At 40.1% G+C, this 47,488-nt stretch carries 49 protein-coding genes and 9 tRNA genes; 8 read left to right on the top strand and 50 right to left on the bottom strand.

What is annotated here, in order from left to right:
• Nucleotides 1-264: 264 nt before the first annotated feature.
• The 5 genes from K8O68_RS07785 to K8O68_RS07765 all read right to left on the bottom strand — a co-directional run bounded on the left by K8O68_RS07785 (nucleotide 265) and on the right by K8O68_RS07765 (nucleotide 6,637).
• Nucleotides 265-1,110, bottom strand: coding sequence for a Cof-type HAD-IIB family hydrolase (locus tag K8O68_RS07785; protein WP_230896348.1), 846 nt, complete (start codon nucleotides 1,108-1,110; stop codon nucleotides 265-267).
• A gap of 281 nt (nucleotides 1,111-1,391) precedes the next feature.
• On the bottom strand, nucleotides 1,392-2,165 hold the full coding sequence (locus tag K8O68_RS07780) for a histidine phosphatase family protein (protein WP_230896347.1): 774 nt from the start codon (nucleotides 2,163-2,165) through the stop codon (nucleotides 1,392-1,394).
• 27 nt (nucleotides 2,166-2,192) lie between these two features.
• Nucleotides 2,193-3,656, bottom strand: coding sequence for a glycoside hydrolase family 1 protein (locus tag K8O68_RS07775; protein ID WP_230896346.1), 1,464 nt, complete (start codon nucleotides 3,654-3,656; stop codon nucleotides 2,193-2,195).
• A gap of 40 nt (nucleotides 3,657-3,696) precedes the next feature.
• Nucleotides 3,697-5,565, bottom strand: a complete 1,869-nt coding sequence (locus K8O68_RS07770) for a beta-glucoside-specific PTS transporter subunit IIABC (protein WP_230896345.1) — start codon at nucleotides 5,563-5,565, stop codon at nucleotides 3,697-3,699.
• Nucleotides 5,566-5,791: 226 nt separating this feature from the next.
• A complete protein-coding gene (locus tag K8O68_RS07765; RefSeq protein WP_230896344.1) occupies nucleotides 5,792-6,637 on the bottom strand; it encodes a PRD domain-containing protein in 846 nt (281 codons plus the stop codon).
• Nucleotides 6,638-6,993: 356 nt separating this feature from the next.
• Between K8O68_RS07765 and K8O68_RS21590 the strand changes: the two genes are divergently transcribed.
• Genes K8O68_RS21590 through K8O68_RS21585 form a run of 3 tightly spaced genes read left to right on the top strand, consistent with a single transcriptional unit; the run spans nucleotide 6,994 to nucleotide 7,967 of the window.
• Entirely contained in the window at nucleotides 6,994-7,419 is a 426-nt protein-coding gene (locus K8O68_RS21590; protein WP_370640501.1) for a tyrosine-type recombinase/integrase, read from the top strand.
• Nucleotides 7,346-7,768 (top strand): tyrosine-type recombinase/integrase, encoded by a 423-nt coding sequence (locus K8O68_RS07760; RefSeq protein WP_370640502.1) that lies wholly within the window; start codon nucleotides 7,346-7,348, stop codon nucleotides 7,766-7,768. Before K8O68_RS21590 ends, K8O68_RS07760 begins: the two co-directional genes overlap by 74 nt.
• Nucleotides 7,769-7,775: 7 nt before the next feature.
• Nucleotides 7,776-7,967 (top strand): tyrosine-type recombinase/integrase, encoded by a 192-nt coding sequence (locus K8O68_RS21585; protein ID WP_370640499.1) that lies wholly within the window; start codon nucleotides 7,776-7,778, stop codon nucleotides 7,965-7,967.
• Nucleotides 7,968-8,082: 115 nt separating this feature from the next.
• Here K8O68_RS21585 and K8O68_RS07755 read toward each other — a convergent pair.
• The 21 genes from K8O68_RS07755 to K8O68_RS07655 all read right to left on the bottom strand — a co-directional run bounded on the left by K8O68_RS07755 (nucleotide 8,083) and on the right by K8O68_RS07655 (nucleotide 26,202).
• Nucleotides 8,083-8,158: transfer RNA gene (locus K8O68_RS07755), tRNA-Ala, on the bottom strand.
• Between the two features lie 867 nt (nucleotides 8,159-9,025).
• Nucleotides 9,026-9,343 (bottom strand): BRO-N domain-containing protein, encoded by a 318-nt coding sequence (locus K8O68_RS07750; RefSeq protein WP_230896342.1) that lies wholly within the window; start codon nucleotides 9,341-9,343, stop codon nucleotides 9,026-9,028.
• Between the two features lie 677 nt (nucleotides 9,344-10,020).
• On the bottom strand, nucleotides 10,021-10,323 hold the full coding sequence (locus K8O68_RS07745; RefSeq protein WP_230896341.1) for a hypothetical protein: 303 nt from the start codon (nucleotides 10,321-10,323) through the stop codon (nucleotides 10,021-10,023).
• Between the two features lie 48 nt (nucleotides 10,324-10,371).
• A complete protein-coding gene (locus K8O68_RS07740) occupies nucleotides 10,372-10,590 on the bottom strand; it encodes a hypothetical protein (RefSeq protein ID WP_230896340.1) in 219 nt (72 codons plus the stop codon).
• Nucleotides 10,591-10,650: 60 nt separating this feature from the next.
• Nucleotides 10,651-13,692, bottom strand: coding sequence for a tape measure protein (locus tag K8O68_RS07735; RefSeq protein WP_230896339.1), 3,042 nt, complete (start codon nucleotides 13,690-13,692; stop codon nucleotides 10,651-10,653).
• 85 nt (nucleotides 13,693-13,777) lie between these two features.
• Nucleotides 13,778-14,431, bottom strand: a complete 654-nt coding sequence (locus tag K8O68_RS07730) for an HGGxSTG domain-containing protein (protein ID WP_230896338.1) — start codon at nucleotides 14,429-14,431, stop codon at nucleotides 13,778-13,780.
• A 20-nt stretch (nucleotides 14,432-14,451) separates the two neighbouring features.
• A complete protein-coding gene (locus K8O68_RS07725) occupies nucleotides 14,452-14,712 on the bottom strand; it encodes a hypothetical protein (protein ID WP_230896337.1) in 261 nt (86 codons plus the stop codon).
• 14 nt (nucleotides 14,713-14,726) lie between these two features.
• Nucleotides 14,727-14,936 carry a hypothetical protein gene (locus tag K8O68_RS07720; RefSeq protein ID WP_230896336.1) on the bottom strand — a complete coding sequence of 70 codons (210 nt, stop codon included), beginning with the start codon at nucleotides 14,934-14,936 and terminating at the stop codon, nucleotides 14,727-14,729.
• Between the two features lie 101 nt (nucleotides 14,937-15,037).
• Complete coding sequence (locus K8O68_RS07715; RefSeq protein WP_230896335.1) at nucleotides 15,038-15,256, bottom strand: hypothetical protein; 219 nt, start codon at nucleotides 15,254-15,256, stop codon at nucleotides 15,038-15,040.
• Nucleotides 15,257-15,295: 39 nt separating this feature from the next.
• Nucleotides 15,296-15,865 carry a hypothetical protein gene (locus K8O68_RS07710; RefSeq protein WP_230896334.1) on the bottom strand — a complete coding sequence of 190 codons (570 nt, stop codon included), beginning with the start codon at nucleotides 15,863-15,865 and terminating at the stop codon, nucleotides 15,296-15,298.
• Nucleotides 15,866-15,946: 81 nt separating this feature from the next.
• Entirely contained in the window at nucleotides 15,947-16,117 is a 171-nt protein-coding gene (locus K8O68_RS07705; protein ID WP_230896333.1) for a hypothetical protein, read from the bottom strand.
• On the bottom strand, nucleotides 16,104-16,736 hold the full coding sequence (locus K8O68_RS07700) for a hypothetical protein (protein ID WP_230896332.1): 633 nt from the start codon (nucleotides 16,734-16,736) through the stop codon (nucleotides 16,104-16,106). The genes K8O68_RS07705 and K8O68_RS07700 overlap by 14 nt, the downstream gene beginning before the upstream one ends.
• A gap of 109 nt (nucleotides 16,737-16,845) precedes the next feature.
• A complete protein-coding gene (locus K8O68_RS07695; protein WP_230896331.1) occupies nucleotides 16,846-17,667 on the bottom strand; it encodes a helix-turn-helix domain-containing protein in 822 nt (273 codons plus the stop codon).
• A 64-nt stretch (nucleotides 17,668-17,731) separates the two neighbouring features.
• Nucleotides 17,732-17,959, bottom strand: coding sequence for a helix-turn-helix domain-containing protein (locus tag K8O68_RS07690; RefSeq protein WP_230896330.1), 228 nt, complete (start codon nucleotides 17,957-17,959; stop codon nucleotides 17,732-17,734).
• Nucleotides 17,960-20,943: 2,984 nt separating this feature from the next.
• Nucleotides 20,944-21,531 carry a recombinase family protein gene (locus tag K8O68_RS07685; RefSeq protein ID WP_230896329.1) on the bottom strand — a complete coding sequence of 196 codons (588 nt, stop codon included), beginning with the start codon at nucleotides 21,529-21,531 and terminating at the stop codon, nucleotides 20,944-20,946.
• 687 nt (nucleotides 21,532-22,218) lie between these two features.
• A complete protein-coding gene (locus K8O68_RS07680; protein WP_230896328.1) occupies nucleotides 22,219-23,064 on the bottom strand; it encodes a S1 family peptidase in 846 nt (281 codons plus the stop codon).
• Nucleotides 23,065-23,123: 59 nt separating this feature from the next.
• Complete coding sequence (locus tag K8O68_RS07675) at nucleotides 23,124-23,759, bottom strand: hypothetical protein (RefSeq protein WP_230896327.1); 636 nt, start codon at nucleotides 23,757-23,759, stop codon at nucleotides 23,124-23,126.
• 60 nt (nucleotides 23,760-23,819) lie between these two features.
• A complete protein-coding gene (locus K8O68_RS07670) occupies nucleotides 23,820-24,572 on the bottom strand; it encodes a transcriptional regulator (RefSeq protein WP_230896326.1) in 753 nt (250 codons plus the stop codon).
• A 156-nt stretch (nucleotides 24,573-24,728) separates the two neighbouring features.
• Nucleotides 24,729-24,854, bottom strand: a complete 126-nt coding sequence (gene sinI / locus K8O68_RS07665) for a DNA-binding anti-repressor SinI (protein WP_230896325.1) — start codon at nucleotides 24,852-24,854, stop codon at nucleotides 24,729-24,731.
• 21 nt (nucleotides 24,855-24,875) lie between these two features.
• Nucleotides 24,876-25,784, bottom strand: coding sequence for a tyrosine-type recombinase/integrase (locus K8O68_RS21425; RefSeq protein WP_230896324.1), 909 nt, complete (start codon nucleotides 25,782-25,784; stop codon nucleotides 24,876-24,878).
• A gap of 259 nt (nucleotides 25,785-26,043) precedes the next feature.
• The gene (locus tag K8O68_RS07655; RefSeq protein WP_230896323.1) at nucleotides 26,044-26,202 is read right to left on the bottom strand and encodes a hypothetical protein; all 159 of its coding nucleotides are present in this window, start codon (nucleotides 26,200-26,202) and stop codon (nucleotides 26,044-26,046) included.
• A 101-nt stretch (nucleotides 26,203-26,303) separates the two neighbouring features.
• On the opposite strand from K8O68_RS07655, the gene K8O68_RS07650 reads away from it, so the two are divergent.
• Nucleotides 26,304-27,308 carry an ion channel gene (locus K8O68_RS07650; RefSeq protein ID WP_230896322.1) on the top strand — a complete coding sequence of 335 codons (1,005 nt, stop codon included), beginning with the start codon at nucleotides 26,304-26,306 and terminating at the stop codon, nucleotides 27,306-27,308.
• Between the two features lie 10 nt (nucleotides 27,309-27,318).
• On the opposite strand, the gene K8O68_RS07645 is transcribed toward K8O68_RS07650, so the two are convergent.
• The 4 genes from K8O68_RS07645 to K8O68_RS07630 all read right to left on the bottom strand — a co-directional run bounded on the left by K8O68_RS07645 (nucleotide 27,319) and on the right by K8O68_RS07630 (nucleotide 31,802).
• Entirely contained in the window at nucleotides 27,319-27,744 is a 426-nt protein-coding gene (locus tag K8O68_RS07645) for a YugN-like family protein (RefSeq protein ID WP_093054745.1), read from the bottom strand.
• Between the two features lie 71 nt (nucleotides 27,745-27,815).
• Nucleotides 27,816-28,772: a GNAT family N-acetyltransferase gene (locus K8O68_RS07640; RefSeq protein ID WP_230896321.1), complete on the bottom strand. Its 957-nt coding sequence runs from the start codon at nucleotides 28,770-28,772 to the stop codon at nucleotides 27,816-27,818.
• 331 nt (nucleotides 28,773-29,103) lie between these two features.
• Nucleotides 29,104-30,462, bottom strand: a complete 1,359-nt coding sequence (locus K8O68_RS07635) for a glucose-6-phosphate isomerase (protein ID WP_230896320.1) — start codon at nucleotides 30,460-30,462, stop codon at nucleotides 29,104-29,106.
• A gap of 173 nt (nucleotides 30,463-30,635) precedes the next feature.
• Nucleotides 30,636-31,802: an iron-containing alcohol dehydrogenase gene (locus tag K8O68_RS07630; protein WP_230896319.1), complete on the bottom strand. Its 1,167-nt coding sequence runs from the start codon at nucleotides 31,800-31,802 to the stop codon at nucleotides 30,636-30,638.
• Between the two features lie 190 nt (nucleotides 31,803-31,992).
• Here K8O68_RS07630 and K8O68_RS07625 point away from each other — a divergent pair, with 190 nt between their 5' ends.
• Complete coding sequence (locus tag K8O68_RS07625) at nucleotides 31,993-32,220, top strand: DUF378 domain-containing protein (protein ID WP_093054739.1); 228 nt, start codon at nucleotides 31,993-31,995, stop codon at nucleotides 32,218-32,220.
• Between the two features lie 179 nt (nucleotides 32,221-32,399).
• Here the strand turns inward: K8O68_RS07625 and yugI are convergent, their stop codons facing one another.
• Nucleotides 32,400-32,837 carry a S1 domain-containing post-transcriptional regulator GSP13 gene (gene yugI, locus K8O68_RS07620; protein ID WP_230896318.1) on the bottom strand — a complete coding sequence of 146 codons (438 nt, stop codon included), beginning with the start codon at nucleotides 32,835-32,837 and terminating at the stop codon, nucleotides 32,400-32,402.
• Nucleotides 32,838-33,124: 287 nt separating this feature from the next.
• Between yugI and K8O68_RS07615 the strand changes: the two genes are divergently transcribed.
• On the top strand, nucleotides 33,125-34,471 hold the full coding sequence (locus K8O68_RS07615; RefSeq protein ID WP_230896317.1) for a sodium-dependent transporter: 1,347 nt from the start codon (nucleotides 33,125-33,127) through the stop codon (nucleotides 34,469-34,471).
• 112 nt (nucleotides 34,472-34,583) lie between these two features.
• Here the strand turns inward: K8O68_RS07615 and K8O68_RS07610 are convergent, their stop codons facing one another.
• Both K8O68_RS07610 and K8O68_RS07605 read right to left on the bottom strand, forming a co-directional pair.
• A complete protein-coding gene (locus K8O68_RS07610) occupies nucleotides 34,584-35,777 on the bottom strand; it encodes an aminotransferase (protein ID WP_230896316.1) in 1,194 nt (397 codons plus the stop codon).
• Nucleotides 35,774-36,271 carry an Lrp/AsnC family transcriptional regulator gene (locus tag K8O68_RS07605; RefSeq protein ID WP_230896315.1) on the bottom strand — a complete coding sequence of 166 codons (498 nt, stop codon included), beginning with the start codon at nucleotides 36,269-36,271 and terminating at the stop codon, nucleotides 35,774-35,776. Before K8O68_RS07605 ends, K8O68_RS07610 begins: the two co-directional genes overlap by 4 nt.
• Before the next feature lie 164 nt (nucleotides 36,272-36,435).
• Here K8O68_RS07605 and K8O68_RS07600 point away from each other — a divergent pair, with 164 nt between their 5' ends.
• On the top strand, nucleotides 36,436-37,065 hold the full coding sequence (locus K8O68_RS07600; protein ID WP_230896314.1) for a cysteine hydrolase family protein: 630 nt from the start codon (nucleotides 36,436-36,438) through the stop codon (nucleotides 37,063-37,065).
• Nucleotides 37,066-37,259: 194 nt separating this feature from the next.
• Here K8O68_RS07600 and K8O68_RS07595 read toward each other — a convergent pair whose 3' ends face one another.
• The 8 genes from K8O68_RS07595 to K8O68_RS07560 all read right to left on the bottom strand — a co-directional run bounded on the left by K8O68_RS07595 (nucleotide 37,260) and on the right by K8O68_RS07560 (nucleotide 43,756).
• Nucleotides 37,260-37,541: a ferredoxin family protein gene (locus tag K8O68_RS07595; RefSeq protein ID WP_093054730.1), complete on the bottom strand. Its 282-nt coding sequence runs from the start codon at nucleotides 37,539-37,541 to the stop codon at nucleotides 37,260-37,262.
• 1 nt (nucleotide 37,542) lies between these two features.
• Nucleotides 37,543-38,838 (bottom strand): FAD-dependent oxidoreductase, encoded by a 1,296-nt coding sequence (locus tag K8O68_RS07590; protein WP_230896313.1) that lies wholly within the window; start codon nucleotides 38,836-38,838, stop codon nucleotides 37,543-37,545.
• The gene (locus tag K8O68_RS07585) at nucleotides 38,831-39,868 is read right to left on the bottom strand and encodes an electron transfer flavoprotein subunit alpha/FixB family protein (protein WP_230896312.1); all 1,038 of its coding nucleotides are present in this window, start codon (nucleotides 39,866-39,868) and stop codon (nucleotides 38,831-38,833) included. The genes K8O68_RS07590 and K8O68_RS07585 overlap by 8 nt, the downstream gene beginning before the upstream one ends.
• The gene (locus K8O68_RS07580; protein WP_093054724.1) at nucleotides 39,868-40,695 is read right to left on the bottom strand and encodes an electron transfer flavoprotein subunit beta/FixA family protein; all 828 of its coding nucleotides are present in this window, start codon (nucleotides 40,693-40,695) and stop codon (nucleotides 39,868-39,870) included. Before K8O68_RS07580 ends, K8O68_RS07585 begins: the two co-directional genes overlap by 1 nt.
• Nucleotides 40,696-41,309: 614 nt before the next feature.
• Entirely contained in the window at nucleotides 41,310-42,101 is a 792-nt protein-coding gene (locus tag K8O68_RS07575) for an ABC transporter permease (protein WP_230896311.1), read from the bottom strand.
• Nucleotides 42,098-43,000, bottom strand: a complete 903-nt coding sequence (locus tag K8O68_RS07570) for an ABC transporter ATP-binding protein (RefSeq protein WP_230896310.1) — start codon at nucleotides 42,998-43,000, stop codon at nucleotides 42,098-42,100. The genes K8O68_RS07575 and K8O68_RS07570 overlap by 4 nt, the downstream gene beginning before the upstream one ends.
• A complete protein-coding gene (locus K8O68_RS07565) occupies nucleotides 43,000-43,209 on the bottom strand; it encodes a PLD nuclease N-terminal domain-containing protein (RefSeq protein WP_230896309.1) in 210 nt (69 codons plus the stop codon). The genes K8O68_RS07570 and K8O68_RS07565 overlap by 1 nt, the downstream gene beginning before the upstream one ends.
• A complete protein-coding gene (locus tag K8O68_RS07560) occupies nucleotides 43,202-43,756 on the bottom strand; it encodes a helix-turn-helix domain-containing protein (RefSeq protein WP_230896308.1) in 555 nt (184 codons plus the stop codon). The genes K8O68_RS07565 and K8O68_RS07560 overlap by 8 nt, the downstream gene beginning before the upstream one ends.
• Before the next feature lie 323 nt (nucleotides 43,757-44,079).
• On the opposite strand from K8O68_RS07560, the gene K8O68_RS07555 reads away from it, so the two are divergent.
• Nucleotides 44,080-44,931, top strand: a complete 852-nt coding sequence (locus K8O68_RS07555) for a DUF6612 family protein (RefSeq protein ID WP_230896307.1) — start codon at nucleotides 44,080-44,082, stop codon at nucleotides 44,929-44,931.
• Between the two features lie 61 nt (nucleotides 44,932-44,992).
• On the opposite strand, the gene K8O68_RS07550 is transcribed toward K8O68_RS07555, so the two are convergent.
• The 9 genes from K8O68_RS07550 to K8O68_RS07510 all read right to left on the bottom strand — a co-directional run bounded on the left by K8O68_RS07550 (nucleotide 44,993) and on the right by K8O68_RS07510 (nucleotide 47,443).
• Nucleotides 44,993-46,438 (bottom strand): NADP-dependent glyceraldehyde-3-phosphate dehydrogenase, encoded by a 1,446-nt coding sequence (locus K8O68_RS07550; protein WP_230896306.1) that lies wholly within the window; start codon nucleotides 46,436-46,438, stop codon nucleotides 44,993-44,995.
• 297 nt (nucleotides 46,439-46,735) lie between these two features.
• Nucleotides 46,736-46,811, bottom strand: a tRNA-Lys gene (locus K8O68_RS07545).
• Between the two features lie 22 nt (nucleotides 46,812-46,833).
• Nucleotides 46,834-46,908: transfer RNA gene (locus K8O68_RS07540), tRNA-Glu, on the bottom strand.
• A 9-nt stretch (nucleotides 46,909-46,917) separates the two neighbouring features.
• Nucleotides 46,918-47,008, bottom strand: a tRNA-Ser gene (locus K8O68_RS07535).
• A 4-nt stretch (nucleotides 47,009-47,012) separates the two neighbouring features.
• A tRNA-Asn gene (locus K8O68_RS07530) sits at nucleotides 47,013-47,087 on the bottom strand.
• Between the two features lie 3 nt (nucleotides 47,088-47,090).
• Nucleotides 47,091-47,167, bottom strand: a tRNA-Ile gene (locus K8O68_RS07525).
• Nucleotides 47,168-47,186: 19 nt separating this feature from the next.
• A tRNA-Gly gene (locus K8O68_RS07520) sits at nucleotides 47,187-47,260 on the bottom strand.
• Between the two features lie 28 nt (nucleotides 47,261-47,288).
• Nucleotides 47,289-47,365: transfer RNA gene (locus tag K8O68_RS07515), tRNA-Arg, on the bottom strand.
• A gap of 3 nt (nucleotides 47,366-47,368) precedes the next feature.
• Nucleotides 47,369-47,443, bottom strand: a tRNA-Gly gene (locus tag K8O68_RS07510).
• Nucleotides 47,444-47,488: the final 45 nt, after the last annotated feature.

Here is a 47,488-nt window from a genome sequence, read left to right as displayed (position 1 = left end):
TTTTTTCCATTGCAGGTACATATCTTCTCTGGCCATGACAACTCTCCTTATCTTCATTTCTTAATCAGAGTATCGCATGGCATAAGGAAAAGGAGAAGGTGTAGTTGGTTTGACGCTTACTTATAAGCAATATGTATGGTGCATCTAGCTTTTTTTAATGTTGAGAACAAGTAAGTTAAATTAATTTTGCCTAGATAAATAAGTCTGTGCACAAAAATGTACACAGATGAATGATAATAAACACAATTGAAATAAACTTTATACTTAGATAATATTGTTCCTTAAAAATGTACGATAGATACCATCCTCCACAGCTGATTCTGTAATTTCATCAGCTGCCTTTTTTAATTCCTCTGTAGCATTTTTCATAGCTACTCTATAATTTACAGCATTAAACATTCTAATATCATTACTTCCATCGCCTATAGCTAATGTTTGTTCAAATGCTATATCTGCTTTCTTTTCTATTAATTTTATTGCAGTAAATTTATCTACTCCCTTCAAGGCAATTTCCCCGCTATCTCTTCCAAATTGGGGAACGGTTGATCTGTACATATTATATTCTCGTGCTATATTCTTCTCTATCTGCTCATATGAATTGGGGGAACTGCCAATAAATGATATTTTATTGATTTTCCCATAGTCCACTTTCATACGATTATTTGTCTCCAACAGTCCGAAAAACCAGTCAAATTCAGCAATTGCTTGCTCACTTTCTTCACTATCTTCAACTAATCCTTTAGTGACTGTTTCTTTTATAAGACTTGCACAATTTTCACTGCCATACAATCCTTCATTGGATTCAAGATAATAACCCGAACCGTAACTCTCTAAAACTTGAATTATACTTTTCACTTCTTCTTCTGTAAAAGTTGTGTGAAAAATGTTTTCTGATCCAACATCTATACATCCACCACCAGCACTTATCACGCCGTCAAAACCGATGGATGTAATCTCAGAAGTGAGTTCCGGGATTGACCTCCCTGTACACAAATAAACACTATGTCCGATTTCTCTTGCTTTCCGGATTGCATAGATTGCACTCTCAGGTACTTCTCCATTAGGCATACACAAAGTACCATCTACATCGATAAATATGTGTTTTTTCATTTTACCTCTCCACTCTATCAATAATAATTTGAAGCTATTTATTTACAGTATCCAATAATTACAAAATGAAGAGTACTATAGACTTTTTTATTGTTCAACCGATTTTATTATATATTTCTAACAATCAAAAATATGTCGTTCACACAACTTATTTTACAATGCTTCGGGACATTGCTATTTATAGATACTATTTTATTTGTACAAAGCCACAAATTCACATGTATATTTGTGGCTTTGTAATTTTGTGAACTGAAAAATTTATTAAGGTGTTACAAATTAGATTATTCAGCGCGGCCTTTTTCAACGAACTTCATGTCATCTATTCCTAAAATTGAATAATCATCTTCTAAATGTTTTATCGTAGAAATACTTGAATTACCAACATGAACAATACCTTGATCACTATCGATCATCTCTAAAATGGATGCTATAGCCATACCGTGAGCAACAACAATAATTTCTTTATGCCCTTCATCTTTCGCAATAGATACAATATTTTCTAGACCTTCTTCTAGGCGGTTGGTTATTTCATCCCATGTTTCAGCTTCACCTGTTTCATCAAGCTCTGCCACAGCATTAATGACATCACTAATTTGATAGCCACCAGTCATAACATCATTCATATCATCTGCACCAATGAGGTCCATTATGTCATCCCACATAACTGGGTTTGGTAAGCCCTCGTATTTTCCAAAATACATTTCACGGAAATGGTGCATTGCATCAAGCTCAAGTTCGTGCCCACTTTCACCAATAATTATTTCAGCGGTTTCAATTGAACGACCAGCATCACTACTATAAATAGCATCTAAATCCATTTCTGTTAACCCTTTACCTAGATCAATAGCAACTTCTCTTCCTTCTTCTGTAAGAGGTGTATCAGACCAACCTTGTACATGGTCCATAGTGTTGAATATTGTTTTACCGTGTCTAGTTAAATGAATCTCGATACCTTCATCAGAGCTAGTGGATTCTTCAGCGCTCTTATCATTAGCACATCCGAATAACAAACTACTAACTAAAATGAATATTAAAACGGCTATGAATTTTTTCATTGGTTAAATCTCCTTTAAATAATAATTTTATAATTTTTCACCGTTCGTAGATATTACATCTTTATACCAGTAGAACGAATCTTTTCTAATTCGTTCGAGCGTTCCATTCCCTTTGTCATCCTGGTCTACATAAATAAAACCGTATCGCTTACTCATCTGTGATGTTCCGCAGCTGATTAGATCGATGCACCCCCAAGTGGTGTAGCCCATTAATTCAACACCATCTTTTACCGCTTCCTTCATTTCAATAATGTGTTTTCGGATATAATCTATACGATACTCATCATGTATTTTCTTGTCCTCTGTGAGAACGTCTTTTGCTCCTAAACCATTTTCAACAAGAAATAAAGGAACTTGATATCGATCGTAGAGTTTATTCAGAGAGATTCTTAGTCCTACTGGATCAATTGGCCAGTCCCATTCGGATAATTCTAAATACTCGTTTTTAATAGGACTGTCAAATGTGCCAGCCAACTTCATAGCATCTGGACGGTATTCAGTAACATGTGACATGTAATAACTAAAGGCAACATAGTCAACCGTGCCTTCTGCAAGGATAACGTCATCCCCTTCCAAAGTATTAAGTTGTATACCTTGTTCATTGAAATATCTAACCATATATGAAGGATATGAACCTCTGACTTTTACATCAGGATAAAACATATTCAATTGTTCAGCTTTAACAGCTTGTAACTGATCTTCAGGTTTTGTTGTCTTTGCATAAGACTCAATTTGATTGATCATACAACCGATTTTTGCATCTGGTGAGATTTCTCTAGCTGCCTTGACAGCCAATGCACTCGCTAAAAATTGGTGGTGTGATGCCTGATAAGCAGCTTGAAGAGAATTCTCCACTTTATCAGCTAAAACACCAGCACCTGTATACAGACTATTCAGGTTCATGTTCATTTCATTAAAGGTAATCCAATATTTCACCTTACCCTTGTAGCGATCGAACAGAACACGTGCATATTTTTCAAATAATGCCACAAGTTCACGGCTGACCCACCCGTTATATCTTTTAGTTAACTCGATGGGCATCTCATAGTGGGACATCGTCACGAGTGGTTCAATCCCATACTTTTCACATTCATCAAACACTTTGTCATAGAATGCAAGTCCTTCTTCGTTAGGACGATCTTCCAACCCTGTTGGAAAAATACGTGCCCACGAAATTGACAAGCGGAAAACTTTAAATCCCATCTCTGCAAATAATGCAATATCTTCCTTATACCTGTGATAAAAATCAATTCCCCATCTCTTAGGAAACAAATAATCTTCCGGCCGTTCACTGTACTTTGCCAATTCTTCAGACGTGACATCAAATGTAAAGTTATTGACTTTGCCAGTCGCATAAGGGTCTTTAAAAGCAGCAAAGTCAGATGTTGAAAGTCCTTTCCCGCCTAAATTGTAGGCCCCTTCAATCTGATTGGCAGCAGTAGCTCCTCCCCATAAAAAATCCTTTGAAAAACCATCAGTAACTTTAGTCATGTTTATTCCTCCTATAAAATAATTTGGTGATATATCAAAATCACTTAATTAACATAAGTAATTTTTGATCGCAAGCTTTAACTTCATTTGACTTAACTGTTACAACTTCAAGAAATTCTGGAGTATTTGTAACAATAACCGGAGAAAGTGGAGAAACTCCTTGATCTTTCAAGTAGTCCATGTCAAATTCGATTAACTTATCTCCTTTTATGATTTTTTGTCCATCTTTTACTAATAAACGAAATCCCTCACCTTTTAAATTAACTGTATCTAAGCCGACATGAATGAGGACTTCCACGCCGTCATCCGAACGTAATCCTATAGCATGGTTTGTTGGAGTTGTAGCTATTACTTGTCCTGAAAAGGGTGCATATACTATTCCTTCTGACGGTTGAATTGCCACACCTTTCCCCATTTTTTCTGATGAAAATGTCTCGTCGTCCACTTCACTTAAAGGGTGCATTTTACCAGATATAGGGGATGATACACTTATAGGTTGCTTCAGGTTTTTATCATTGTTTTCTTTTTCTGTTACTGGTGTTGATATTTCACCAGCATCTTCATCTTTAAATCCTAATATCAACGTGATAATAAGGGCGACACTAAAACTTGAAACCACCCCGATTAGCGCAAAAATCATATTGTTAGTTCCGGGCATAATGTACGTCGGCAATGACATAATTCCAGGAATTGTAAATGAAGTCGCTTTTACTGAAAGTGCACCAAAGATTGCACCTCCAGTTGCGCCACCAATTAAACTTGCGTAAAAAGGTTTCTTAAGTCTTAATGTAACACCATAAATTGCAGGCTCGGTTATCCCGAATACGGCAGGAATAAATGAAGAAAATGAAATTTGTTTCATTTTCTTGTTTTTTGTTTTCAGAAATACCCCTAATACAGCCCCCGCTTGAGCAAGGTTAGCGGCAAGGTTCATTGGCAAAAGCATTATATCGTACCCATGTCGTTCAAAGCTGGCAAAGGTACTTGGGAAAAAAGCATAATGCATGCCGGTGATTACGATAACAGGCATCAACCCACCCATTAATAATCCTGCAGCTAGACCGGAAACTGAAAAAATGGTAGTAAAAAATGACTCCAGATAAGAACCGATATACATCCCCATTGGCGCGAGCACTTTGAGCATTATTGGAGCCGTAATGATTAGACTCAGTAACGGAATAAAAACAATATTGAGTGATTTAGGTACTGCTTTTCTCAGCAATTTATTTACATAACTCAACAACCAGACAGTCAGTATTATTGGAATTACAGACGAAGCGTAGCTGGCCATTGGAATATCCAGACCAAGGAACTGAAGACTTGCCACCTCACCAGTGGCCGCATATTCCATGATCTGCGGATACATCAGAATACCGGCAAGAGATACTGAGATTGAGGGGTCCGCATTAAATTTTTTCGCAGCTGAGAACGCCAGCAGAAACGGTAGAAAATGAAAGGTAGCATCAGAAATAAAATGAAGAATTTCGTAGTTCGAACCTGTTTCATTCAATAAATTTAAAGCTGTAAATAATGCAAGCAACCCTTTTAATAACCCTGCTCCCACAATTGCTGGTAATATCGGAGTAAATATACCTGATATTACATCCAGAACATTTTCTATAACATTTCCACTTTTTTTACCTCTAGTCTCCGAATGTGCTGCCCCCTCAGTGATCGCATCAATCTCCTTATGAAGGTCCTCTACTCCATGACCAATAATAATCTGCAACTGGCCACTTTTAAATTGAGCTCCTAAAACACCATTAATGCTGTGCAGTTTTTCCAGCTTTACTTTCGATTGATCGGCCACATTAAATCTGAGTCTAGTAATACAGTGCCAATTTTGAATGATGTTTTTCTTTCCACCGGATAATTTAATAATTTCTTCGGCAACCTTTTTGTAATCCATCTCTTCCCCTACTTTCTTCAGAGTTTTGACAAGCATATTTTATTCAAATCTTTTAAAAGGTTGAAACGACAGATGACATGGTAAACTCTCATTCCACTTATTCAATCCCCCCGTCTGTAGGTGATATTTAATTCCAATAAAAAAACCTAAGCAACCCAATTAGCTAGTAGCTAACTTGGTTCACTTAGGTTAATGCCTCTAGGTAACACCCCTAATTAACAGCTATTCAATTTTGATTTTCTTTAACAAGCCTTTCTATATGAATGACCAAATAAACCACTTCATCATCCGATACTTTCCAACCGTATTCTTTTTCAATCATATCCTTAATCATTAGAGCACAAGCATAGCTGCGCATATATTGTTCCTGAATTAACTGACGGAAGTCATCATCCATTGTCCCCGGCGGAATCTTATTCTTTTCATTATTGTTCCGGGCAATAAAATATCTCAGATGTGTAATGAATCTCGAATACGTTACCATTTGTTTGTCGAGGTTAATTTCAAATAATCGCTGTATTATGCTAATGATTTGTTTTATGAGATTGGTAACCTGTACTGTATCTTCAATTGTCATGTGATCTAACTGTGCATTCACAAGATGAAGAGCTATAAATGACGCTTCAGCTTCCGGGAGTTTAATTCCCAGCTCACGCTCAATGATGAGCAAGGCATTTCTTCCTATCTCATGCTCAACATAATACAGATGGGGAACTTCCCATTGAAGGGGGTTATCACTGTTAATTTGATCATTGTTTTTTACTGCAAAATCAAGGTGGTCAGATAAGGAAAAGAGTAACGACTGGTTTAACTCTTTATTCAGTTTATTTTCAGCCAAAGTAACGATCTTTTCTGTGACCAACAGTATTTCTGGAGATATCCCTTTAATTCGTTCTTCCGCTTTAACTGAATCTGCAGGGCGAAAGATTTTCTGGGCCAGATTTTCATCAATCATATCCCCTTTTTTCTTTTTAAAGCCTATACCAGTTCCGAATAAAATAAACTCTTCTCCAGTGTTATTTTTTACAGCCAATACGATATTGTTGTTTAATGATTTTATGGTTTTAAGCATAACAGCTTCACTCCTAAAAAAATCATAAAAAAACACCAATATCAAAAATAACACTGAAATGATAGAAATCAATCCATGTTAAATCTGACTTGGTGGTGCCTGAAATGAATCAGTAACACTCCTGTGTCTTTTCAACTATATATTCTCATATATCATCTTTATTGTCAAGTGGTTAGTTATCCTTTTCTCAAAAGATCGTACATTCACTAGTGTTGCAAAATGAAAACAGAATATTCAGATTTATTATCCATTCTGAAAAGAGCCAAATAATAAATACCAAATAAAGGTGGCTCCATCCATCGGAATATAAAGGCGGTTTCCTTACAAAGAAAGAAGCTATTCTTGCTTCGCAAAAAGTGATTGGTGAGATTCATTCCGGCACCTACCAGGAAATAAGTACAGATAATTTCGAACCATTTATTAATAAATGGTTTTACACCCAATACCGACATGAAGTTTCAGTCACAACATTTGAAAGCAGATACTTTATTATTTCCAACCATCTTGTTCCTTACTTTGGAAAAATGTTAATTGCTAAAATAACAACTTGTGATATAGATAGATTTTACTCCGGAAAATTGGATGAAGGATATAACCCTAAAACAATTCGAGTTATGCATTCGATGCTATCACGAGGATTTGGACAAGCGATGAAATGGGGATTAATTCGAAATAATCCAATCTTAAACACCTCCCCTCCCAAAATGCATTCAAAAGGAAACTGTTATATGGTCGAAAAAGCAAGCAAAAATTTTTTTAAACCATACAAAGGACGAAGATAAAGAAATGCCCTTTTTACTGGGAATATTTACAGGGATGAGAAAAGGAGAAATATTAGGACTTAAATGGTCCGATGTGGATTTTGAAAATGGTAAAATTCATATCAGACGAACTCTCGGTCGAACTAAAAAGGGCTTGGTTTTTAAAGATCCAAAACATCAAAATCCAAAAGACAAATTTCAATCTCTCCCTACCACTAAAAAACTAATTGAACTCAAGATGAAGCAGGAAAAGGTTAAAATACGTTTATCAGAGGCTTATGAAGATAATGATATAATTATCTGCACATATAACGGAAAGCCAAAAGAACCCAGAAATTTGCTGCGAGATTTTTTACAGGATTTTAAATAAAGCTCAAGTGCCTCGAATTAGTTTTCATGACCTTCGCCACACTCATGCTACTATAATGCTTGAGCTAGGACAAAACCCAAAAGTTGTTTCTGAGCGTTTAGGCCATAGTCGTGTTGGTGTGACACTAGACATTTACTCGCATGTCAATCCTGATACCCAGAAGCAAGCCGCCCTGAAATATAAGGAAGCTTTTTTTTGAAAACGACACACTTTAGCCCGCTAAAGGTGCACAAAATGTGCGCAAACGCTGAAAATATAAAAACGACACAATTCCTCGTTGGCACGAAGAACCGCGTCGTTATAAGCAATATGTATGGTGGAGCATAGCGGGCTCGAACCGCTGACCTCCACACTGCCAGTGTGGCGCTCTCCCAGCTGAGCTAATGCCCCGAGTGATACCAAGGGTTTGACCCTCATTGGACTGAATACGGTATAAAAGTTACTTTTATAATGTACTATGTCCATGCTGTCACTGTCAAGGGTTATTTGTAAAGTATTTAAAAGTGAAGTAAACCTGGGGAGAGGGAGTTTTTTAGAAGCTCTCAGCGGTGTGAAGTTTGCTAAGTACCTGGCTCAAAGGGAAGGGCTTTTAATGGTTTTCATGTTTTGTATAAATGGAGCGGTACGAGATAAATAAAGCCCCCACCTCACATAATTTTAAACTAAGGAGGTGAGAGCTTTTTTTAAGGTTACTGTTTAGCTTCATCAACCATGTTCACTCATAGAGACCGTACTCAGTGAGAAACCACATTGAGCGTTTTTTCGATGAGTACGATATTACCGTAGTCATCTTTTCATCTTCATCTATGTTTCCTAGTACCTCATAGAGACCATACTCAGTGAGGAGTAGTTTCTATTTTGACCTGTTTTATTTTCAGAGTAAACATTGTTTACCTTGACCTCATCTACCTCATAGAGACCATACTCAGTGAGAAACCACTGTTCCTGAGTATCTCTAGCTCTGGATGTGATATAACTATTAGTTACCTCAGATATGCCCTTTAATTTCTCATCCTCATCTACCTCATAAAAGATTTCTGATTCCCTCCAAGGGTGCTCATATTGTGAGCCTCCTTTTCATCCTTATTCACTTCATAGAGACCATACTCAGTGAGGAGTAAGTCCCTCTTTCACCTGTTCTATTCTCAGCCCAAACACTGTTTGCCTTGACTTTCTCACCCTCATACCACATGAAGACCATACTCAGCGAGGAACCAGGTTGGACGGTTACTATTGTTAACCGTTATTTTTTTCTCTTCATCTAAGTTCCCTCATAGAGACCGTACTAAGTGAGGAGTAGCTTCTATTTTGACCTGACGTAAGAATTAATGACGTCAGCTTTTCATCATTATCCACCTCATATAGACCGTACTCAGTAAGGAACCAAGTCTCTCTCACTACCCCAAAACTTGGGGAGGTCGCTTTTACCTTTTCGTCAATGTCTATTGTTTCTAATATCCTATAAGAGTTTTTGGCTCCATACTCAATCCACTCAGCTACGTCTTTAGCTAGGAAGAGAGGCTCCTGCTCAGAGCCGTACACTCTAAAAGTCTTCCCTAGTAGTTCCTCTTCCACCTGTTCTATTCTCAAAGTGCATATTGTTCACTTTGATTATTTCCTCTTTACAAAGACCGTACTCAGTAAGGAAGTCTCTCTGTCTCAAGTCTCCGCTAAATGAGCGGACTTTTATCTTCATTCACCTCATAGAGACCGTACTAAGTGAGGAGCCAAGTTTTCTGACTTCCTCCTAAGGGTAGCGATACTATCGCCATCCTTTTTTCACCCTCATACCTCATAAAGACCGTATTCAGTGAGGAAAACTGTTCGAGATTTGTAATTACCAGATGTACTAATTGTACAAGTGGTTTTTTCATCCTCATCTACTGTAGATAATAGCTGTCCTGTTTTGATCTGATACAAGTATTGTTTGTATCAGCTTTTCTTCCTCACTCACTCCCCAGAGACTCTACTCAGTTAAGAAGTTTGCTAATCTGTTTTGACCTGAAGCTACTAATGGTAGTGTCAGCTTTTCTTCTTCATTAACTTCATAGAGACTGTACTCATTAAGGAAGTACATATGTTTTGACCTGAATGAACAATTAGTTCAGTTAGCTTTTCATCCTCATTCACTTCATAGATACCGTACTCAGTGAGAAACCACATTGAGCGCTTTTGACATGAGTACGATACTATCGTAGTCAGCTTTTCATCATAAAAAAGGAGCCAGCCCCTGAGAGCTAGCTCCTTAGTTTTCACTTCCCTTGGTGGTTAAAGCTTTGGAATGTGTCTAAAGAGCGCTCCAGGCTTGCTTTAGTATCCTGCTCCTGGAGTCTCTTCTTTTCCCACCTAACATAATCCAACTCATGAGAGTTCTCAAAGGTGAAGCTCTCAAGCTCCAGCCCCCTCTCAAGAGCTATACCATAAGCCCTTGTATAAACACTCTCATGGACTTCCTCCTGAGTATACTCTCCAGAGGGAAAGATAATGAACTCATCAAATACAGTGCTGTTTTCCCCTTTTTTAAACTCTGCTACATAGTAGTAATAATCTTTCATGTTTAACACTCTCCTTTTAATTGTTTTAGCTTTCTCTCTTAAGTGTTACTACTGAATATGTATACTCTCTTTGAGCTCTTCCCCCTCATAGATCATAAAAAAGTAATCTTCATCTACTCCCTTATCTTCTTCTGTTAATTCTTTGACGATAACATCAAGCTCAGGTTTAACTCTTACAAAGTCATCTGTATTAAGGACTACTACTCTCCTGGTTGTTAAAAAATAAGTAAAACCGTCTTTGATACCAAACTTTTTTAAGTCTCCCATATGTAGCCACCTCACAAGGTTTTTTGATAGTAAAGAGGGAGCTGTTAAGCTCCCATCTCACTAATACTTTCTAAATGACTTTCTTATATCCTTGAGTATCTCCTCTTGTTCACCTTTCACTTTATCTGCTGTCATTCTTACAGTTTCCTCTGAATTATCTCCTTCTACCTTAATGGCTCCATTGAAACTATGTTCATGTTGAACTGTCACTCTCTGTCTATTTCCTGTATAGTGTGAGAGCTGTACTGAGCCTGCCTCATCGTCCATATCTTTATTGAGACCGTCCATAGCTCCACCTATTTTTTTACCTACATTATCAGCCTCTTTGAGTGCTCCATCATACCAGGTAGGAAAAAAGCTTTCCCCTGACTTATCCAGGTCTGATAATGGACCTTCTTTGGCTGGTGAGAATGGTAAGAGGTTTCTCACTGAGCTCAGACCATCTGAGACAGCGCTAGAAGCTCCAGAGAAAGCAGAGGTGATACCATCAGTAAACCCACTAATCAGACCAGAACCAGCGCTAACAAAGCTGGAAGCAAAGCCTGTAATGGTGCTTATCATGTTTTCTACTCCACTCCTTACAGCGCTCACTCCATCAGAGAACATGGAAGTGAAACCGCTGACTAGATCAGAGGCTAGAGAGGTAATAAAGCTCATGACTTCTCCTGGAAGCCCACCTACTATACTCACTACTGAGCTGATACCACTTGTAAAGGTGCTTTCTCCATCTGACCACATGGAAGTAATGGAACTTATGAAATCTGAAGCCAGGGAACTAATGTAGCTCATAACCTGACCAGGGAGCCCACTAATGAAGCTGACTACTGTATCAATTCCACTGGATACCCTGCTTTCTCCGTCAGACCACATGGAAGTAATGGAGCTAACAAAGTCTGAAGCCAGGGAGCTGATATAACTCATAACCTGACCTGGTAGACCACTTATAAAGCTTACTACCGTACTAATCCCACTAGACACCCTGCTCTCACCATCAGACCACATGGAAGTAAATGAACTTATAAAGTCTGAAGCTAAAGAGGTAATATAGCTCATAACTTGCCCTGGTAATCCACTAATGAAGCTTACTACTGAACTAATCCCAGTAGAGAAAGCGCTGGTAGTATTGCTCCATAAGTTAGTCACTGAGCTGAGCATATTAGTAGCCAGATTAGTAATATAACTAAGAACTGAGCTCACTCCATTAGAGAAAGCTGTTCCTGTACTGCTCCAGAGGCTAGCTACTGAGCTTAGCATACTGCTAGCCATGTTAGTAATGTAGCTCATTACCTGCCCTGGGAGGCTTGCTACAAAGCTTATCACTGAACTAATTCCAGAGGAGAAAGCTGAGGTAGTGCTACTCCAGAGAGAAGTTACTGAGCTTAGCATACTGGTAGCCAGATTAGTAATATAACTAAGAACTGAGCTCACTCCATTAGAGAAAGCTACTCCTGTATTACTCCATAGGTTACTCACTGAGCTGAGCATACTAGTAGCCATATTAGTTATGTAGCCCAGTACCTTACCAGGTAAAGCGCTCATAAAGCTGACTACTGAGCTTATCCCATTGGATACACTCTCCTGGGCTGACTGCCACATATTAGAGAACCCTTCAGTAACATTTAAACCAAAGCTCTCCAGGATACCTACGAAAGTACCTACAAAACCAGTGAAGAAGCCTACTAGTCCATCCCATAAGTTCATAACCATAGAGATAGAAGCGTCACTCATATTTTGCCAGTGACTCATGGCTCCCTCCATATCTCCCTGGAGAAGTGAAGCGAACATTTGAACCATTTCACTCACAAACTCTATGAAGTTAAAGAACGCTGTTAAGACTGGAGCAATACCAGAAACCAGACCGTTAAAAGTAGCCAGTCCTGTAGTGAGTAAGCCTCCTATAACTACCATGACTAGCTCTAGTATGGGAATCATAGACTGGAATGAGCTTTTCATAGAATCCCATAAAGGAAGTACACCACTCATGAGGCTCTGAAAGGCTGACATAAAGGAAGACCTGAAGCTCTCTACTGCTCCTCTGACAATCTCAAAAGCTGACTGAAAGAATGGAGCGAACATTTCCCAGTTATCATATATATAGTAAGCCAGGGCTCCTAGAGCTGTCCCTGCTACTAAGAAGGGAGAGATTGAAGCTGTAGCTACTGCTAGAGCTTTTGCTTTTGCATATATAGCTGGTACGAGTGCCATTGAGACAGCTCCAGCTACTGAGGTGATTAATGGAATTAAATTATCTGGAATAAGGTTTCTTAGTGCTCCTCCTACTCCATTCTCATTAACTGAATCCTCAAAGTTTTGGAAGTGATCTGTTAAATTGTCAGTGGTCTCTCTCAAGGAGTCCATTATTCCCAGGTTATCCACTATTGACTGCCATACATCATCAAAAGCATATCTCATATTTGAAAGTGAACCTATCATTGTATTGTTGTTGGCTTCAGCTAGCCCCTCAGTGGAATCTGTAAGAGCGTCCATGAGAACCTCTTGAGCTCCTGCTGTGTCTCCAGCTTCTGTCATTGTTTCGATCTGCTTTTGTTGACTCTCAGAAAGGGAAATACCTCTCCTCTCTAGCCTGGAGATAGCGCTTGCTGGGTCTTCTAAGTATCTAGCTAATACACTAGAAGCATTTTGAAAGTCAGTATCCCAAAATGTAGCTAAGTCTGCTGTAGTGTCCATATAATCCTCTACAGAGGTGTCTCCTCTTTCAAACATATTTCTTACATTCTCCATAGCTCCTACCTGGCTCATAGCAGACCTTATGGACTCATGTTCTATTCCTGTCTTGTACTGCATTTCCTCAGCGTATGCTCCTATAGCGTCTGCTGAGGTAAAAGCGCTCATTCCAGTAGCTTCTAGAGAGTGCTCTAATCTGGTGTTAATCTGCTCTATATCTGCCAGTTGACTAACAGCCCTGCCTCCCATAGCTACTACCCCAGCACCTAAGCCAGCTACACCAGCTAGCATAGCATTGGAAGCTCCTTCAGCTCTTTCCATGGCTCCCTCTAGGTCTCCTACAGCTCCAGAGATACCCTGCATAGCGTCACTAGCATTGTCAGTAGCATTTACGAGAATATCTATAGTGTTGCTCAATAGTCTTGCACCTCCTTAAGCCAACTCAAAAAAGCCCCCTCACTGAGAGGGAGCTAAATGAGCTGGCTTATATGTATTAATTGCTTTAGTGTGTGTCGTCTTTGTCATCCATAAACAAGGCTGTAATACCTAGATTGTTAGTGTTATCTTTGTTATCTTTAGACTCTTTAAACTTCCTGTTCAGCCCCAGTACTTCTGAGAAGCGAAGCATTTTTACCTCTGAATCGTTATAACTCTGAGAGTCTCCCAGGAAGTCAGTTCCGTCTTTTCGTGCTACTTTAATACGGTTCATTACATAGCGCTCAAAGAGTGTTAAGTTAACAGGGTCTACATATTCAGGGTGCTCCTCCATGAACCAATCAATAGACCAATTATAAAACTCTACCTCAGCCTCAGTGAGTGTACTTTTGAAGTCCTTAGAATAAATACCGTGAATCATGTTAGCCTGCGGATTAAGCTGTCTTTTGCTCTTCATCTTTCCCTCCTCGGTAGTAGGTCCAGTAGTTTTCCCCCCATGGAGAGCGCACCTACCTTTACTCTCAGATACTGGCTTTCTCTTGCAAGTTCTATAATCTTTGGAGGCTCCCATAACAGCCCCACAAATTGTAGACTCTCTTTTGAGCTTTCTTTTGAGCTCCTTTAATCTATCCCAGTCTTCATTTCTCCTAGCTTCCTGAGCCTCTTTAGCTACTTTCTCCAGCTCAGGGTCAACCTTATAGGGTCTCCCTTTTCCAGCCATTCTCCTCTCACCTCTTTTAGTTATAATGAATTGCCATATTTTCTAACGTGTTCCTCATAGAACTTATCCAGCTTTTTGGCTTCCCTTTTCTGGTCTTGCTCCTCAAAGAATTTATTCATCTTTTCCTCCAGCTCCTCTATGCTCTGTTTACCAAGTTGCTTTCTTTTAAGTTGTTCTAGCTCAGCTTTTCGCTGGAGTTTTTTATCTACCTCTTCAAAAGCTTGTTTTACAGCTTGCTCTGCAAAGCTCTCATTTTCAATACCTGTTTTCTTGTTCCCCATGGTATAACCCCCTTTTAATTTAAAATTGCTTGCTCCATACCTAACTCATCTTGAATACTTATTAGCTCCTCAATATCATAGTGAGCCAGGAAAGATCTCTCAAAGGTCTCCAGCTCTTCCAGAGCGAACTTTAATAGGTGAGTGCTTCCAGTCTCCTGATAGTACTTAGAAGCCACCTCATAAGACTGGTTTAATCTCTGGTAGTTAACCTTTATATTTTCCATTAAATACTCACCTCTTAAGATAATTTTTCCTTAGTGTAACTCTCCAGCCTTCCGCTCCCTCGTTCTTGAAGGTATCCAGCTAGAGAGTTACTCTAAGAGTGTTACTGGTGTTGCTTTAAATTACTTTGCGTCTCTTTCAAGCTCCTTCCAATCTCAATCATTTTAAGTTCATCCTTGAGGAGACTGTCTCTAAAATCTTGCTTCCTCTTGAAAGAATCCAGCTCTCTCTTACTATGAACCTTCCGCTCCTCCAAGAGCTGTAAAAACTCCTCACTCTTAATAGCCCTTTTGCTCTTGCTTCCATCCCCTTTAAAGAACATTGAAATATTCACCTCTTTAGTTTTTTCTCTCAATAGCTCTTACTTACCGAGTAGCTTCTTAACATCTTTCAGCACCTTCTCAGTTTCCTTTTTAGCTTTGGCTTTAGCCTTTTCATTTGTTTCATAAGCCTTCTCCTGGAGGTGAGCATGTTCTTGTCCAAAGCGCTCACTTGTTTTTACTCCAGCTAGCTTTTTGAGGGCTCTAGGGTTTGCTAATCCTGACTTTTTATCAGCTAAATCCTGGAGTTTTTCTAACTCTTTACTTAGGATAGTGGCTTTAGTGGAAATTTCCACTTCCTGAGCGTATTCCTCGCAAGCCTCATCAATCTCAGCCTGTTTCTTTTGCTTAATTAGCTCTGACAGCTCAGAGGAGACCTCAGAGGCTTCTTTATTGAGTTTTTCAATCTCCTTGTCAAGGTCTTTAATAGCCTTGCTAAACTTATCAGTTTTCTTTTTAACTGAAGCTGAATCATCAATCATTAACTCAGTTTCTGAAAGCTTAAGTGCATTGGTAAGTTTATCTCTTTTGTTTTTCTCCTCCTGAATCTTCTCGTTAACCTGGCTCTTTTTCTCCTGCACCTTTTCAATCTCGCTCTTAAATAGTTTCATAATCCAATCCCTCCAAAGTTGTTTTTAATCCAATATAAATAGCCCACCTCATTTAGAGCTGGGGAGTTACCTTCTTTAATGTTACTTAGCCTTTCTGTACTCCCTCTCAACTTTCTGCATACGTAATAAAAGCACTTTGTAACGTCTCTGTCCTTCAGGGGAGTTTAATAAGTGTTTGTTAGCCTTGACCTGTTTCAATTGAGCTCTTGCATATTCCACTCTTTTGTATGCTTCCTCTTTACTTTTCTTCATTAAGCTCTCCCTCCTTCTTAGAAAACTCCTCAATATCTTCTAAGAGTCTTATAAAGTCAGCTTTCTCTACTCCTGCTTGCTTTGAGAGATAGCTTATTGTTTCCTCAGTCTTCTCAGGGTTTACCTTCTCAGGGTACTTGCCAATAAATTTCAGTAGACACCCTTCTTTACGAGAAAAATTCAAAGATCTCTTAGCTAGTATAATGTTACATGGAGCATTTCCCAGGGAGAATCTGTTCCCTAATGCTGTTACATGGTCAATAGTGAGCGGGTCTGACTCCGTAGCTGGCTCTCCTGTCAACATACAGCGACCATTAGCATGAGCCAGGAGCTCTTTTAGTTGCTCCTCTGTGAGTGTGTCAGCTAAGCCTACTTCCTTAGCCCTCGCTCTGTGGCGGTAAACTGAGCGCTTTAGCTTTATCCCTTCATAGTACGCTCTTTGGCGCTCTCTCCAGCAATCTTTGCAATAAGGTCTGAGTCTTTCCCCGTTTTTGGGGAACTCCTCAGCTAACTTGAGGTGTCCACAGTCTTTGCAGACCTTCTGGAGTATCTCTCCAGTATTACTTTCAACTATCATTATCTGTTTTGTAATTTTTGTCTCCTCAATTACTTTCCCCATGTTTAACACTCTCCTTTAATTATTGTTCTCTCTTTTTTTTTTGCACTCAAATAGCCCTCCTCATAGAGCAGGGTTTACTGTGTGCTTTATCTGTTAAAGCTCATTGGCTTTACCATTCTTTCTTTTTGTTCAATTCGTTCTCAATAATGTCTGTAACATCCTCAAGTGTCACTTTCTTGAGCTGTCTACTCACTAATCTTGGGTGCAATATAATTGCTGTTCTCCAAGTTTTAACACCAGTGAGAAGCCCTTTTCTCATCATGCTTGGAATAAGTCTCTTAACAGTAGGTAAGCTTAATCCAGTTAACTCAGCAATTTTTTCTCTGTTTAATAACTCAATTTTATTAAGCTCCAACTCATGGGGGTTTTTGCTTATAACATAAGCTCTCGTGTTAAAGTGTGGTAGTAAATGTAAAAATAACCCCAGTTCTTGAAGAGTAGCTCCTTTAATAACCTCTCTGAGCTGTGTAACAAACAACCTTGAAAAGAACCCTTCTCCTTGGCTTTTTCCTCTGTTAGCTATCTGGGTGTTAATTGAATAGTAAGTACTTCTCCCACTCTTGTGAGCTGTAACATAACCAAGGTTAACCAATTCAGATATACTTCTCTGAAGAGCTCTCTCACTCTTGTTAGTCAGCTTAGAGAAATCTTTTATGCTAAGCTCTTTACCATTGTGGTATAAAAGTCCACTCTCTCCCAGCTCCATATATGCAAACATACTCAAAAGCGTTCCTGCTTGTGTTAGCGTTAATGTATTCACTATGAGACTACACTCCCTTTCATTTACCTTAGTAAACTGTCTCTTATCAGCATTTAATAATTTTTGCTTTTGCTTATATGCTTCATTAGCTTCAACTCTTTCTGGTGTTATTGCTTGACCACCTAACTCCACGAGCTCTCTTATAGTTAACTCTCCATAGTCCCTGCTCATTCTCTTTTCCTCCTGCTCTACTGTTGAGCTTCATAATATTTGTCTTTCGTGTTAGAACCACCTTTCATACTGAGTAAATCTTAATGAGCCTGGACAACTCCTCCTCACTAAGATTAAGAGCGTTAACAATACGCTCTAACATTGAAAAGGATACCCCTTCTCTTTTGGTTAAGTTATAAACAGCTTGCTTCTCCATTGGTGGGTTACACCTTTGACCAAACTCCTCATAAGTCATTCCTTTTTCTTTGAGTAGCTGTTTTAGCTCAAAGCGAATAATTTTTTGTTTTTCCATTATTAAGTACCTCCCAGTAAATTGCTTTATGTTATAAAATGTACTCTCCAATAAAAAAGAAGAAGCTAGGGGGTGCTAGCTTTCAACAAATTAAAGGACAGTGCTAAAGATGATTGCTAGACATTACAAGCTTGCTCTAAAGACTATGAGAGGAGCCAGCACAGGAATACTGGCTCAACCATAAACATAAGAGGATGTTTGCTTGGACTATTAAGAGCAAGCTCAAAAGTTTTACTGTTAAATAAATCCTCTTGAGTTTGATCTTAATTTCCCCTTCACTATATATATCGGGTTAGCGTTTATTCCCTCTTAAAAGTCCCTCTACTATATATATCGGGTTAGCGTTTATTCCCTATTAAAAGTCCCTCTACTATGTATACCGCTTTAGCGTTTACTCTCTATTAAAAGTCCCTCTACTATATGTATCGGTCTAGCGTCTAATCCCTATTAAAAGTCCCTCTACTATGTATACCGCCTTATCGTCTAATCACCTCTAAGGGAGCGGAAGGGTTTTCTCCCAGGGTTACATATGGCACACATTAAAAAGGGCTTGAGCCCTTGGTGTTACTGGCTTAAAAGTACTTTAGTAAGGAGAAATGCTCTTACTCTCTTGTAATTTTCCCAGTATCAAATATGTCGTCAATCACCCCTCCCCAGTATCAAATATGTCGTCAATTAAAAAGACCTTGAGCCCTACAGCCCCAAGTGTTAGAGGGCAATTCACTCACTTGAGCCTTATTATGTATGTTGTAGTTAAAATTGCTCCTCAGTATCAAATATGTCGTTAATCACCCCTCCTCAGTATCAAATATGTCGTTAATTAAAACCAGCTTCACCTCTAGAGCCCCAAGGGCTAGAGGGCAATTCACTCACTTGAACCTTATTATGTATGTTGTACACTAGCTCTATTAGCTTCTCCCAGGGTTACATATTAGCTCTATTAGCTTCTCCCAGGGTTATATATTAGCTCTATTAAAACTAGCTTCAACCCTTGATATGACTGGCTCCAGAGCACTTTTGGAAGGAGAAATGCTCTTACTCTCTTATATAGAGCACATTATTACAGCTCCAAGAGTGCCAGCTCATAGATACATGTAAATAAAATAGGAAGGTGGACTAAATAGCTTAATTAATAGTGATTAGATAATTTTTGCACATGAGAGTTCCGGTATTTCCTAAAAAATGCACATGAGATTTCCGGTATTTTTTAGCCCTTCACCCTTAGAGCCCCAAGGGTTAGAGCCACTTTCAAGGGGAAATCATTATCTTTGTTCTTATGGAACGCTTAGAGCCACCTCATAGATACATTGAATATCAATAGGAGATAGGAACTTAGGAGCTTAATTAATAGTGATTAGATAATTTTTGCACATGAGATGACCGGTATTCCCTAAAAAATGCACATGAGATGACCGGTATTTTATAGCCCTTCACTCTTAGAGCCCCAAGGGACGAAGCCACTTTTAAGGGTAAATCATTATCTTGTTCTTATAGAAAGCTAAGAGCCAGCTCATAGATAAAATAAAAAAATGAGTGTTACTAATGAGTGATAACTAGGAGGATAACCTAAGAGGGCTAGCTCATAGATACGTATAAATAAAAATAGGAGGTGAACCTCATTAGTTACACTAAAGAGAGCTACCTCTTATATGCGCTTTTACTCTAAATTATAGTTTGAATAAATAGCTACATACGAATAGAAAAGACCCCCTACCTCACATATTTTAGATACATTCATGAGGTAGCTCCAGAGTGGACTAAGGAGTGCCACCTCATAGATACATCAAATAATAAATAGGAGGTGGACTAAAGAGTGCTAGCTCATGAATACATTAAATAAAAATAAGAGGTGGATTAAAGAGTGCCACCTCCTTAGGGCTCCTTTCATTCACTCTCATATTTAATCTAATATATCCTAAAATAAAAAAAATAGGAGTGCCCTGAGCCAGCTAACTCCTTTTCTTGTCGCTCCTCTGAGCTGGAGCTCTCTAGTGTGACTCCATAGAAAGCTCTGTGAGCTTCTCTAAGAAGCGTTAACCTTTCCAGGTGCTATATGTCTTACTGAGGTCATACTAAACGAGAGAGAGCCTCCTGAGCTTCTCTGTGGACTTCCCTTTACTGTAAAATAAATATTATAAAAAAATGAGGAGGGGACTTAGAAAAGCCCCCTCCCCCTGTGAATCTCTGTGAGCTTCTCTAAGGAGTTATAGCTCCAGGAGGTATTAATACTCCAGTCATACCTTAATTGTTTAACAGTGAGCCAGTATGGAGCTCTGTGAGTGTTTGCTGGGGAGTGTTACCTCTGGAGAGAGTACTCCAGAGTGTAGCCTCTTCAGTTCACTAAAGCGTTTTACTCTGTGGTATATTTTCTGTAAATGGCTCCATGCGAGATGAGAACGACCCCCATATTACATTTTTTTAGAGTTGTCCTCTCAATGAACACAATATAGAGTTCTTGTGTCCACTCTAAAAGAACACCTCATGAGAGCCCCTCACTAGCTCCTCATAGAAAGCTCTAGCCTTTCTAGTGTTAAGCCTCTTAGCGACCTCTCAGGAATCCAGAGAGAGGCTCTCAGAGAGTCATTTACAGAGTGTGTTTCCTTAGACCGCTCCTCAGTGTAAGGCTCTTTACATAGTATGAGGTGAACCTTATGAGCCAGTCTCCCAGGCTCTCTCCTGTTTTGCTTTCCTCTCAGGAGTTAAGCTCCTAGTGGTCTTTACAGAAGCTATTACGAGTCCAGAGAGAAGCTCTCAGGAGGTAAACTCAAGAGTGTGGCTCCTCAGTGTGATACAAATAATCACAGTATGAGCTAGCCCTCCTGGAGCCAGCTCTGAAAGCTCTCTCCTGTTTAGTTTTCCTCTCAAGGGCTATACCTCAGTAACCTTCTCATAAGCTTTCAAAGCTCCAGAGAGAAAGCTCTAAAGTGATACCCTTTAAGAGTCCAGCTCATAGGTAACAAAGACATAAAAAAAAGAGCCTTCCCTTATGAGGTGGCTCCTTCTCTAACATTTCTATAAAGTGTAGCTTTACTTACCTTTGTGATCTGGCATATTTCTTTAACAGTCATACCGTTATTTTCTCTATCATGGAATAACTCTAGAGCGTGCTGGAGAGATTTGTTCTTATCAGTATATTTCTTTGGTCTTCCCTTGTAAGCTCCTCTTTGTTTGGCTAGCTCTATCCCTTCGAGCTGGCGCTCCTTAATCATATCTGCTTCAAATTCAGCTATCCCAGAGAGTACAGTAATCATAAGCTTTCCTATAGGAGTGTTAGTGTCTACCTTATCCCCTCCCATGTTTAGCACTATGAGACCTACTCCCTTGTTATTAAGTGTCTCAATAGTTGAGAGAGCGTCTTGAGTTGATCTGGCAAAGCGGTCTAGCTTAGTTACTACAATAGTGTCACCTTCTGAGACAGTCTCCAGGAGCTTGTTAAATTGCTCCCTGTTCTCTTTGTTCCTTCCAGAGAGCTTTTCTTTATATATCTCTTCTGAGCCAGCTTCAGTAAGTGCTTTAATCTGACTCTCCAAGTTTTGCCCTGAGCTAGAGACTCTTGCGTATCCGTACTTCATGTATCATTTCCCCTTTATTTTTGAAACATGTATATGAGACTTTGTTAAGCCCATCATATCAGCGCCTCAAAAGTGTGTCAATAGGGTAAACTTAAATGATACACTAAAGAGGGTACTCCAGGAGCGACAATTCACAGCAACATCTTATGAACTGGCTATCTCATGGAGACCCTGGGAGTTTTACTGGTTAGTGTGTAGTGTTAACTCAAAAAAAAAGGACTCCAGGAGGTTAACTCTGGAGGTTCCTTCATTGGTTAATGGTATTTATGAGGTGGAGACTAGGGAGTGTGTTTCTCTAGTAGACATAATTGAGCAGTGTGTCTCTTGAGTGTATAATACTGAGTGGCTAATAATGAAAAGTGACCGTATAGAGGGGAAGGTAAAACAATTTACACTCTCTAGAGTCTAGCTCCCTGGAGCTCCATACCTTAGAGTCTAACTCCATCAGCTCCACACTTCATACCACTACTAACAAGTTATACACTCATGAGACTACCTTCAAAGAATACTAGCTCTCTAAAGTCTAACTCCCTGGAGCTACTCTCTGGGTAGGTTCACACTCCAGGGGTTTTACTCTCTTTTGCTTCTCTACAAACAAGCTTCCTCATAGAGAATAAACTGAGGTAGCATACATTAAAAGTTTCTTCCAAGAGGGTACTCAAGGAGCTTAAGGTTATCAGGGGTAGATTAATCAACCTGTAAAATGTCATCTGCTGGAACATCAGAGAAGTAATCTCTTATAATTGTGTCCAGCTCCATAATTCTTGAACTATTTATAACTATTCCTAAATGATTTGGAACAGGGGTAGCTATAATATTAGTTGGAATATCTTTTGTAATAGTTTCGCCTCTAGCATTATGTTGGTATGTAGCATATACTACTCCTAATAATTTTATTGAGGTGAATGGTTCATACGTGTCTGGATTAAATAATTGTTTAACCGAGAACACAGGTGACCCACTAGAACCAGGATAAATAGCGCAATCAATTAAAAATTCCTTTTTAGCTTTATAATTTACTGAAGGCATTGTGGCTAATGTTCCCTTTCTAAAAACAGGGAGGTTATGTAGTTCATCCCAAATTCCATTTGGATAACCTACTACAACTATATCTTCAGAGGGATAGTATTCTTTTAGCGCTTCCTCTTTAGAAATTTGGTGCAAGCTAATACCATAATAATGAGGTTTAATATTATCTTTGAAAGCTACCCTATACATAGTCTCTATAGGAATCGCACATAAATCAACATTATCATCAGGATGCATAATGATTAATTTAGACAGATCAAATGTGAATTGACAATGTTTTTTAGTCTTAGTACCATCTAAATTTGTTGAGTGGAATCTAACGGTGATCTCATGTGCATTTCTTATTACGTGTTTGTTAGTTACAATACAGGGAACACTTGCATACTTCCCATTTATAGTCTGTTCTGCAAACCTAATGATAAATCCAGTACCACTACTACTAGTTCCATTTTGGTGATTACAATGAATTCTTACTGTGGAATAATTAAGTTCTTTAGTGTCCATTTAAATAACCTCCTTTTATAACTCATTCTATGAAATGGAAGTGTTTTCCTGCTTACGTACTAAATGTTCCTGTCTTTAATAAAATTAATAAATCTCTTTCCATAAGAGTAAACTATCACATTCTCTCTGGTAATTTCCTTTTCATCTTCTGTTCCACCACCACCAAATTTCATTCCTTTACTCAAAACACCTAGTAAGCCCATATTTTGGAGTTTCACATCAACATTAAGAGTTACTGCCTTCTCTTCTTCTCCTTCAAAGTTATACTCCTCAGTTAATGACGTTAAGTAGAATAGCCTCTTTATATCTAGATAGCGCAAGTCTTTTAATGTATCAAAGTAGTTAAGCACCATTGACTCCATAGTTTTTTCTTCAATAAAGACGTTCTCAAAGCCATTAAGTATAAACTGTATTTTAGCGTCTTCATGCTCTTCAATTAAGTTCTCTAATACTATTGGAAATATCCTCTCGTTAATGTACTCAGCGCTCATAATCTCTGAAGAGTGTAACTTAGCTATTCTACTGAGTTGCTCTCTATGCTCTTCAAACCTTCTTGCTAAACGATTAAGCTTTATATGTGAGACTAGCTTCCCTAGGTAAGGAACAAGCTCAAATGCAACCTCAAGAGAATCTGATAACCCAGGATTAATACGGTCTAAAGCTTTATAAACTGGCTCTAATAACTCCTTTTTCATATAGCACCCTCCTTAAGATATATCTAATAAGATTATACCAATTAAAGGAAAATACTTCTATTACTCTTCCAGCCAGTTAAACCTCTGGGAGCTTACAGCTCTCCTTTGTTCTGTTGAGAAGACCCCTGAGAGTGCTCCCCAGAAGTACCCTCCAAAGCTGTTCTTTATTCTATTTGTCTTGTATGCCATAACTGTAGCCTTAAACGATCTAATAGCTGGCTCTATAATGTCTACCACTGAAGGAGCATACTTCCTAGCTACTACCTGAGCTTTACTCCACAGGGATAGAGCCTCCTCTGGTTTTACAAATGGTTTAACTGTATCTATAAATTGAGCTGGTATAAACTCAGATAAATAAGAGTAGTCTAGCTCCTCCTGGTGTCGTATGTATTTAATATCTTTTTTGTATGCTTTAAGATAAAATGTTTCCCTTTTAGGAGAACCCTCCTCAGCCCCTTCTGTAACTGGCTTGGAGGCTTGCCTTCCATCGGTCAACTCGATAGGTCTAATAATAGTTAAAGAACTCCCAAAGCCTCCAGAGACCTCTCTCAGTTGTCTTACTCTTTGAATTACACCTATGTCCTTAAGCCGTTTTAGAGCCCTCTGTGTTGTTTTGTAAGAGACCTCCAGCTTATCAGCCATTGTCTGGACTTTCATAAATGAAACACCTATAAACTTGCAGGAATAACCAGCAAGCAACCTTAATAAGCTTCTATCTAATTCTTTAATTTCAAGAACCTCCAGAGCTTCACTTACAAACTCATCCATATTAGAAACACTGGAGAAGGTCTCCAGCTCTCTTAGTTTCTTCATTAATATACTCCTCCAATTAAGAAGAGGAGCACCCCTTGAGATATATTTATGAAAGTAGTAAAATAACCCATGGAGGAGTGCTTCTCCTTCAGCTTAGTTGCAGGAGCTACCTATTTCAGTTTGGTCGCTGAGGTAGCTCCTTCTTTATGTTCTCTTTTAATTCTTTTTGTATTTCACTAGCTCTGATCTTTGGTGTAAAAACTCCCTGACTTCTTTCACTGTTAACCCTGCTTCTTTAGCTTCAATAATTAAAAAGAGCCAGTCTCTATAAATATTGTTCATACTGGTTCCACCTCCAGGTTTTTATAACAAGTCTCTAAGTGGATTGCTATTGTCCAGAGACTCCTTAAGCTCATGAGCAAAATAACCTACATATCCCTGAGTGACACTTATTTTAGAGTGTCTTGCTAAGAGTTGAACCTCCCTAAGATTACTGCCATTCTTGAGAAGCGTCTTGATATAGTACGCTCTTAGAGCATGAGGTGAAAAATCCCCAGTAATACCAAGCTTCTTCTTAAGTCGCTTAAAAAAGTTCTGTATACCGTTCTTACTAAAGCGCCTGCCTTCTCTAGTTACGAATAGAGCCTCTGGGAGCTTATCTAACTTCCTTTCCAGGTATAGCCTCCAATCAAGTAACTCACGAGCTAGAGACTCTGAAAGTGGAACACTTTGAGCTTTCCTGCTCTTACTGGTTCTAATGGTTATTAAGTAGGTACTAAAATCAATATCAGACCAGTTTAAGCGCTCCAGCTCTGAGATACGTAAACCAGTACCAACCATAAAGAGTAAAATGACATAGTTTCTCCTGGCTGTGAATGTATCTTCTCTTCTTTTGGCTCTCCTGAGGTGGGAAAGAGCTAGCTTTATGTCCTCTGTCTTTACGATCTTTGGGGAGGTGTCTTCCCTGGTGAGCTTAACTCCCTCAGTAAGTACTTTCTCAGTTAACCCCTCTTGGTGTAACCATTTGGAGAACACTCTCAGGAGCTTAAGCTTTGAATTAATTGTTTTCGGTTTATTTCCTCTCTCTTTGTACTCCCTCAAGTAACCTTTAAGAATTTTGGGAGTAAGCTCCTCAAGCTGTTCAACCCCCTCATGGTCTAGATACTCATTTAGTTGCTTAAAAAGTGCCACATAACTGTTTAAAGCTGATTCCGTTAACCCTTCAAAACGCTTCTCACTGATAAACTCCTTTTGAATACTTTCTATAAGCACAAAAAAACCTCCTCAGACTGTTTTCAGTCCAAGAAGGTTGTTATGATTGTCAAGTTGTGACCCTTGTACATGTACCACTTGTGAAGGTTGCCATGTCTGGGGAATTATATTAGCTAATAAGCTTAGAACTGCCAGTGTGGCGCTCTCCCAGCTGAGCTAATGCCCCGTAAGTAATAATGGGAATGTTGTAATGTGACTCACAATTTAAAATTATAAACAGATTTGCAGTAATAATCAATAGTTTTTTAAAATTTTTTCATTAAAAAATAATAAAAAGAATATACCACAAGAATCCTGCGACAATTGCTGCAAAAAAGCCGGATATTATATTTTCTTTTATTACTTTTTTATGTTTAATGGCGTCAAAAATAATCCAGCCGATGAACATCGTTATGGCGAAAATTACAGCTTGAAACATGAGCTTTCCTCCTTCACTTTTCCTATCGTACCAAACTTGTGAATGAATTGCATTAAGTTTTGTCCATAATGGGAAAGACAGAGTCTGAAAGGAAGAGGTTGATGATTCGCGTAGCTTTATTTTCTGAACTATATGCTAAACGATTTGTTTTATTAAAAATTTTAACCGGCCTTTTTTTGTTTGCTGTATTGGTAGGAATGGTGATGCACCGAATTGAACCGGACGTTTTTGCCACCATTTTTGATGGCGTATGGTGGGCGATAGTCACCATATCCACGGTAGGGTATGGAGATTACGTTCCTGTCAGTCTGACAGGGCGACTTCTAGGCATCCTTCTTATTCTTACGGGGATTGGTATATTCTCGTATTTTATTACTAACCTCGCAGCTTCGACAATGATGATTAAAGAAAAACGGGAAAAAGGGGACGGAGAGTTTAAAAACCACGGCCATCTGCTAATTGTAGGATGGAATGAACGAAGCAGGAGACTTATAAGGGAAACACACCAGCTTTACCCGTTTAAAGATATCGTCATGGTTGATGAAACCCTGCAAAAGCTGCCATCAGAATATCATTACATCAGATTTATAAAAGGCAGCCCGAGAGAAGATGAAACGTTACAACGGGCTAATTTACAGCTGGCCGAAACGGTGGTAATCACAGCGAACCTTCATATTGAAGAGAGGCTTGCCGATGCGAATACCATTTTAACTCTGATTGCCATGAGAGGGCTAGCCCCTGATTTATATACCATTGCAGAGATTATTACGCACGACCAGGTTAAGAATGCAAAACGGGCCGGTGCGGATGAAGTGATTGAAGCCTCACACCATGTCAGTATGTTATTAATGAACAGTACGCTGTATCATGGCTTAACAGATGTCGTTACTAAAATGCTTGACCATAACCACAGGGATCACTTGTGTCTCCATAGGTTACCCGAGGCTCTTATTGGAAAAAGCTTTGCTGAAGCTGTTCAGCAGGAGACGTCCCATGATCAGTTTTTGCTGGGGGTGAGACGTGATAAAGAAGCTACACTTCACCCCCATCCTGCCGATAAGTTTTTTTTGCAAAAAGAAGACGAGCTTATTTATGTTAAACGGTAAGCTCGTCTTTTTAGTTCCTTGGTGAAATTTCCATATTATTTAAAATAATCTGCTCAAGTTCACTGACATATTCCCTTCCTGTCTGCACCCATTCCTGCGGGAATTCAGCGTCCGGGTCCTGCGGTTCAGAAAATTGATTCAGCAGAGGGTTCGGATCGTGTACATTATCATCCAGCCCGCGCTGATATTTATGAGCCAGAAGAAAAGGTCTTCCTAACGTCACATGAACCCCTTTTACATCAAGCTCTTCCCCGTCAACTGCTTCAAATGGAAGTCTTACAAACAAATAGCTGCCGTTGTCTGCCATTTTATAATCAAAATATCCATGGTCATATTCCCAGCCTCCTCCAATAACGTAACCGACTGGTTTAAGTTTCTTTTCTAAATCAATTAACTTGAATGTGTTATTTTCAAGACGGGAAGGTATCTCAATCATTAGCTATTCCTCCTTGTTTCTTTAGGTAGGAATAGCTTCCCCATCTTAAACGTTGTTATTACCCGCTCAGCTTAGATAGCTTCAAAAGCTACTGGCCAGATGATGCTCCCTGCTTTTTCAGGAGAATGTTTTACTGTAGTAATGTAGCGTTTAACCGACTCATCTGAACCGACCGGGCAAATCATTGCGGCATTCCATGTTTCCATTTTCACGGATGGAGAAAAACTGTTAAACCAGTTCTTCCTTTTTGGATGGACGGGTATAATTACCTCTCTTTCCATGTTAAATGTTTCCATTAATGCCTCCGCCATCTGGCTTGCATACTGTTTATTATGTGAGAGGAACATTTTTATTTCTTTTGTTCTCTTATGAATTCTGACGAAGCCCGCCGTCCTGCCTCGTTCTTCATAAACAAGACTTAGAATTTCTTTGTTCGTACTAAGCCATGAAGTTAACTCTTTTTCAGGTTTTAATATAAGAGGAACATCCCGATTTGTTTCTTCCCACATTTCCATTAAGGCAGGCAGATCACTAGTAGATATTTTTCTTGATGTAAGCTCTGTTTTTTCTGCAGACGTTCCGTTTAGCTGAATGGCTAAAGCCGCTTCACCAAACATATTTGTTTCATAGCCAAACCGCGTATAATACTTCTCATGGCCGAGCAGAAGAATAAATGATAAGTTTAGCTCTCCGGCTTTTTCATGGACCGCTTCCATCAGACGGCTGCCTACTCCTTTATACTGATATTTTCTTTTAACACCGATCGGGGCCAGAATCCCCCCTCTGACTGCAAGGCCATATAAATGAAAAGTGTATGGCACGACCAGTACGTGGCCTGCTATTTCATTATCCAGTTGCGCCACTAGCGAAAGTTTAGGGGTAAATCCTTTTTCCTGCCTTAACAGTGCTGTAAGAACACTTTCCTCCTGGCCTGTACTTTCATAAAAGGCGTCAGCGTGAACCTCCGCTATCCGTCTGAAATCCTCCCGTTTTTCCTCCCGAATGATCATATGCTGGTTAGTTTCCAACGTCCTTCTCTCCTTTTATAGCAGGAGCACATAAAAAAACAGCGCCCAATGCGGACGCCAATTAAACCGATCTTCACACCGGAAAGTTTTAAATTGTATGCCTCCTGTATTAATTAAGATAGATTTCCATAGCAAATAAGCCATTAACAAATGACTTTTTAAACATTTTTTGCTTTTCATCATTAATTAATTTAGGACGCTCACACAAATTCCCCCAGTATACTGTTACCTCAATTATAGCACCCTGTTTCCCAATTACAATAACTGGGGGGACAGACCCCCCAGAAGTTTCCAAAAAAGCATGTCCCCTTAAGAGGACATGCTTTTTGTATTACTTTTCTTTCAAACGTTTTTCCAGTTCTGCTTTTTGTGCTTCGAATCCCGGTTTGCCTAAAAGGGCAAACATGTTCTTTTTGTAAGCTTCCACTCCCGGCTGGTCAAACGGATTGACACCTAACAGGTAGCCGCTGATCGCACAAGCTTTTTCAAAGAAATAGATGAGATGGCCAAAGTGATATTCATTTAATTCAGGAATTTCCACTACGAGGTTAGGGACGCCTCCATCAATATGGGCCAGCATCGTTCCTTCATAAGCTTTATCATTAACAAAGCTCATCGTCTTTCCAGCTAAATAGTTTAAACCATCCAAATCATTCTCTGCTTTATCAATTGTCATTTCTTCAGTTGCTTTTCCAACATGAAGAACTGTTTCAAACAGGTCACGTCTGCCGTCCTGGACATATTGCCCGAGAGAATGCAAATCTGTTGAAAAGTCAGCTGCTGCAGGGAATATTCCTTTCCCGTCTTTCCCTTCACTTTCACCGTACAGCTGCTTCCACCATTCTCCTACATAGTGCAGAGAAGGCTCGTAGTTTACCATCAGTTCAACCAATTTCCCTTTATTATAAAGAGCGTTCCTTACCGCAGCATACTGATAAGCCTCATTATTTTCCAGATCAGGCGTGCTGTACGCTTCTCTGGCATCCGCTGCACCTTTCATCATCGCCTCAATATCGAGCCCCGCCGCAGCAATCGGCAATAGCCCTACAGCTGTGAAAATGGAGAAGCGGCCGCCTACGTCGTCAGGAATCACAAACGACTCATAGCCTTCCTCATTCGCAAGCTGCTTTAAAGCGCCTTTCTCTTTATCAGTTGTAGCATAAATACGCTTTCTCGCTTCTTCTACACCGTACTTTTCTTCAATATACTCACGTAAAATACGGAACGCAATAGCCGGTTCAGTCGTCGTCCCGGATTTGGAAATAACGTTAAGGGAAATATCTTTTCCTTCAATCACCTCCAGCAGGTGGCGGGCATAAGTGGAACTGATATTATTTCCCACATAAAAAATCTGCGGCGTCTTACGTGCTTTCTGGTCTAATTCATTGTAGAAAGTGTGAGTTAATGCTTCGATTGCAGCACGGGCACCTAGGTAAGAACCGCCGATGCCTATAACAATTAATACGTCAGAGTCTGACTTAATTTTTTCAGCTGCTTTTTGAATCCTTGAGAACTCTTCTTTATCGTAGTTGACAGGCAAGTCAACCCAGCCAAGAAAATCGCTCCCTGCGCCTGTCCCCTGTTGAAGGGCCTCATGAGCATTCTTGACTGCTCCTGCCATGTAATCCACTTCATGCTGAGATAAAAAAGATGAAGCTTTTGAGTAATCAAATGATACTGTATTTGCCATGAATTGATCTCCTCCGTTTATAATAACTTCTTCCCCTTTTCACTTTATTAAATTGAAGGCTGATAATCAAGTGAACCTTCATTTGTAAACGGTTCCAATTGTGATTATTTTTCAAACTCTGCAAAGAAAGGGGGTTCTCAAAAGTCTAACTTCTGAGAACCCCCTCTTTATACTTACAATGACGCTTTTAAAATCTCTGTCACATCGTTTTTATTCAACTTATTGAAGTTTCCAAATGGCCCATTTACCATCGCTTTATCTGCCATCACATCTATTTGGCTGTCATCGATATTATAATCAGCCAGACGGCTTGGCGCACCGAGAGAAGTCCAGAATTCTTCAAGTTTACGGATTCCCTCTTCAGCGACTTCCTGATTTGTTTTTCCTTCGGGATCCACTCCCCAAACGCGCACAGCCAGCTGAACCAGCTTTTCCTCGCCCATCTCCAGATGATGTCTCATCCACTGCGGGAAAATGATAGCGAGACCTCCGGCATGAGGGATATCGTAGACCGCTGACACGGCATGCTCAATGTTATGAGAAGCCCAGTCCCCTTTAGTACCCATCTGCAATGTGCCGTTTAAAGCGATGGTTCCTGAGTAAAGAACGGTCTCCCGAAGTTTTACATCTTCCAGGTTTTCAACGAGACGAGGCCCTGATTCTATGACGGTATGTAATACCGCTTCACACATCCGTTCTTGTAAAGGCGTGTTTTCCTGAGGATGAAAATACTGTTCTAAAACATGAGTCATCATATCTACGATCCCGTATACTGTATGGTCTTTTGGAACAGATAACGTGTTGCGAGGATCCAGAATAGAAAATTTAGGGAATACAAGCGGACTTCCCCAGCCATATTTCTCATGAGTTTCCCAATTTGTAATAACTGATCCGGAATTCATCTCAGAGCCGGTGGCTGCCAAAGTTAAAATTGTCCCAAAAGGCAAGGCGCTTTCAGGTTTTTCTTTTTTAGTGACTAAATCCCAGACATCACCGTCATACTGTGCTCCTGCAGCCACAGCTTTTGTGCAGTCGATGACGCTTCCTCCGCCTGCAGCTAAAATAACCTCAATATTTTCCTTTTTACAAATTTCCACGCCTTTATGCACAGTTGACAGCCTCGGGTTTGGCTCTACACCCGAAAGTTCGTATGTCTCAAACCCATTTTCATTCAGTAACGTTGTTACTTCATCATAAAGGCCATTTCTTTTAATGCTTCCTCCTCCATAAACGAGAAGAACCTTAGTTCCTAGCGGTTTGAGCTGTGCAACAAGCTGCTCGTTCACTTGTCCTTCGCCAAAAATTAAACGCGTCGGATTCTGATAAATAAACTGATCCATAAATCATGACTCCTTTCGAATAATCGCCGTATTCACAAGTATTATCTCTTAAGTTTTCATAAAAAAGCAAAAGATAACAATTATATTGTTAGTTCATGAATAATTTATGTAATCATTAATCATTCTATAAGAGAAGCACATTTGCTTCTGATTGTGACTAATTTACCCCTTATAAGGAGGTGAGGTGCGCATGAACGGAATTCAACGTACTGCATTAGTGCTGACCATCATCGGTGCTGTAAACTGGGGTCTTATCGGGTTTTTCAGATTTGACCTGGTCGCGGCGATATTTGGAGGACAGGCTGCAGGTTTCTCCCGTTTCATTTATGCCCTCGTAGGATTGGCAGGGTTGTATTGTATTTCTCTATTATTTAAACCATCTGAGGAGCTGGAAAGAAGCCCGGAACCACAAAGATAAGAAGTTTTCCTTTGTGGTATAGGTGCTGTTAGCTCAATCACAGCATCTGTAAATGAAACCATTCGAATGCTTCCATTTCAGTTTCAGCTGTGAATGGCACAGCTAAACCTCACAAAACGAGAAAAGAGGTAGCCCTGTCAGGGCTGCCTCTTTATCGTTTAAGTGAAAAGCAGAAACCATTATTTTTTGATGCGCTTGTTTAAATCTGCCTGGATTTCGTTAGATTGCTTCAACCAGTCTTTAAGCTTGTCTTCAAGAGTGTTAAACCCTTGAGTCTGGCTTTGCTGTCCTCCACCGGAACGTTTGTTTCCACCTCCGCCGCCGCCGCGAGGGCCGCCGCTTTGCTGGCGTGGACGCTCAGTACGCTCAGGCTTTGGCTGAGTTTCTTTAATAGAAAGTGAAATTTTACCGGATTCTTCGTCCACTGAAAGGACTTTAACCTTTACTTCATCTCCTACAGATAATTGCTCATTAATATCTTTAACGTACCCGTGAGCAATATGGGAAATGTGAACAAGACCCTGTTTCTTTTCATCTAACGCAACAAAGGCACCAAATGGCTTAATTCCAGTTACTTTTCCTTCAACGATACTTCCTACTTCATATTGACCTGACATGAAAACAACTCCTAATTATTTATTAACTGTGTAATTATAACACAGGAATATAAAGTTGACAAAAGGTTTCTTTAGCCCTGTTTTTCCTTCTTTGTTCTTGACACCGGTTCTTGCCCGATTTATATTAAAACAATTGCCCGTTCTGTGTGTATGTAAAACGTCAATTTCATCAACCGTTGTCATACAACAGCCTGACGAAAGCCAATCGGTTTTTTCCGCCGGACGTTCCGGATCAGGCTGCAACTGGAAGGGGCTTATTTAAATGTTAAAAGGAGGTAATTTAACCTATGTCAAAAACACCTGAACAATGGACATCCAAATTAGGGTTTATCCTTGCTGCAGCAGGTTCAGCTATAGGTCTCGGCGCTATATGGAAACTTCCTTATGTAGCCGGTTCCAGCGGCGGAGGGGCCTTTTTTCTCATTTTTTTATTGTTTACACTATTATTAGGACTTCCATTGTTACTGGCAGAATTTACCGTTGGCCGGTATACACAAAAAGAAGCTATTACAGCTTACAGAACAATAGCTCCTGGAGGAAAATGGCACTGGATAGGTAAACTTGGAGTGTGCACATCATTTCTCTTATTATCTTTTTACAGCGTAGTAGGCGGGTGGATTCTCGTTTATCTGTTCCGTGCTTTTACTTTAAATATTCAGGGAATGAGCCCTGAAGAGTTTGGAGCAATGTTTGAAAACACTATCTCTAACCCGGTACTGGCTGTCCTTGCCCACCTGATATTTATACTGCTGACGATTTTAGTCGTCCAGGGGGGGATTCAAAAAGGTATTGAACGGTCTTCAAAATTTATGATGCCCGCTCTTTTTATTTTATTTGTGATTATTGTTATCCGGTCGGTGACTCTTGACGGTGCTATGGAAGGGGTTAGGTTCTTTCTATTGCCTGACTTCTCATCGATGACCAGGGAAACCGTTCTATTTGCCCTAGGGCAGGCATTTTTCTCTTTAAGTCTTGGTGTGTCAATCATGGTCACCTACAGTTCTTATTTGAAATCACAAGAAAGCTTGCCAAGATCTGCGGTATCTATAGTAGGCCTGACAATTTTTATTTCCATTTTAGCCGGACTTGCAATCTTTCCTGCTGTATTCGCATTCGGGCTGGAGCCTGCAGAAGGACCTCCGCTGATTTTTATCGTCCTGCCTGCCGTTTTCAGCAGCATACCATTAGGGAACTTATTCTTTATTTTATTTATGTTCCTTTTATTGTTTGCCACACTAACTTCTGCCTTTTCATTACTCGAAATGGTTGTGGCGTCGATTACTAAAAACGATCCGTCTAAACGGAAAAAATCGGCTTGGGTGGCTGGGACATTAATTTTCCTTATGGGTATTCCCTCAGCCCTTTCATACGGTATATTAGCCGAACCCTACTTTTTCGGCCTGACCTTTTTCGATTTTGCAGATTTTATTGTCAGTAATGTTCTGCTTCCATTAGGCGCATTTCTTATCGCTGTTTTTGTGCCTTTAAAAATCAGTAAAAAAACCCTTTCCAAAGAAATTCAGAAAGGGGCGGGAATGAAACGATTCTGGTTTGAAGCCTGGTACATCCTGATTAAATACGTCACGCCTGTGGCTATCGTAATTGCCTTCCTCCATGTTACAGGAATTATTTAACAAATGCATATTTTTTAAAAAATCGGGGAATAATGGAAAATAATACAACCTAGTATTCCCCCTTTGCAGAAGAGCCCCTTATTTAAGGAGGCTCTTCTTTTGACTTATTCACTTATCCTTTTGATTCATTCAGCTTTTTCAGAAAAGCCCCTATCCTGTCAATTGCTTCTTCCAGCTGTTCCATGGAGGCAGCATATGAACAACGGATATGGCCTTCCCCTCCGGCTCCAAACACGTGCCCCGGTACAACAGCGACTTTCTGATCCAGCAGCAGTTGTTCAGCAAACTCTTCTGAAGAGAGGCCTGTTTCGGCGATTGAAGGAAAAGCGTAAAAGGCGCCCCCGGGCGAATGGCAAGTTAGCCCGATTTCTTTTACCGATTTTACAAAGTAATTTCTCCGCTGGCGATAGGAAATAATCATTTCTTCCATCTCTTCGCGTCCGTTAGTCATCGCTTCAAGAGCGGCATACTGTGCCATAGTGGACGCACACATCATTGCATATTGATGAATTTTTAACATGGCCTCCGCATAAGGCTTCGGAGCTGTCAGATAACCTATGCGCCAGCCAGTCATTGCATAGGATTTTGAGAATCCGGAGATTAAAATCGTCCTTTCCTTCATCCCTTCAATTGAAGGAAAGCTCGTATGGTCACCGTCATAAGTCAGTTCGGCATAAATCTCGTCAGATAAAACCACTAAATTGTGATCTTTAACTACTTCCGCAACTTTTGCAAGCCCCTCTTTTCCCATGACTGCTCCTGTAGGATTATTCGGAAAAGACAGCATTAAAGCTTTTGTTTTACTCGTAAGTCTTTCCTTTAGATCGTTTTCATCAATTTCAAAGTTTTTATCAATGGATGTCGGTACAGGGACAGGGATTCCTCCTGCAAGTGATACGAGAGGAGCGTACGAGACAAAACAAGGCTCGACTATGAGAACTTCATCACCCGGATCAACAATAGCCCTTAAGGCCAAATCAATTCCCTCACTGGCTCCAACCGTTACAATTACTTCACTTTCTGGATGATAATCCACACCAAAGCGTTCCAGAAGATATTTACTGATGGCTGCCCGAAGTTCAAGCAGGCCGGCATTAGCTGTATAAGAAGTGACGCCTCTTTCTAAGGAATGAATACTGGCTTCACGGATATTCCAGGGCGTTGAGAAATCCGGTTCACCTACCCCTAATGAAATAATATTATCCATTGAAGACGCAAGGTCAAAAAAGCGTCGGATTCCGGACGGCTGAATCCGGTTTACGGCTGCCGACAAACGTGGCTGGTGCTCGGTTTTAATTATACTCATGGTGATACCACCATCCGGTGGTCTCCTTCTTCATCCTGTCCAAAGATGACACCGTCATGTTTATACTTTTTTAACTGAAAGTGAGTGGTTGTAGAAATAACTGAATCGAGAGTTGATAATTTTTCCGATACAAACTGGGCAATATCTGACATTGACCGGCCTTCAATAGAAACAGATAAGTCATATGTGCCTGACATAAGATAAAGTGCCTTCACTTCTTTAAACCGGTAAATTCTTTCGGCAACTTCATCAAAGCCTACACCTCTTTTAGGTGTGACCTTTACGTCAATCATCGCTGTAACGGTTTCCGCTATGTCTGTCTTGCTCCAGTCAATGAGGGCGGAATAGCCCAGAATCACTTTTCGCTTTTCTAAACTTTTCAGCATGGCTGCGACCTCATCGGTGGGAGTATCGAGCATCTTTGCTAAACTTTCTTCTTTCATTCTTCCTTCTTTTTCTATAAGACTGAGCAGTTCACGTTCTTTTTCGTTCATAAATGAATGATCCTCCTGACTAGTAGTATCTCAAACTGTTTTAAATCCTTATTAAGGGGAAATATAATTAGGCATGTTTTATTATTATACTTTTCTGATATCACTATATTCTACATGACTATAAACGTCCATACCAGACGTAATTTTATACAGGAGGTAAAAAAATGACTGAAGTTAACCAAAATCCTCATGTGAATGACTATCAGCACGTGGCTATTTTATTAATAGATATGATCAGTGATTATGAATTCCCGGATGGCGAAAAGCTGTTCGAGCACGCTCTTCCGGCTGCCAAAAATATTGCTGAGTTAAAAAACCAGGCAAATGAACTGCAAATTCCCGTATTGTACGTGAATGACAATTATGGAAGCTGGCAGTCAGACTTCCCTAAAATTGTAGAGGACATTACGAAGAGTCCTCGAGGTAAACAAATTGTTGAGTACCTGCAGCCGGATGATGATAATTATTTCATACTAAAGCCTCAATATTCGGGTTTCTTTATGACGCCCCTGGAATTGCTGCTGGATTACTTAAATGTCAAAACTCTTATTATAACTGGAGTAGCCGGAAACATGTGTGTCCACTTTACAGCTAACGACGCTTATATGAGGCATTATAAATTGTACGTCCCATCCGATTGTGTCGCCTCAAACAGTCAGGAAGAAAACGATGAAGCCCTCCATCTTATGAAGAGAGTTCTTAAAGCTGAAACTGCTCCTTTAGCTGAATTAGATTTGGAAAAAATTAAATATGAATGGATGGATACGCCAAGCACACACCCAAAGAAAAACTGAATATTCTATATATTAAAGCCTGTCTTTACGTCTGCCGTCCGAATAAGCTATAATAGCACTGTAGCAACAGTGTTAAGTCTTACTTTGCCATTTTACCACTCATTTTAAATTGCTTATTCAGAAACTCTGAAATTAAGCAGAAGACCTCGGGAAAGGTTATCCCGAGGTCCCATTTTTCTTTTTTTGTAACCGCTTTAAGCTAACCGGAAAACAATACCGTGACCGCCTTTTGGATATTCCCACTTAATATTCTCATGAGGACATCCGATTCTGCAGCTGCCGCATTCATGGCAGCCTTCGAATCCGACAAACATTCTGTCGCCTTCCCACTTGTAAACTTCTGCGGGACAAAAAATCGTACAGTCTTTATCAGGGCATTGAGTGGCGCAAATCTGGTGGTCTTTAACCTCTAAATGAGATTTCTGATCACAGTTGAACCTGATAAGATACTGCTTATCTTCAAGTGTTTTCGCCATCTTACTTCACCGCCTTCCAAGCTTTATACATGTCTTTCGCCAAACCAATTTTTCCGCGGCCTGCAGTCATCTTCGCAATGATTTTCTTCTGTTTTTCCCACTTTGGCGTACCGTCGACTGTAAAGAATGTATTCATAGCCTGATTCATTAACGGGACATATTCCTGGAAGTATTGCGGATTTTCTTCAAAAGTATGAGCAGCATCTTTATATTTTTTCAGATCCTTACCGATAAAGCTGTCGTAGATCTCGGTTCGGTAAGAGTCCAGAGTTCTTTCAGAAAAGTCACCTGTTTCTTTTGCTTTTACAATTGTTTCGGCTGCTATTTTACCCGAAGACATAGCCATGTTAGAGCCTTCACGGTGTATAGCGTTAACAAACTGTGCGGCATCCCCTGTGACTATCACACCATTCCCAACAAGTTTCGGCACGGAATTAAAACCGCCTTCAGGAATTAAATGTGCCAGGTATTCCTGGGTTTCAGACCCTTCTATATAGGGCTGAATCATTGGATGCTGTTTGACATGCTCCAGAAGTTCATAAGGTTTAAGCTTCTTTTTCATCATTCCTGACAGCGTCGTTCCTACACCAATGTTTACACTATCTTTATTCGTATACAGAAAACCTGTTCCTAAAATTCCATGGGTCGCATCACCGAATATTTCTACAGACACCCCCTGACCGTCTTTCACGTTAAAACGTTCGTTTATTGTTTTAGATGGGAGCTTCAAAACTTCCATAACTGTCAGCGCGACTTCATTCGGTTTCCATTCTTTATGAAAACCAAGCTGCTTTGCTAACAGTGAATTAACACCGTCTGCCAGCACGACCACATCAGCATAAACCTCTCCATCCGGGCGGTCTGTCCTTACCCCGACAACTTTTCCATCCTCAACTATGCATTCTGTTGCTACTGTTTCATTAATTAAAAGAGCACCTTGTTCTACTGCCTTATTAGCAAACCATTTATCAAACTTAGCACGTAGCACTGTAAAGTTGTTGTAAGGCTCTTTAGCCCACTCCAATCCTTTATAACTCGTCGTAATCATAGACTCCTTATCTAAAAACCAGAAGCGTTGTTCCACTACAGGCCTTTCAATTGGCGCTTCTTTCCAGAATTCAGGGATGATTTCTTCTAACTGTTTCCGATAAAGAATGCCTCCCATCACATTTTTGGCACCTGGATATTCGCCCCGTTCAATCAAAAGGACTTTCAAACCGTTTTTAGCGGCCGTATAAGCACAGCTGGTGCCTGCAGGCCCGGCTCCTACAACAATCACATCAAATTTTTCAGACATTTGCTGTCACCCCTCCTGCTTCTTCCCCTTTTAAAGCCTTTCGGAATTCCTCTGTCAGCATTGGAACAATTTGAAAGGCGTCAGCTACTATTCCGTAGTGAGCTGCATTAAAAATAGCTGCTTCAGGATCATTGTTAATAGCAATAATCATATCTGAATTCTGCATTCCTACGACATGCTGAACTGCTCCTGAAATTCCAATAGCAAAGTAAATTTTCGGTGTAACAGTTAATCCTGTCTGGCCAACCTGATGGTCATGGCCGCAGAGCCCGGCTTCCACCACATCGCGGCTCGCACCGACTGTGGCATTCAACACTTCGGCAAGTTCTTTCACCATATTAAATCCTTTTTCGTCTTTGATGCCTTTCCCGGCTGCCACTATGACATCTGCTTCCTCAAGGTTAACAGCTTTTTTAGCGTCCCTTACAATTTCAAGGACTTTAGTACGCAGATCTTCTTCTTTTAGAGTAATTTTTTCTTCAATTATTTTTCCCTCGCGTCCTTCTTCAGGCTCCGGCTTTTTCATTACTTTCGGACGCACAGTTGCCATTTGCGGACGGTGCTTCTTACATAAAATTGTGGCCATAATGTTTCCGCCGAAAGCCGGACGGCTCGCTTCAAATAAACGTTTCTCCAAGTTAACGTCAAGCAGCGTTGTATCTGCAGTCAATCCGGTCATAACTTCAGTTGCTACTGCACTTGCCAGATCTTTTCCGTTGGAGGTGGCTCCGTAAAGGAAAATTTCAGGTTTGTATTTCCGTACAAGATCTCCAACCGCTTTCATATATGTTTCTGTCCGGTATTTTTCTAAAACCGGATCGTCTATGACATAAACCTTATCTGCCCCGTAAGAAAATAAATCACTGGCACTGTCTTTTACACCATTCCCTAAAAGCACCCCGCACAAGTTCACTTCCAATTTATCAGCCAGGTCTCTTCCAGCTCCCAAAAGTTCGAGCCCTACATCAATAATCTGACCGTCCCTCTGCTCAATAAACACCCAAACGTCCTTATATTCCTCTATGTTCATTATTTTTCCCCGCCTTTCACACCAAACAACTCTCGTTTCTCAAGTGTAATGGCCAACAGTTTCTCCACCTGCTCTTTTGCTTCCCCTTCAATCATTTCTGCCCCAGAGCTTTTTTCCGGCGGCCACATTTTCCCCACGATGGTCGGTGAACCTTTTAAGCCTAATTGTTTAATATCTACATCGTCCAGATCATCCACGGTCCATACCGTTGGCTCATAGCGTGCAGCCCGCAGCATATTTGGCAGCGGCGAATAAGCGACTTCGTTAATCTCTTTTTCTACTGTCAGCAAACAAGGAAGCGATGACTGAATCAGTTCGTAACCGTTTTCTATTTTACGTCTGACTTTAAGTTTTCCTCCTTCAAGGTCCACTTCTTCCACTTTAATGACGTTCGTTAACGGCGGAATTTCCATACGTCTGGCGATGCCCGGGCCTACCTGGCCTGTATCTCCGTCGATGGCGTGTTTACCGCATAAAACTAAATCGATGCCTTGCTCATGCTGCAGTTTCTCAATAGCTTTAAAAAGCGCGTAACTTGTGGCTAACGTATCGGCACCGGCAAACCGGCGGTCAGAAATTAAATATCCCTCATCCGCACCGATTTCCACACATTTACGGATGGCATTGCGTGCCTGGGGAGGCCCCATTGACAGGACGATAACCTTCCCTCCGTGTATTTCCCTCAGACGGACTGCTTCTTCTACTGCATGTGCATCATAAGGATTTAGAATTGCCGGTGCACTGGACCGATCCAGTGTATTAGTCTTAGGATTTACTTTAATGATCTTCGTGTCTGGTACTTGTTTGATACAAACAAGTATATTCATTTTTCCCCACCCTCTTTTCATTCATTTAAAAACGAGTCAAGCGTCCCGGGATTCCCCTTTCCCAGTTTTCCTGCTTCGTTCATGACCAAAACCGACTGCACATTACTTCACAAAAATTTGTTCAATCATTCACGTAATAAAAGGCAAATAGAGGCACAGCAAAAACTGGAAAATGCTATTGTAAATAATAACCAGATTTTTCTCTCATGCTGTGAAACTTTAAGTCTGTCATTCAGTTACTATAGCAAACGGTTAGGGAACTGTAAGTTGATAGCTTGTGTGGAATGGTGAGAGTCCAAATGGTGAAATTTCCCTCTCGATGAATCATCTTCCTCCCTTCATCAAATCTCCCGTCAGCAGAACCCGCAATAAAACGTCAGTAGAAACCCTTTCAGTAAGTCTGTCTTTATAAACTTATTAAACATAAAGGTTTGAAAGCGGTTTCCTTAGTTTATTTATATCAAAAATACGGGAAGCTAACAACCTCGAATTACGTATTTCACGAAAAAGTCAAACTTTTTAAACATTTTAATATTGAAAAGGTGTTTATGTAGAATAACAAAAAGGCAGGGTGCTATATGATGCCCCGCTGCCTCTTTCATTATATTTTTTGTTTATTCAGTATGGCCGGCTACTTCCTTTTTATTAAACAGATAGATGGTTAAAATCATTATCCCTGTTATAAGAATAAACGTCATACCAACACTTACCCAAAAACCATCTCCTGCATTACCGCTGAAAAACAGCATTTGACTGTGGCTTGAAAGCATGCCTGGAGACCACTTCATAAGGTCAGGCGTATACATACTTAAAACGCTCATCAGCAAAGCTGTTCCAAGTGACCCAAAAGCGACAATGGCCGTGCTTTTAATCAAAGCGCTGAGACACAAAACAAGTGTCATAAAAAATGTAATCCATAAAGCATACACCGCTCCCCCGCTTAACACGTTATTTACAGGGACAGTCTCTATTAACAGCGCAGTATAATAAACCGCTCCTGCAAAACCAATCACAAACGAGCTTAAAGAGATGAGGAGAATATGAACCCACTTAGCAGTTAAATAGTTAAAATACGAAACCGGCTTAACTAATACCATAAGATGTGTGCCGTGACTTTTCTCTCCAGCTACAGTTCCCATAAAAGCCAATACAAGCACAAGAAAGCCGATTTGGCTGAATTGGCCGAGTGTGCCTGCCAGAACTTCTGCTCCTGAAGGCGGAGGAATATCCAAAACAGCCCCTTCAGGAAGGCCACCGAAATTTTCTATAATATCTGCGAAATAATAAGAGGTGAGCGGCTGCATCACTCCAAGTAAAATAAACACGACCGGCAGCCAAAGCCATTTAAAATTCCTGGCAGATTCTGTCCATTCTTTTTTAAATAGTACTCCCCACTGCTTCATCATCTCATCACCTTCATAAACAGATCTTCAAGCGACGTTTTCGCTACTTCAAACTTTAACAGTTTTAACTTATGAAGCATCGGGTCTTTTAAAAGGGCGTCCCTCGCTGTATCAACATCTTCTACTGTTAAGGTTAATTTCTTTTTATCCAGCTTTGATTGACGGATCCAGGATTTTTCATTAATGGAAGACAACCAATTATCCATTGCTTTTTCTGTTTCTATAAAAAAAGCAGGCTGCTGATACTTTCGTTGTAATTCGCTCAGGCCCCCTTCAATAATTATTTTTCCTTTTTTCATTATAAAAATATCGTCAGACACTTCTTCGGCATCATGCAGCACGTGGGTAGAGAATAAAATCGATGTATGCTGTTTCAGTTTTTTCATTAGCTCCAGTATTTCCCTTCTTCCTATCGGGTCGAGAGCCGAGACGGGTTCATCGAGGATCACGAGCTTTGGCTCGTGGACGAGAGCCTGGGCTATCCCAAGCCTTTGTTTCATTCCTCCTGAATAACCGGAAACTTTTTTTTTCCTGTCTTCCTTAAGCCCTACAAGACTCAGCATTTCATTTGTACTCTCTTTAGCTTTTTTCTTAGAAAGCCCAGCCAGTTCAGCGGAAAAACTCACATATTCTTCACCCGTCATCCAACCGTAAAACTTAGGGTGTTGAGGAAGATAACCAATATGTTTTCTGCGGTCCCCGGCATAATCTTTATTAAAATCAATGTCGCCTTCTGTCGGTTTTATCAGGCCTGTAAGCATATTTAAGGTCGTTGTTTTCCCTGCTCCATTAGGACCTAAAAGAGCCGTACACATTCCTTCACGAATAGAGAGGCTAACATTATCGACAGCGGCATTTCCATTATATTTTTTAGTTAACCGTGCCGTTTCAATCAGGCTCATCAGTCATTCCTCCTCCCGAACACGAAATAAAGAATCGGACCGATAATATTAATAAATACAATGACTAAAACCCAGATCCACTGAGGTCCGTTTGTCTTGTCATGTTTAAAACAATCAATCAGAGCAACAACCATTAAAATAGCCTGTAGAATAAGAACAGGGGCTATGAGAGCCCAGTTTTCCTGCAACGCTTGTGTCAGTTCATCCATTTTCTTCACTTCCTTTTGCTTTTATATTTTTTTCAGGAATCATAATAGTGGATAAAGTACGCTTCCTAGCCCCGTCAGAAGACAAGTGGCAGTATTTCTCCACCAGCTCCTGGTACTCTTCAAGAAACTTTAAGTTATCTTCATCATTTAACTGCAAATCAATCTGGGTATAGCCAAATCCATCTTTTTCAATATCCATGTCGCCTTCCAGGTATTCTTCAAGCTGTTTAATTATCAACGCAGCATACATCATAAAGTAACGGCTGTGCTCTTCCTTCGTTATATTCTTTGCTTCCTCTCCAGACATGTGAGCATTTTTTCCATTTAACGTATACCTTTTTTCAAGAGTCCCTCTGACCTGCTTTTCTTCTTCCACCTCGACGATGTGATGATTTCTCAATACTTTTAAATGCCGGTATAAAGTAGCCTGTGGAATATTCTGCAAGCAGTCGATCATCTCCTGGACAGTCATCGGCTTACGGGCCAAAGCTTTTAATATTTTTATACGTATCGGATGGAGAATTACGTCTCCTTTAGACTGTTTCATAAAGAAAGGAGCCTCCTTATTATCACTATTGATAATTTTATCATAATTGATTACCATTAATTTGTCTATATATGTTATCACTTTTGATAATAAATATTTTATGTTTCCCTGCCTATATATATCCCCTATTGAATACAATTTGGAAGACTCACGTCACCGCCGGGAATTTTTCGAAAAAATCAGTGAGCTAAATAAAAAAATAAAACATTACTTCTTATTTTTTCCATACTGAAGTAGAATGACTAATGATGAGCAATTTGGAAATGAAACCTTTTTCCATTTAAAAACGTAGAGAAAGACAGATCAAACTTGGAGGTTATAGTATGAAAAAAGTTTTGTTTACAGGTTTCTCTGCAGCAGCTCTTTTAGGGTTGACTGCCTGTGGGGAAACGACAACAGAAGATGGTCTTAATGTGGAAGATATCCTTAATAAAACCATGTCTGCTATGGAAGACTTAAACTCCTATTCTATTAAAATGGATATGAACCAGCTTATGAAAATGGGAGATGAAGGAGAAATGGCTTTTGATTCCTCAGGGGACGTGGAGCTGACCATGGAGCCAATGACGTTAAAACAGTCAACACGGATAGATATGGGCGAGTTTGGAATGGGAGAAGAATCGGAAATGACATATCTTACTTATTTCACTGAAGATGATGGTTTTTTTGTTGAAGATCCTATGTCAGGCACTTGGCTGAAACTTCCTGAAGAAGTTATGGATGATATGTTAGCGATGTCTGAAGCGCAATTAAGCCCTGAAGACCAGCTTAAGCCTTTTAAAGAGCATATTTCTGAAGTGTCAGTAGAAACGACAGATTCTTCCTATGTTATTACTCTTGCGGGAGATGGCATTGATATGGAGCAATTAATGGAACAGATGGGCGGAATGGGGCTTGAAGGAATGGACCCAATGCTTGGTGAAATGATGGAGGATATTGACATTGAAGCATTAGCCTATGAGATCTTCGTAGACAAAGAGACATTTTATCAGACAGAAGCAAACATAGATATGACTATGACAATGACCATTATGGAAGAAACGATGACAACTCAACAAAAAAGTAATATGATCTTTTCTGATTTTGACCAAATAGACCCAATTGAAATTCCTCAAGATGTCCTTGATAACGCAGAGGAAGTGTCTGAAGAAGAAATGATGGGCGGGGGATTTTAAACCCTCTTTACTAATGTATAGAAAAAAGCTGCTCTGATACTTCAGAGCAGCTTTTAAAGGTTTATAGGTTTAACACCAGTACTTTATCTCTTAACATTGAATCAATACTGCGCCCAATACCCTGTACGCCTTGTCCTGAATTTTTCACGCCAAGGAATGGGAAATGGTCAGGGCCGCGTGATGTTTTTCCATTAACCTGTACAGTTCCGACATTTAATTTATCTGCAATCGCAAATGCATTTTCAAGATTCTGAGTGAATATGCTGGCTTGCAATCCATACTCGTTTCGTTTCTCAAGGTTCACTGCTTCCAGTTCGTTATCTATGCGTATAACTGGGATGACTGGACCAAATTGCTCTTCCCAGGCCACGTCCATATCTTCTGTCACGTGGTCCAGTAAAGTACCTCCTAGTAAGTTTGCTTCTTGAGTGCCTTCTGTTACAACAGTAGCCCCTTTCTTCTTTGCATCCTCGATTAGAGAGACTACAAAGTCAGCTGATTTTTGATCAATCATCGGGGTGATATTCGCATTTTCACTCGATTTTCCTACCGTGAGGTTTTCCACTTTTTCTTTTATTTTTGCTACTAGTTCATCTGCTACACTATTAACGACCATCACACGTTTAATAGCTGTACATCTTTGTCCTGAATAGCTCAGCGCGCCGCTTACGATTTCATTTGCTGTTTTTTCAAGATCGGCATCTTCCAGAACAATCGCTGGGTCTTTACCGCCTAGTTCAAGTACTACAGGAATCATAGAAGCTTTTTTAGCAATATGCTGGCCAGTCCCTGTACCGCCTGTAAAAGTAATCATGTCGATTTTAGGGTGTGTTACAACGAAATCACCAATTACAGACCCTCTTCCAGTCACGACATTAAGAACTCCGGCAGGCAATCCTGCTTTTACAAGGGCTTTTACCATTAACAGACCGCTGATAGCCCCTTGTGTTGCCGGCTTAAATACTACCGTATTACCTGTAATTAAAGCAGGAGCAATTTTTGATGCTGCAAGGTTTACAGGATAGTTAAATGGCGCAATTGCTAATACTACTCCATGAGGGACTTTTTGAACCATAGCCTTTGTAGACTTGGAAGCTCCCGGGAAGGCATCTCCCTGAATGAAACTTCCATGTGTACGTAATCCTTCTTCAGCTGTATGGCGAATTAATTGAGCTGTACGCTTTACTTCCCCTTTAGCAGAAGATAATGTTTTTCCAACTTCTAAATGAATCATCTCGCCAATTTCATCTGTCATCTTCTCCAGCTCTTCTGCCCAGCGGTGAAGAAGCTGAGAACGCTCATGGCCTTCAGTTGCTTCCCAGTTTTCCTGAACATCTGCTGCACTTTTGACAGCTGCGTCAACCTCTTCTTGACTCATAGCAGGAACTTCCCCGGCGACTTTGCCATCGTCGGGAGATTTTATTTGAACAGTTTCTCCACTTGCACTTTCCTTCCACTCATTATTAAAAAGATATGGATAGACTTTTGTATCTTGACGTACATCCATGTTGATCACTCCATTTCTTTAAAGTAAGAAAGCAGGTTTTACTTTCAATGTTTCTTATTAAAACATGTGAAAACACTTACAAACAACCGATATGCATATATTTTTTAAAAAATTATCAGAATTTAATAAAAAATAAACTTAAAAACAATTTCATTTTGTATTATTTAACATTTATAGATATAACTTCCTTTGGAGTGAGAGAGAAACGAGCCAGTTAAGAATCGTGAGGGCGGAAGGGGAGGTATCGCAGAATAAAAAAAAGTTTCCCTTTTAAAAAGGAAAACTTTGATTATGTAATGGTGAGCCATGAAGGACTCGAACCTTCGACCCTCTGATTAAAAGTCAGATGCTCTACCAACTGAGCTAATGGCTCAAAACCTATTTATAATAAAAAATGGTGACCCGTACGGGATTCGAACCCGTGTTACCGCCGTGAAAGGGCGGTGTCTTAACCACTTGACCAACGGGCCATACATAAGTGGCGGAGAAGGAGGGATTTGAACCCTCGCGCCGTTTGCACGACCTACACCCTTAGCAGGGGCGCCCCTTCAGCCACTTGGGTACTTCTCCTTAATGGCTCCACAGGTAGGATTCGAACCTACGACCGATCGGTTAACAGCCGATTGCTCTACCACTGAGCTACTGTGGAATATGGTGGGCCTGAGTGGACTCGAACCACCGACCTCACGCTTATCAGGCGTGCGCTCTAACCAGCTGAGCTACAGGCCCATTAAGGAAAAACAAAAAATGGAGCGGGTGAAGGGAATCGAACCCTCGTCATCAGCTTGGAAGGCTGAGGTTTTACCACTAAACTACACCCGCATGTGTGAAACCTATTTAATTTAAAAAATGGCGCGCCCGAGAGGAGTCGAACCCCTAACCTTCTGATCCGTAGTCAGACGCTCTATCCAATTGAGCTACGGGCGCATATGGAGCGGGAAACGGGATTCGAACCCGCGACCCCCACCTTGGCAAGGTGGTGCTCTACCACTGAGCTATTCCCGCATATTAAACTGGCAGGCCCAGCAGGATTCGAACCTGCGAATCACG

Origin of the sequence: Salipaludibacillus sp. CUR1 (assembly GCF_021028955.1) — a bacterium.
Classification (GTDB): domain Bacteria; phylum Bacillota; class Bacilli; order Bacillales; family Salisediminibacteriaceae; genus Salipaludibacillus.
Note: the sequence above shows the minus strand (reverse complement) of the source record. Positions and strands in the feature narration are given on the sequence as shown.

What these genes read in the sequence shown, in the direction of transcription:
- K8O68_RS07625 (WP_093054739.1), top strand. Translation starts at nt 31,993, where the DNA reads ATGAACGGAATTCAACGTACTGCATTAGTGCTGACCATCATCGGTGCT.
- K8O68_RS07730 (WP_230896338.1), bottom strand. Translation starts at nt 14,431, where the DNA reads ATGGCTGGAAAAGGGAGACCCTATAAGGTTGACCCTGAGCTGGAGAAA.
- K8O68_RS07680 (WP_230896328.1), bottom strand. Translation starts at nt 23,064, where the DNA reads ATGGACACTAAAGAACTTAATTATTCCACAGTAAGAATTCATTGTAAT.
- K8O68_RS07560 (WP_230896308.1), bottom strand. Translation starts at nt 43,756, where the DNA reads ATGAAACAGTCTAAAGGAGACGTAATTCTCCATCCGATACGTATAAAA.
- K8O68_RS07775 (WP_230896346.1), bottom strand. Translation starts at nt 3,656, where the DNA reads ATGACTAAAGTTACTGATGGTTTTTCAAAGGATTTTTTATGGGGAGGA.
- K8O68_RS07765 (WP_230896344.1), bottom strand. Translation starts at nt 6,637, where the DNA reads ATGCTTAAAACCATAAAATCATTAAACAACAATATCGTATTGGCTGTA.
- K8O68_RS07690 (WP_230896330.1), bottom strand. Translation starts at nt 17,959, where the DNA reads ATGGAAAAACAAAAAATTATTCGCTTTGAGCTAAAACAGCTACTCAAA.
- K8O68_RS07595 (WP_093054730.1), bottom strand. Translation starts at nt 37,541, where the DNA reads ATGGCGAAAACACTTGAAGATAAGCAGTATCTTATCAGGTTCAACTGT.
- K8O68_RS07635 (WP_230896320.1), bottom strand. Translation starts at nt 30,462, where the DNA reads ATGGCAAATACAGTATCATTTGATTACTCAAAAGCTTCATCTTTTTTA.
- sinI (WP_230896325.1), bottom strand. Translation starts at nt 24,854, where the DNA reads ATGAACAATATTTATAGAGACTGGCTCTTTTTAATTATTGAAGCTAAA.
- K8O68_RS07585 (WP_230896312.1), bottom strand. Translation starts at nt 39,868, where the DNA reads ATGAACATAGAGGAATATAAGGACGTTTGGGTGTTTATTGAGCAGAGG.
- K8O68_RS07780 (WP_230896347.1), bottom strand. Translation starts at nt 2,165, where the DNA reads ATGAAAAAATTCATAGCCGTTTTAATATTCATTTTAGTTAGTAGTTTG.
- K8O68_RS07770 (WP_230896345.1), bottom strand. Translation starts at nt 5,565, where the DNA reads ATGGATTACAAAAAGGTTGCCGAAGAAATTATTAAATTATCCGGTGGA.
- K8O68_RS07745 (WP_230896341.1), bottom strand. Translation starts at nt 10,323, where the DNA reads ATGAAAGATTATTACTACTATGTAGCAGAGTTTAAAAAAGGGGAAAAC.
- K8O68_RS07610 (WP_230896316.1), bottom strand. Translation starts at nt 35,777, where the DNA reads ATGAGTATAATTAAAACCGAGCACCAGCCACGTTTGTCGGCAGCCGTA.
- K8O68_RS07565 (WP_230896309.1), bottom strand. Translation starts at nt 43,209, where the DNA reads ATGGATGAACTGACACAAGCGTTGCAGGAAAACTGGGCTCTCATAGCC.
- K8O68_RS07700 (WP_230896332.1), bottom strand. Translation starts at nt 16,736, where the DNA reads ATGGGGAAAGTAATTGAGGAGACAAAAATTACAAAACAGATAATGATA.
- K8O68_RS07600 (WP_230896314.1), top strand. Translation starts at nt 36,436, where the DNA reads ATGACTGAAGTTAACCAAAATCCTCATGTGAATGACTATCAGCACGTG.
- K8O68_RS07650 (WP_230896322.1), top strand. Translation starts at nt 26,304, where the DNA reads ATGATTCGCGTAGCTTTATTTTCTGAACTATATGCTAAACGATTTGTT.
- K8O68_RS07725 (WP_230896337.1), bottom strand. Translation starts at nt 14,712, where the DNA reads ATGGGGAACAAGAAAACAGGTATTGAAAATGAGAGCTTTGCAGAGCAA.
- K8O68_RS07580 (WP_093054724.1), bottom strand. Translation starts at nt 40,695, where the DNA reads ATGAATATACTTGTTTGTATCAAACAAGTACCAGACACGAAGATCATT.
- K8O68_RS07785 (WP_230896348.1), bottom strand. Translation starts at nt 1,110, where the DNA reads ATGAAAAAACACATATTTATCGATGTAGATGGTACTTTGTGTATGCCT.
- yugI (WP_230896318.1), bottom strand. Translation starts at nt 32,837, where the DNA reads ATGTCAGGTCAATATGAAGTAGGAAGTATCGTTGAAGGAAAAGTAACT.
- K8O68_RS07710 (WP_230896334.1), bottom strand. Translation starts at nt 15,865, where the DNA reads ATGAAACTATTTAAGAGCGAGATTGAAAAGGTGCAGGAGAAAAAGAGC.
- K8O68_RS07675 (WP_230896327.1), bottom strand. Translation starts at nt 23,759, where the DNA reads ATGAAAAAGGAGTTATTAGAGCCAGTTTATAAAGCTTTAGACCGTATT.
- K8O68_RS07685 (WP_230896329.1), bottom strand. Translation starts at nt 21,531, where the DNA reads ATGAAGTACGGATACGCAAGAGTCTCTAGCTCAGGGCAAAACTTGGAG.
- K8O68_RS07695 (WP_230896331.1), bottom strand. Translation starts at nt 17,667, where the DNA reads ATGAGCAGGGACTATGGAGAGTTAACTATAAGAGAGCTCGTGGAGTTA.
- K8O68_RS07655 (WP_230896323.1), bottom strand. Translation starts at nt 26,202, where the DNA reads ATGTTTCAAGCTGTAATTTTCGCCATAACGATGTTCATCGGCTGGATT.
- K8O68_RS07590 (WP_230896313.1), bottom strand. Translation starts at nt 38,838, where the DNA reads ATGTCTGAAAAATTTGATGTGATTGTTGTAGGAGCCGGGCCTGCAGGC.
- K8O68_RS07555 (WP_230896307.1), top strand. Translation starts at nt 44,080, where the DNA reads ATGAAAAAAGTTTTGTTTACAGGTTTCTCTGCAGCAGCTCTTTTAGGG.
- K8O68_RS07570 (WP_230896310.1), bottom strand. Translation starts at nt 43,000, where the DNA reads ATGAGCCTGATTGAAACGGCACGGTTAACTAAAAAATATAATGGAAAT.
- K8O68_RS07740 (WP_230896340.1), bottom strand. Translation starts at nt 10,590, where the DNA reads ATGGGAGACTTAAAAAAGTTTGGTATCAAAGACGGTTTTACTTATTTT.
- K8O68_RS07645 (WP_093054745.1), bottom strand. Translation starts at nt 27,744, where the DNA reads ATGATTGAGATACCTTCCCGTCTTGAAAATAACACATTCAAGTTAATT.
- K8O68_RS07630 (WP_230896319.1), bottom strand. Translation starts at nt 31,802, where the DNA reads ATGGATCAGTTTATTTATCAGAATCCGACGCGTTTAATTTTTGGCGAA.
- K8O68_RS07670 (WP_230896326.1), bottom strand. Translation starts at nt 24,572, where the DNA reads ATGAAGAAACTAAGAGAGCTGGAGACCTTCTCCAGTGTTTCTAATATG.
- K8O68_RS07550 (WP_230896306.1), bottom strand. Translation starts at nt 46,438, where the DNA reads ATGGATGTACGTCAAGATACAAAAGTCTATCCATATCTTTTTAATAAT.
- K8O68_RS07605 (WP_230896315.1), bottom strand. Translation starts at nt 36,271, where the DNA reads ATGAACGAAAAAGAACGTGAACTGCTCAGTCTTATAGAAAAAGAAGGA.
- K8O68_RS07715 (WP_230896335.1), bottom strand. Translation starts at nt 15,256, where the DNA reads ATGTTCTTTAAAGGGGATGGAAGCAAGAGCAAAAGGGCTATTAAGAGT.
- K8O68_RS07705 (WP_230896333.1), bottom strand. Translation starts at nt 16,117, where the DNA reads ATGAAGAAAAGTAAAGAGGAAGCATACAAAAGAGTGGAATATGCAAGA.
- K8O68_RS07615 (WP_230896317.1), top strand. Translation starts at nt 33,125, where the DNA reads ATGTCAAAAACACCTGAACAATGGACATCCAAATTAGGGTTTATCCTT.
- K8O68_RS07575 (WP_230896311.1), bottom strand. Translation starts at nt 42,101, where the DNA reads ATGATGAAGCAGTGGGGAGTACTATTTAAAAAAGAATGGACAGAATCT.
- K8O68_RS07720 (WP_230896336.1), bottom strand. Translation starts at nt 14,936, where the DNA reads ATGGAAAATATAAAGGTTAACTACCAGAGATTAAACCAGTCTTATGAG.